The sequence below is a fragment of the Nitratireductor aestuarii genome, from assembly GCF_014641695.1.
GTDB classification, from domain to species: domain Bacteria; phylum Pseudomonadota; class Alphaproteobacteria; order Rhizobiales; family Rhizobiaceae; genus Chelativorans; species Chelativorans aestuarii.
In genome coordinates, this window is record NZ_BMIF01000006.1 from 230,687 (window position 1) to 288,357 (window position 57,671).

49 protein-coding genes (2 of these 49 running past the window's edge) are annotated in these 57,671 nt (G+C 60.0%); 37 read left to right on the forward strand and 12 right to left on the reverse strand.

Translation table 11 applies throughout. The features are described from left to right. The 3 genes in view from mdeB to lpdA are tightly spaced (at most 11 nt apart) and all read left to right on the forward strand, a layout consistent with a single transcriptional unit that may run on beyond the window. On the forward strand, positions 1-2,540 hold the 3' portion of the coding sequence (gene mdeB / locus IEX27_RS11695; RefSeq protein ID WP_210315533.1) for an alpha-ketoglutarate dehydrogenase. It extends 106 nt beyond the left edge of the window; 2,540 of the gene's 2,646 nt are visible here — the last part of the coding sequence; its start codon lies off the left edge, out of view; its stop codon occupies positions 2,538-2,540. 11 nt (positions 2,541-2,551) lie between these two features. Then, the gene (locus tag IEX27_RS11700) at positions 2,552-3,805 is read left to right on the forward strand and encodes a 2-oxo acid dehydrogenase subunit E2 (protein ID WP_244630337.1); all 1,254 of its coding nucleotides are present in this window, start codon (positions 2,552-2,554) and stop codon (positions 3,803-3,805) included. Between the two features lie 8 nt (positions 3,806-3,813). Continuing rightward, entirely contained in the window at positions 3,814-5,232 is a 1,419-nt protein-coding gene (gene lpdA, locus IEX27_RS11705; RefSeq protein WP_188721231.1) for a dihydrolipoyl dehydrogenase, read from the forward strand. A 57-nt stretch (positions 5,233-5,289) separates the two neighbouring features. Here the strand turns inward: lpdA and IEX27_RS11710 are convergent, their stop codons facing one another. From IEX27_RS11710 to IEX27_RS11725, 4 genes are all read right to left on the reverse strand, one after another. Further along, positions 5,290-5,643, reverse strand: coding sequence for a response regulator (locus IEX27_RS11710; RefSeq protein WP_188721232.1), 354 nt, complete (start codon positions 5,641-5,643; stop codon positions 5,290-5,292). A gap of 9 nt (positions 5,644-5,652) precedes the next feature. Further along, the gene (locus IEX27_RS11715) at positions 5,653-7,209 is read right to left on the reverse strand and encodes a sensor histidine kinase (RefSeq protein ID WP_188721233.1); all 1,557 of its coding nucleotides are present in this window, start codon (positions 7,207-7,209) and stop codon (positions 5,653-5,655) included. An 83-nt stretch (positions 7,210-7,292) separates the two neighbouring features. Beyond that, a complete protein-coding gene (locus tag IEX27_RS11720; RefSeq protein WP_188721234.1) occupies positions 7,293-8,459 on the reverse strand; it encodes a CaiB/BaiF CoA transferase family protein in 1,167 nt (388 codons plus the stop codon). Positions 8,460-8,517: 58 nt separating this feature from the next. Next, positions 8,518-9,039 (reverse strand): MarR family winged helix-turn-helix transcriptional regulator, encoded by a 522-nt coding sequence (locus IEX27_RS11725; protein ID WP_188721235.1) that lies wholly within the window; start codon positions 9,037-9,039, stop codon positions 8,518-8,520. Between the two features lie 151 nt (positions 9,040-9,190). Here IEX27_RS11725 and IEX27_RS11730 point away from each other — a divergent pair, with 151 nt between their 5' ends. From IEX27_RS11730 to IEX27_RS11795, 14 genes are all read left to right on the forward strand, one after another. Then, positions 9,191-10,309 (forward strand): 2-hydroxyacyl-CoA dehydratase family protein, encoded by a 1,119-nt coding sequence (locus IEX27_RS11730; protein ID WP_188721236.1) that lies wholly within the window; start codon positions 9,191-9,193, stop codon positions 10,307-10,309. A gap of 2 nt (positions 10,310-10,311) precedes the next feature. Next, on the forward strand, positions 10,312-11,589 hold the full coding sequence (locus IEX27_RS11735) for a 2-hydroxyacyl-CoA dehydratase family protein (RefSeq protein ID WP_188721237.1): 1,278 nt from the start codon (positions 10,312-10,314) through the stop codon (positions 11,587-11,589). A gap of 68 nt (positions 11,590-11,657) precedes the next feature. Beyond that, positions 11,658-12,794 carry a CaiB/BaiF CoA transferase family protein gene (locus IEX27_RS11740; RefSeq protein ID WP_188721238.1) on the forward strand — a complete coding sequence of 379 codons (1,137 nt, stop codon included), beginning with the start codon at positions 11,658-11,660 and terminating at the stop codon, positions 12,792-12,794. Beyond that, positions 12,791-13,879, forward strand: a complete 1,089-nt coding sequence (locus tag IEX27_RS11745) for a CoA transferase (RefSeq protein WP_188721239.1) — start codon at positions 12,791-12,793, stop codon at positions 13,877-13,879. The genes IEX27_RS11740 and IEX27_RS11745 overlap by 4 nt, the downstream gene beginning before the upstream one ends. Continuing rightward, positions 13,879-15,045, forward strand: a complete 1,167-nt coding sequence (locus tag IEX27_RS11750) for a CaiB/BaiF CoA transferase family protein (RefSeq protein ID WP_188721240.1) — start codon at positions 13,879-13,881, stop codon at positions 15,043-15,045. The genes IEX27_RS11745 and IEX27_RS11750 overlap by 1 nt, the downstream gene beginning before the upstream one ends. A gap of 40 nt (positions 15,046-15,085) precedes the next feature. After that, complete coding sequence (locus IEX27_RS11755; RefSeq protein WP_188721241.1) at positions 15,086-16,093, forward strand: TRAP transporter substrate-binding protein; 1,008 nt, start codon at positions 15,086-15,088, stop codon at positions 16,091-16,093. A gap of 76 nt (positions 16,094-16,169) precedes the next feature. Continuing rightward, positions 16,170-16,691, forward strand: a complete 522-nt coding sequence (locus IEX27_RS11760; RefSeq protein ID WP_188721242.1) for a TRAP transporter small permease — start codon at positions 16,170-16,172, stop codon at positions 16,689-16,691. After that, a complete protein-coding gene (locus IEX27_RS11765; protein WP_188721243.1) occupies positions 16,688-17,983 on the forward strand; it encodes a TRAP transporter large permease in 1,296 nt (431 codons plus the stop codon). The genes IEX27_RS11760 and IEX27_RS11765 overlap by 4 nt, the downstream gene beginning before the upstream one ends. Continuing rightward, entirely contained in the window at positions 17,980-19,182 is a 1,203-nt protein-coding gene (locus tag IEX27_RS11770) for an MFS transporter (protein WP_188721244.1), read from the forward strand. Before IEX27_RS11765 ends, IEX27_RS11770 begins: the two co-directional genes overlap by 4 nt. Positions 19,183-19,580: 398 nt before the next feature. Then, positions 19,581-21,065, forward strand: coding sequence for a basic amino acid/polyamine antiporter (locus IEX27_RS11775; protein ID WP_188721245.1), 1,485 nt, complete (start codon positions 19,581-19,583; stop codon positions 21,063-21,065). A gap of 36 nt (positions 21,066-21,101) precedes the next feature. Then, positions 21,102-22,346 carry an arginine deiminase gene (locus IEX27_RS11780; protein ID WP_188721246.1) on the forward strand — a complete coding sequence of 415 codons (1,245 nt, stop codon included), beginning with the start codon at positions 21,102-21,104 and terminating at the stop codon, positions 22,344-22,346. Between the two features lie 41 nt (positions 22,347-22,387). Next, a complete protein-coding gene (locus IEX27_RS11785) occupies positions 22,388-22,882 on the forward strand; it encodes a DUF1269 domain-containing protein (protein WP_188721247.1) in 495 nt (164 codons plus the stop codon). A 43-nt stretch (positions 22,883-22,925) separates the two neighbouring features. Continuing rightward, positions 22,926-23,996 carry an alpha/beta fold hydrolase gene (locus IEX27_RS11790; protein WP_188721248.1) on the forward strand — a complete coding sequence of 357 codons (1,071 nt, stop codon included), beginning with the start codon at positions 22,926-22,928 and terminating at the stop codon, positions 23,994-23,996. A gap of 142 nt (positions 23,997-24,138) precedes the next feature. Beyond that, positions 24,139-25,188, forward strand: a complete 1,050-nt coding sequence (locus IEX27_RS11795) for a class I SAM-dependent methyltransferase (protein ID WP_188721249.1) — start codon at positions 24,139-24,141, stop codon at positions 25,186-25,188. Positions 25,189-25,249: 61 nt separating this feature from the next. Here the strand turns inward: IEX27_RS11795 and IEX27_RS11800 are convergent, their stop codons facing one another. The 3 genes from IEX27_RS11800 to IEX27_RS11810 all read right to left on the reverse strand — a co-directional run bounded on the left by IEX27_RS11800 (position 25,250) and on the right by IEX27_RS11810 (position 27,987). After that, the gene (locus IEX27_RS11800) at positions 25,250-25,993 is read right to left on the reverse strand and encodes a sulfite exporter TauE/SafE family protein (protein ID WP_188721250.1); all 744 of its coding nucleotides are present in this window, start codon (positions 25,991-25,993) and stop codon (positions 25,250-25,252) included. 94 nt (positions 25,994-26,087) lie between these two features. Further along, positions 26,088-27,101, reverse strand: coding sequence for an alpha/beta hydrolase (locus tag IEX27_RS11805; protein WP_188721251.1), 1,014 nt, complete (start codon positions 27,099-27,101; stop codon positions 26,088-26,090). Between the two features lie 52 nt (positions 27,102-27,153). Continuing rightward, positions 27,154-27,987 (reverse strand): amidohydrolase family protein, encoded by an 834-nt coding sequence (locus IEX27_RS11810; protein WP_188721252.1) that lies wholly within the window; start codon positions 27,985-27,987, stop codon positions 27,154-27,156. Between the two features lie 181 nt (positions 27,988-28,168). Between IEX27_RS11810 and IEX27_RS11815 the strand changes: the two genes are divergently transcribed. From IEX27_RS11815 to pyc, 4 genes are all read left to right on the forward strand, one after another. Next, complete coding sequence (locus IEX27_RS11815) at positions 28,169-28,969, forward strand: IclR family transcriptional regulator (protein WP_188721253.1); 801 nt, start codon at positions 28,169-28,171, stop codon at positions 28,967-28,969. A 226-nt stretch (positions 28,970-29,195) separates the two neighbouring features. Next, positions 29,196-30,290 (forward strand): Bug family tripartite tricarboxylate transporter substrate binding protein, encoded by a 1,095-nt coding sequence (locus tag IEX27_RS11820; RefSeq protein ID WP_188721254.1) that lies wholly within the window; start codon positions 29,196-29,198, stop codon positions 30,288-30,290. Positions 30,291-30,396: 106 nt separating this feature from the next. Beyond that, on the forward strand, positions 30,397-32,379 hold the full coding sequence (locus tag IEX27_RS11825; protein ID WP_188721255.1) for a tripartite tricarboxylate transporter permease: 1,983 nt from the start codon (positions 30,397-30,399) through the stop codon (positions 32,377-32,379). A 326-nt stretch (positions 32,380-32,705) separates the two neighbouring features. After that, positions 32,706-36,170: a pyruvate carboxylase gene (gene pyc / locus IEX27_RS11830; RefSeq protein ID WP_188721256.1), complete on the forward strand. Its 3,465-nt coding sequence runs from the start codon at positions 32,706-32,708 to the stop codon at positions 36,168-36,170. Positions 36,171-36,235: 65 nt separating this feature from the next. Here the strand turns inward: pyc and IEX27_RS11835 are convergent, their stop codons facing one another. Further along, positions 36,236-37,690: an aldehyde dehydrogenase family protein gene (locus tag IEX27_RS11835; protein WP_188721257.1), complete on the reverse strand. Its 1,455-nt coding sequence runs from the start codon at positions 37,688-37,690 to the stop codon at positions 36,236-36,238. Between the two features lie 114 nt (positions 37,691-37,804). On the opposite strand from IEX27_RS11835, the gene IEX27_RS11840 reads away from it, so the two are divergent. From IEX27_RS11840 to IEX27_RS11860, 5 genes are all read left to right on the forward strand, one after another. Continuing rightward, the gene (locus tag IEX27_RS11840; protein WP_188721258.1) at positions 37,805-38,593 is read left to right on the forward strand and encodes an SDR family oxidoreductase; all 789 of its coding nucleotides are present in this window, start codon (positions 37,805-37,807) and stop codon (positions 38,591-38,593) included. A gap of 18 nt (positions 38,594-38,611) precedes the next feature. After that, on the forward strand, positions 38,612-40,252 hold the full coding sequence (locus tag IEX27_RS11845) for a thiamine pyrophosphate-binding protein (RefSeq protein ID WP_188721259.1): 1,641 nt from the start codon (positions 38,612-38,614) through the stop codon (positions 40,250-40,252). A gap of 32 nt (positions 40,253-40,284) precedes the next feature. After that, positions 40,285-40,626, forward strand: coding sequence for a cupin domain-containing protein (locus IEX27_RS11850; protein WP_188721260.1), 342 nt, complete (start codon positions 40,285-40,287; stop codon positions 40,624-40,626). Between the two features lie 53 nt (positions 40,627-40,679). Next, positions 40,680-41,369 (forward strand): GntR family transcriptional regulator, encoded by a 690-nt coding sequence (locus tag IEX27_RS11855; RefSeq protein WP_188721261.1) that lies wholly within the window; start codon positions 40,680-40,682, stop codon positions 41,367-41,369. 73 nt (positions 41,370-41,442) lie between these two features. Further along, complete coding sequence (locus tag IEX27_RS11860; protein WP_188721262.1) at positions 41,443-42,621, forward strand: diaminopropionate ammonia-lyase; 1,179 nt, start codon at positions 41,443-41,445, stop codon at positions 42,619-42,621. A gap of 18 nt (positions 42,622-42,639) precedes the next feature. On the opposite strand, the gene IEX27_RS11865 is transcribed toward IEX27_RS11860, so the two are convergent. Next, the gene (locus tag IEX27_RS11865; RefSeq protein WP_188721263.1) at positions 42,640-43,551 is read right to left on the reverse strand and encodes a LysR family transcriptional regulator; all 912 of its coding nucleotides are present in this window, start codon (positions 43,549-43,551) and stop codon (positions 42,640-42,642) included. Positions 43,552-43,905: 354 nt separating this feature from the next. Here IEX27_RS11865 and IEX27_RS11870 point away from each other — a divergent pair, with 354 nt between their 5' ends. The 5 genes from IEX27_RS11870 (at position 43,906) to IEX27_RS11890 (ending at position 48,489) form a co-directional block, all read left to right on the forward strand. After that, positions 43,906-44,799: a TRAP transporter substrate-binding protein gene (locus IEX27_RS11870; RefSeq protein ID WP_210315531.1), complete on the forward strand. Its 894-nt coding sequence runs from the start codon at positions 43,906-43,908 to the stop codon at positions 44,797-44,799. Next, positions 44,792-45,586, forward strand: coding sequence for a maleate cis-trans isomerase family protein (locus IEX27_RS11875; RefSeq protein WP_188721265.1), 795 nt, complete (start codon positions 44,792-44,794; stop codon positions 45,584-45,586). Before IEX27_RS11870 ends, IEX27_RS11875 begins: the two co-directional genes overlap by 8 nt. An 11-nt stretch (positions 45,587-45,597) precedes the next feature. Beyond that, complete coding sequence (locus tag IEX27_RS11880) at positions 45,598-46,116, forward strand: TRAP transporter small permease (RefSeq protein ID WP_188721266.1); 519 nt, start codon at positions 45,598-45,600, stop codon at positions 46,114-46,116. A 4-nt stretch (positions 46,117-46,120) separates the two neighbouring features. Next, a complete protein-coding gene (locus IEX27_RS11885) occupies positions 46,121-47,401 on the forward strand; it encodes a TRAP transporter large permease (protein WP_188721267.1) in 1,281 nt (426 codons plus the stop codon). 134 nt (positions 47,402-47,535) lie between these two features. After that, on the forward strand, positions 47,536-48,489 hold the full coding sequence (locus IEX27_RS11890; protein ID WP_188721268.1) for a 2-hydroxyacid dehydrogenase: 954 nt from the start codon (positions 47,536-47,538) through the stop codon (positions 48,487-48,489). A 72-nt stretch (positions 48,490-48,561) separates the two neighbouring features. On the opposite strand, the gene IEX27_RS11895 is transcribed toward IEX27_RS11890, so the two are convergent. The 3 genes from IEX27_RS11895 to IEX27_RS11905 are packed head-to-tail and all read right to left on the reverse strand — an operon-like array spanning position 48,562 to position 52,258. Continuing rightward, positions 48,562-50,907, reverse strand: a complete 2,346-nt coding sequence (locus tag IEX27_RS11895) for a xanthine dehydrogenase family protein molybdopterin-binding subunit (RefSeq protein ID WP_188721269.1) — start codon at positions 50,905-50,907, stop codon at positions 48,562-48,564. Then, positions 50,904-51,395, reverse strand: coding sequence for a (2Fe-2S)-binding protein (locus IEX27_RS11900; RefSeq protein ID WP_188721270.1), 492 nt, complete (start codon positions 51,393-51,395; stop codon positions 50,904-50,906). The genes IEX27_RS11895 and IEX27_RS11900 overlap by 4 nt, the downstream gene beginning before the upstream one ends. Positions 51,396-51,397: 2 nt before the next feature. Continuing rightward, the gene (locus IEX27_RS11905) at positions 51,398-52,258 is read right to left on the reverse strand and encodes an FAD binding domain-containing protein (RefSeq protein WP_188721271.1); all 861 of its coding nucleotides are present in this window, start codon (positions 52,256-52,258) and stop codon (positions 51,398-51,400) included. A 381-nt stretch (positions 52,259-52,639) separates the two neighbouring features. Here IEX27_RS11905 and dctP point away from each other — a divergent pair, with 381 nt between their 5' ends. The 6 genes from dctP to IEX27_RS11935 all read left to right on the forward strand — a co-directional run. Beyond that, positions 52,640-53,653 carry a TRAP transporter substrate-binding protein DctP gene (gene dctP / locus IEX27_RS11910; RefSeq protein ID WP_188721272.1) on the forward strand — a complete coding sequence of 338 codons (1,014 nt, stop codon included), beginning with the start codon at positions 52,640-52,642 and terminating at the stop codon, positions 53,651-53,653. Positions 53,654-53,724: 71 nt separating this feature from the next. Further along, on the forward strand, positions 53,725-54,237 hold the full coding sequence (locus IEX27_RS11915; RefSeq protein WP_188721273.1) for a TRAP transporter small permease: 513 nt from the start codon (positions 53,725-53,727) through the stop codon (positions 54,235-54,237). Between the two features lie 2 nt (positions 54,238-54,239). Next, positions 54,240-55,550, forward strand: coding sequence for a TRAP transporter large permease (locus IEX27_RS11920; protein WP_188721274.1), 1,311 nt, complete (start codon positions 54,240-54,242; stop codon positions 55,548-55,550). 54 nt (positions 55,551-55,604) lie between these two features. Then, the gene (locus IEX27_RS11925) at positions 55,605-56,870 is read left to right on the forward strand and encodes an ArgE/DapE family deacylase (protein WP_188721275.1); all 1,266 of its coding nucleotides are present in this window, start codon (positions 55,605-55,607) and stop codon (positions 56,868-56,870) included. Positions 56,871-57,154: 284 nt separating this feature from the next. Then, positions 57,155-57,433, forward strand: a complete 279-nt coding sequence (locus IEX27_RS11930) for a metal-sensing transcriptional repressor (protein WP_188721276.1) — start codon at positions 57,155-57,157, stop codon at positions 57,431-57,433. 1 nt (position 57,434) lies between these two features. Continuing rightward, positions 57,435-57,671, forward strand: the 5' portion of a protein-coding gene (locus tag IEX27_RS11935) for a nickel/cobalt efflux transporter (protein WP_188721277.1). Its footprint extends 918 nt past the window's final position; only the first 237 of its 1,155 coding nucleotides appear in the window; it begins with the start codon at positions 57,435-57,437; its stop codon lies beyond the right edge, outside the window.

Here is a 57,671-nt window from a genome sequence, read left to right on the forward strand (position 1 = left end):
CCGCCCTGGAGCGGCACGCCAGGGAAATGGGGCTCTTTGAAGAGACGCCACCATATTCCCCCTACCGTAACACGATCGAACTAGACAAGCAGCCACCATTCCCCGGCGACCTGGCCATGGAGGAGCGCATCACTTCCATCATTCGCTGGAATGCGCTTGCCATGGTTGTCCGTGCCAACAGGGCCTATGGTGAGTTGGGCGGCCACATCGCAAGCTATGCATCGGCAGCCGAAATCTTCGAGATCGGGTTCAACCACTTCTATCGTGCGGATGAAGGTCAGGGTGGCGATCTGGTGTTCTTCCAGCCGCATTCAGCACCCGGTGTTTATGCCCGCGCCTTCCTTGAAGGTCGGCTAACCGAAGACCATCTCGCAAAGTATCGTCAGGAAATTTCAGGCGGCGGCCTCTGCTCCTATCCGCACCCGTGGCTGATGCCTGACTTCTGGCAGTTCCCCACCGGATCCATGGGTCTCGGGCCGATCAGCGCCATCTATCAGGCGCGTTTCATGCGCTACATGCGAGACCGCGGCATCGCCCAGACAGACCACCAGCACGTATGGGGTGTGTTCGGCGATGGCGAGATGGATGAGCCGGAATCCGTTGCAGCACTTTCGCTGGCGGCCCGCGAGCAGCTCGACAACCTGACCTTCATCATCAACTGCAACCTGCAGCGCCTGGATGGCCCGGTTCGCGGCAATGGCCAGATCATTCAGGAGCTGGAGCGGACATTCCGTGGTGCGGGATGGAACGTCATCAAGGTTCTGTGGGGTTCCGAATGGGATCCTATCTTCGCACGTGATGCCGATCACCGCCTCTTGCAGCGCTTCGCTGAAACCCCCGACGGCGAATATCAGACGCTTGGCGCGAAGGATGGCGCCTACAACCTCGCCCACTTCTTCGACAGCGACCCGGAAATCCGCAAGCTGGTCGCGCACATGTCTGACCACGACATCGACCAGCTTAAGCGTGGCGGTCACGACTTCCGCAAGCTTTACGCGGCCTTTCATGCCGCCAAGAACACGAAGGGCCGTCCGACCGTCATCCTGGCCAAGACCAAGAAGGGATACGGAATGGGCGGTGCAGGCGAGTCCCGCATGAACGCACATCAGGCCAAGAAGCTTGATGTGGGCGCGCTCATTGCCTTCCGTGACAAATTCAACCTGCCGCTGACGGATCAGCAGGTGGAGAACCTGGAGTTCTATCGCCCTGCGGAGAGCTCGGCGGAGCTGACCTACCTGCATGAACGCCGTCGTTCCTTGGGCGGGTATCTGCCACGCCGCCGGCAGGCATCAGAGCCTGTGACGATACCTGCATTCTCCACCTATGCGGATTTCGCACTGAAGGCTGACGGCAAGGAGATGTCCACCACCGTGGTAGCAGTCCGTCTCTTGAGCAACCTGCTCAAGAGCAAGGATTTTGGTCCGCTCATGGTGCCGATCGTTGCCGATGAGGCGCGCACCTTCGGCATGGACAATCTGTTCCGCCAGATCGGCATCTATTCGCCCGTCGGCCAGACTTACGAGCCGGAAGATGCGGGCTCGATGCTTTACTACAAGGAAGCCGTTGACGGACAGCTTCTCGAGGAAGGGATCACCGAGGCTGGCGCAATCTCTTCGTGGGTTGCTGCCGCTACATCCTACAGCGTGCACGGCAAGCCTCTGCTACCTGTCTACATCTACTACTCCATGTTCGGCTTCCAGCGGATCGGCGACCTGATCTGGGCTGCGGCCGACCAACGGGCGCGAGGCTTCCTGATCGGCGCTACCGCAGGACGGACGACACTTGGCGGTGAGGGCCTGCAGCATCAGGATGGCAGCAGTCACCTGGTTGCTTCCACCGTTCCCAATTGTCGTGCCTACGATCCCGCTTATGGCTACGAACTGGCGACCATCATGGACCACGGTGCGCGCCGCATGATGGAAGAGGGCGCGGACGAGTTCTACTACATCACCGCCATGAACGAGAACTACCCCCAGCCCTCCATGCCGGAAGGCGTTGCTGAAGGTATCATCAAGGGTATCTATTCTCTGTCTGGCCCGGCCGATGGCCGTGCTCAGGTTCGCCTTCTTGGTTCGGGCGCGATCCTGCCGGAGGTCGTGGCCGCGGCAGAGCTGCTGAAGTCGGACTGGAACGTCGAGGCCGAGGTGCTCTCGGTGACGAGCTATACCGAGCTTTCCCGCGAGGCGCGTGAGATCGAGCGAGCGCGCATCTTCCTCGGCGAGACGGGATCGACATGTCACCTGGAAAAGACATTGCCGGGACGCGCGCCTGTGGTGGCGGCAAGCGACTATGTCCGCGCACTGCCTCAGCTTATCGCTTCGTATGTTGCAGCCCCCATGACTGTACTAGGAACTGACGGCTTTGGCCGCAGCGACACGCGGTCTGCCCTGCGCGCCTTCTTCGAGGTGGACCGCTACCACGTGGTCGTGGCCGCACTGCATTCCCTCGTCCGTGAGGGCACACTGCGGCTCGAGACCGTGCAGCAGGCGATCGAAAAATACGGCATTGCGTCCAACGCAACAGCCCCCTGGGCTCGCTAAGGAGAAGCGTGGTGGAGACTGTTGCATTGGTTGAGCGTCAAACCATCCATCTTCCGACGATTGGCGATTACAAGGATGTTCCTGTCGTCGAAATCCTGGTCAAGCCGGGGGACACGGTCAGCTTTGAAGACACCATCATCGTGCTGGAATCCGACAAGGCAACCATCGAGGTGCCGTCCCCGGTTTCCGGCACTCTGGTGGAACTTCTGGTCGAGATCGGGAGCAGGGTGTCAGAAGGTGCGCCGATCGCCATTTTCGAGATCAGCGAAAAGGCGCCAGTCGCGCCGAAGCCTGATACGGCATCTGAAACCAGGCCTGTTGCCGCTGCGCCTGCCGCGGTGGAGGCTGCTGCGCCAGTAACAGGTGCAGCGGCCAGCAAGGCGCACGCATCGCCTTCGGTCCGTTCCTATGCGCGTGAACTTGGCGTGTCCCTCGATGAGGTGCAGCCCACCGGCCGCAAAGGCCGCATCATGCGCGAGGATGTTCAGGCCTACGTGAAGGGCCGGATCGCGGCACCAGCATCCAACGGTGGCATAGCCGTAGCGCCAGCGCCTGCTTACGACTTTGCGCGCTATGGCGAGATCGAGCGTGTTCCTTTGACGAGGATCCAGCAGATTTCCGGTTCGAGCCTGCACCGCAACTGGGTCACCGTTCCGCACGTCACCAGTTTTGACGAGGCAGATGTGACAGACATCGAATCCTTCCGCGTTGCCATGAATGGCGAAGCAAAGGGGGCGAGGGCCAAGCTCACCATGGTTGCTTTCCTGGCCAAGGCGTCTGCGCTGGCGTTGAAGGAGTACCCGCGGTTCAACGCCTCGCTGGAAGGCGACACGCTGGTGTTGAAGAAATACGTCCACGTGGGCGTTGCAGTCGACACGCCAAAGGGCCTGCTGGTGCCGGTTGTTCGCGACTGCGATCGCAAGGGGCTGAACGAGATCGCCGAAGAGATTGCGGGGCTCGCAGAAAGAGCGCGTAACGGCAAGCTCGCTCCTTCGGACATGGAGGGGGGCTGCTTCTCGGTCTCGTCTCTCGGCGGTGTCGGCGGTACTGGCTTCACGCCGATCATCAATGCCCCCGAAGTGGCGATCCTCGGCGCGGCTCGCGCACAGATGCAGCCCCGCTGGGATGGCACGGCATTCCAGCCGCGGCTGATCCTGCCGGTCAGGCTGTCGTGGGATCACAGGGTCTTGGATGGGGTTGCCGCCGCGCGTTTCCTGGGAACGGTGGTCAAAATCCTGGGCGATTTCCGTCGCGCAGCGCTCTGAGGTTGCTCATGAACACTGAAATCATGGAACTTGTGGTGATCGGCGGTGGGCCGGGCGGCTACTCGGCTGCCTTCAGGGCCGCCGATCTCGGCATGCAGGTTGCCCTCATCGAGCGCGAGGAAACGCTTGGCGGTGTCTGTCTCAATGTGGGCTGCATCCCGTCAAAGGCTCTGCTCCACGTAGCCGCCGCCAAGGAAGAGGCAGAGCGACTGTCAAAGCATGGCATACGTTTCGGTGCGGCTGAGCTGGATCTCGATGCATTGCGCGCTTTCAGGCACGACACCGTCTCGCGCCTGACGGGCGGTCTTGCGCAGATGGCCAGGCAGCGCAAGGTGCAAAGGATTATTGGCAATGCCCGCTTCGCCGGACCGAACGTACTCCATGTGGAAGACAGGGCAGGCAATGTCAGCGCCGTAAGCTTCCAGATGTGCATTATCGCGGCGGGCTCTTCACCGATCCACCTGCCGTTTCTGCCGGATGATCCGCGCATCGTCGATTCAACCGGAGCGCTGGAGCTGCCATTCATCCCGAAGCGCATGCTTGTCATCGGCGGCGGCATCATTGGGCTCGAAATGGCGACCGTCTATAGCGGGCTGGGGGCTCGCATTGATGTGGTCGAACAGACGGGCGGCCTCCTTGCCGGCGTGGACCGTGATATGGTTGGCATCTGGATGAAGCGCAACAGCCACCGGTTTGATCGCATCATGCTCTCTACCCGGCTGGAGTCAGTCGAGGCCGCGCCTGAGGGATTTGTTGCTCGTTTCAACAACGGCCATGAGCCGGCGACCTATGACCTGATCCTGCAGGCAGCAGGCAGACGTCCGAACGGCGATCGGCTTTCACTGGAAGCTGCAGGGCTTCAATCCAATGGCGGCTTCATTGCGGTCGACAGCCAGATGCGGACCGCACAACCGAACATCTTCGCAATCGGCGATGTGGTCGGTCAGCCCATGCTGGCGCACAAGGCGGTTCACCAGGGTCATGTCGCAGCTGAAGTGGCCGCTGGACACAGGGCGGTCTTCGAGCCGCTGGTTATTCCGTCTGTCGCCTATGTGGATCCGGAGATTGCCTGGGTTGGTCTCACCGACGACGCGGCTCGTCAAGACGGGATCGAGGTTGACGTCGGCAAGTTCCCCTGGGCGGCATCCGGCCGCGCCATCGCCAACGGAGCGGACTACGGCATGACCAAGCTGTTGTTCTCGCGCGAGACGGGTCGTTTGCTGGGCGGCGCAATGATCGGGCCTGGTGCCGGTGATATGCTGGGCGAGATCTGCCTTGCGACCGAACTGGGGGCAGACGCAACCGATATCGGTCGCACCATCCACCCGCATCCAACGTTAGGCGAGACAATTGGCCTGGCAGCGGAAGCGGCCATGGGAAGTTGTACTGACTTGCCGCCAATACCTTTCTTATGCCCTCGGCAATAATCTCCTTCGACGGCGAGGCAAAACACAAGCGCATCCACGAGCGGGCAGCCTCGCCGTTTATTCCAACCAGGCCTGGATCTGTTCCGCTGTATAAGGTTTCGGGAGAAAAGGGATGTCACTCGCCAGTCTGGCGGTAGCAGGAAGCATGTGTCCCGAAGTGATCAGTATCGAGATGTGCGGCCAGTGCGCCTGAACTGCGGCAGCCAGCTCAATCCCATCGATGTCACAGCGCAAATTCACATCGGTAAAGAGGTGTGTGATATCCGTACGTCGCTTCAGGAGCTCAAGTGCCCGGCGCGCATCGATCGCAGGCACTGCTACGTGCCCCAGATGTTCAATACAGTCGACCGTGTCCAGAAGAATAAGGGTTTCGTCTTCGACCACCAGAACGACAGCGGGAGGGCGGGTCATACATATCCTTCAAGAACGGAGTAGGGCTGCGACCGGAGCTCTCATCTCAACTCTGAGGCCGGACGGATCGTAACTCTGCAGCACTTCTCCTGTTCCATCCAATCCCATGTTGACAAGTTTGGAACCGAACCCGCCTCCTCCTTCGGGTCGCACTACCTCCGGCCCACCCTCTTCGAGCCATTGCAGCACCAGTTCATCACCCGCACTCTTGCCTTCAATCTCCCAGCAAAGCGTGATCCATCCCGTCTCAGCAGATAGAGCTCCATATTTGATCGCGTTGGTGAATAGCTCATGCAGGATCATGGCCAGAGACAATGTGGCGTTGGGACCAAGCTCAAGTGACGGCCCGGTGACTGTGAAGCGCTCCCGCATTCCGAAATTGTCGATCGCCGACTCGACAATCCTTACAATGTCCGCCGAAGTCCAATTGTGCTGGATCAGCGCATCATGCGCACGGCTGAGCGCAACGATCCGCTGCGTCAGCGTTTTCATCACCTCGTCGTCGGCTACAGACCGCAGCGTTTGCGTCGCAATGGCCTGGACCGTGGCCAGGGTGTTCTTGACCCGGTGCTGCAGTTCCCGGTTTACGAGTTCAAGCCGCTGCTCGGCGAGCACATGTTCCGTGACGTCCTGGCCTTCAACGAATATGCCGGAGATGGTGCCGTTGGGCTCGTGTACCGCCTGGTAGATAAAGTCGAGATAATGGTCTTCTGGCGGAGAGTCATGATCAGGTTGCAGCCTGATCAAGGTGCGTCTTCCCACGAAGGGCTGCCCGGTCGTGTAAACCTTGTCCAGCAGTTCGACAAAGCCCTGGTCTACAGCTTCAGGCACGGCCTCGCGCACTGACTTGCCAACGACGTCCCTCAGGCCGACCAGCCGGCGATACGCCGCATTTGCGGACTGGAAAATGTGGTCGGGTCCAGACAGCATGGCAATGAAGCCTGGTGCTTCCTCGAATTGCCGGGCAATCCTGAGTGTTTCGTTCTTATATGCTTCGGTTCGCTGGTGCTGTTCGGTCACATCATTGCAAACCACCAGCACACCGCCGATTTCGCCATCCAGATCAATGGGCGAGTACCCATAGGTCCACCAGACGTTTTCCGGTTCGCCATCTCGATTGATCGGGACGAGCTGCTCCACATTCCAGGTTGCACCTCCTCCAGACATCACGAGTTCGATCTGCGGTCCGATGATCGGCCAGATGTCTTCCCAGGTTTCGCGACCACGCGCTCCCAGGGCCTTGGGGTGCATGGCAGGACCCATGGTTTGGCGGTACGCATCGTTGTAGAATTGGATAAGCTCAGGACCCCACCAGATGAACATCGGGTGCTGGCTGTTCAGCATCAATCGAATGGTCACCCTCAGGCTTTGTGGCCATGTGTCGGGGGAGCCTAAAGGTGTTGCCGACCAGTCGTGGGAACGCATCAACGCGCCCATTTCACCGCCGCCCTCAAGGAACAGTACTCTGGTATCCGCCATTTTCTTTACCGCCTTGGGTCGACACTCATACAACGCAGTAGCAGATAACATTCCTGACGTGGGGCAATTCGGCAATCGGGTCTGCAATATTTCGCCGACCGCACCGTTAGGGCTGCAGTTTTCCGCCCTGACAGAGGATTGGTGCTGCCGAGCGGCGAGGAGCCGCTTGGTTACGAGGAGAGGCCAAGTTCGGAAAGTATTTCCTCGGTATGCTCACCCGGTAGCGGCGGTGGTGCGGATACACCGGGGCCATCATGGGCAAAGCGGAAGCCCGCATTGAGGATCGAGGTGCGCTGTACCGCCGGGTTCGGCACATCGACCTCAAGCATGAGGTTGCGCCCTTCAAGTTGCGGCAGCTTCAGCACGTCGCGCACGGGGCGCACCGCGCCGGCGGGAACGCCTGCTTGCGAAAGGATGACTTCCCACTCCAGCGCCGTCTTCGTCTTGAAGGCTGCGGTCAGTTCCGCCTGAAGTTCACGGTCGTGAGCCATGCGGGAATCCGGGTCCGCAAATCGCGGATCGGAGAGCAGATCAGGCCGACCCAGCGCCGCGCACAGCCGCTCATACTGATTTTGCTGCACGGCGCCGATGGTGATCGCGTTCTCCGCCGTCTCGAATGTGTCGGCTGTGGGGGCCAGCGAGAAGCCGCGATTGCCGGTGCGCTTCGGCTCGATATTGGAGATGACCAGCGGGTTGACCACGGATGACATCATCACCAGCGAAGCATCGAGCATCGACATGTCGATGTATTGGCCGCGCCGTTCAGGGTCCCGCTCGCGCTGGATGTAGGCCGCCTGAATGGCAAATGCGGCAAGGAGGGCGCTGTAGGTATCGACGATGGGAAAGCCGACACGCATGGGGCCGCTGTCCGGTTCGCCAGAAAGGCCCATCAGCCCCGAAACGCTCTGAATGATCTGGTCGATGGCCGGGTAATCCCGCATCGGGCCATCCTGCCCGTAGCCGGAGATGGAGCAGAAGATCAGGCCGGGATTGATCTCGCGGACCGCCTCATATCCGAGGCCAAGGCGGTCAACGACGCCCGGACGGAAGTTCTCGACCATGATATCGCAGGTGGCAATGAGCTTCTGCGCCGCTTCGCGTCCGAAGTCGGACTTGAGATCAAGGACGATGGACTTCTTGCCGGCGTTGGCGCCAATGAAGGGTTCCGCCATCCCGCGCAATTCCTTGCGCTGGGTGTAGTTCCGCAGCACATCCCCTGTGGGCGGCTCTACCTTGATGACCTCCGCCCCGAGAAGGCACAGGAACTGGGTGGCCAGGGGGCCTGCGATAACATGACTGAAATCGGCGACGCGGACGCCTGCGAGTGGTTGTGCCAATGCTGCTCCTCCCTTAGTTCATTAGTTGAACTAATACGGCGAAGCCTGTCAAGCGGGGTCAGTCGTCACCATCGACGGCGATGGCTGCCGACAATCCGGTTCGCCGCGCCTGTCGCTCGCCAAGATGCGCATAAAGCTTGTTGAGGAGGTCGAAGAATTGACTTCGTTCTTCCTTGGTGAAGGTTTCAAAGATCGCGGCGTGCTGGGTGGTCACCCGTTCCGAGATCTTCTCGTAGCGCAGCTGTCCCGCCGCGGTTAGCTGCAAGGCATTGAAGCGTTTGTCAGCTGCCGACTTCGCCCGCTCGATCAGGCCGCGCGCTTCGAGTTCCTTGACCAGCTTCGTGATGGCCGATTTCTTGAAGACCAGTATTGCGGCAAGGTCGTTCTGGGAAATCCCCGGGTTGAGTGCGATGACACTCAGGATCGCAATCTCACCGTGCTCGGTGGCGAGGTCATTGAAGAATTCTGCATTCTCGGCGCGAATATAGGCACGCAGGGCGCGTGTCAGAAACGGGAGGTTCTCCCGCAGGGAGCCAAGGACCACCCGATCCTGTTGCCCCTCATCCATTGTGCCCGCCATGTGCGTCGCCCTCCATTGGCCGGTCGATGCCTGTGCCCGACGTCAGACAATCCGGTAGCTGACTAGCCGCCGTGCCGAAACCTGTCAAACGTGGCAGCTTGACGTTCCTCAAATTAGTTCTAAAAATGAACTAAAAAATTGGGAGGAGTCCTTGGCGCACGCATCATCGCTCCAGTCAAAAGGAGCAGCCGGAACACTGCTCGATCGTGCCTTCGAAGCGCGCGATCGGTATGAGCCAGTCGCTCCCCTGCCGCGCGTGGGTATTTTCGGCAATGGCTTCCCCGAAATACTGGTCGCTGCTGCGGGCGGCCTTCCGGTGCATCTCTCGATGGGAAGGCTTTCGAGCACTGCGGATATCGACGAGGTAATCGAGCCTTTCGTTGACGAGGAAGGCCGCATCTTTCTCAACCGCCTGATGAATGGCGAGTTTGACGACGTCGAGGGGATCATCTTTGCCCGCGATGATGCGCCGGCGCTCATTGCCTACCAATATGCCACCGAGTGGGTGCGGCAGGGCAGGGCACCGAAAGCCGTGCCGCCGCTGTTTCTTTGGAATCTGGTTCATACGCAGACACCAGCCGTTGAACGCTTCAATGCTGTTCAGGCCGAAAAGCTCTTCGGTTTCCTGGAGCGAATTGGACTGCGGAGGCCTGACGACGAGACGATTGCAGAAGCTTCCGCTGCCGAGAGCCGTCGCCGCGAGGCACTGAAACGTCTGGAAGCCGCAGGGGTGTCCGGCGCTACTGCGATGCGCTGGCGCAATGCCGGTCGCTTCATGCCTGCAGCAGAGCACGCGGACCTTCTCAATGCCGCTCTTGCCGATGCGGAGAAGGTCGAAAACAAGAGCCTGCGGATCGGCCTGATCGGATCGCCGCTCGCCTCACCCGCCTCCTATGACGTCTTTGAGCGTTACGGAACCATTGTCTGTGACTGGCAGCCCTGGGGTGCCGTCTGGCCGCGGCCCGGGAACGACAAGACCACTCTGGCTGATATCCTGCGCGCAGCGGCGGCTGACCCATCCTGTCCGCGCGTCAGTCCGACAACGGCTTTCCGGCAGGCGCTGATCGAAGCAGTCGTGAATGCTCGATGCGAGCTCGTGCTGTGCCAGCTCGCCCCGACGGACGACACGTTTGGCTGGGAGATCCCGGCCCTTGCATCGGAGCTCGAGAGCAGGGGCATTGCCTTCGTCAATCTCGGCTTCCGCGAGCCGGATCACGAAACGTGGCACGCACGTGCTGCAGCGCTCATTTCCGCAAAGCTTGGGGCCTGAACATGACAAGCACCTACGTGCCGCTTGAATCCACCAAGATTGCCACGAACCACCAGCGCGCCTGGGCCAAGAGCCTGCAGCAGCAGATCACCTCGGGCGCGACTTACGCCTTCGTCAACGCCGATACACCGCATGAGCTCTTTCATCACATGGGCTTGCCCATTGTGACGAACCAGTGGTGGTCGGCGATCATCGCGGCAAAGCAGCTGTCGGAATACTACTTCGATTACATGGAGACTCTTGGTTTCCATGACCGGCTTGCCCGCTATTCCAGCCTGCCCCTCATCGCGGAACTCGAAGGTGATCGCGAGCGGCAGCCGTGGGGAGGCCTGCCAAAACCGTCCATCCTGTGTGCGCGGCAAAGCGCCGACGACCACCAGAAGATCTTTTCGCTCTGGGCGGAGAAAACGGGCGCGCCGCTGTTTCTCTTTTCCACGCCAGCTGTGCCTGATCCGCATCCTGACTGGTGGCGGATGGGGCGGAGCGACTGGGAAACGCTCTATGGGGGCGACAGGCTGGATCTCATGGTCGATGAATTCAAGGAGCTGATCGCGCAGCTTGAAGAGCTCACGGGCCGTCCGTTCGACCATGAGGGCTTTGCAAGCTACATGGAGGCGATCAACGAGCAGGAACGCATCTACGAGGACGTTTCGGAAATCCTCGCAACCGCGCCGCGCAGCCCGATCCGCATTTCCGAGCAGATCCCCAATGCGATGATCCCGCAATGGCACCGAGGATCGGAATGGGCGCTCTCCCACGCAAGGCATTTCCGCGATGAACTTCATGAGCGCGTGAAGGCTGGCACAGCGGTGGTCGAGGAGGAACGCATCCGCATGATGTGGATCGGCGCCGGTCTCTGGTTCGACACGAGCTTCTACTCGGCATTCGAGGAAAGCCACGGGGCGGTCTTCGCCTGGTCCATGTACCTTCCCTTTGCGGCAGATGGGTACATCCGTGAGATCAAGGGGGACCCGTTGCGGGCGCTTGCGGCGCGCGTCTCCGCCATGAACGAGCAGCTCCACCAGCCGCCCTGGATCAACGCCTGGATGGTCGAGCAGGCCAAAAAGTACCGGATTGACGTGGCGCTTCTGCTCATTCCTGAGCATGACCGTTTTTCGGGCCACGGCTCCCTCTTTGCGAAGAAGGCGCTGGAAGAGGCAGGCGTTCGCGTCATCGAGGTGTGGTCCGACATGGTCGACCAGCGCCAGTGGAACCGGGAGGAGATGACCGCCCGCGTCAGCACCGTTCTGGATGCCGTTCTGGCGGAGAAAGGCGTTTGACTTAGTTCATTCGCTTAACTATTATCCCGGAACAGCACAGGTCATTGGCGAGCTATGGGAGGAGCGCCGTGGGTGCATTGGATGGACTGAAGATCGCCGACTTTTCCTGGGTTGGCGCAGGCCCGCGGGCGACCAAGGACCTCGCCGACAATGGCGCGACAGTCATCAAGATCGAATCCCGCAAGCGCCTCGACCTGGGGCGCATGTCACCTCCCTTTGCCGGCAATCCGAAGGATGTCGACGGGTCGGCATTCTTCGCGCAGACGAACACCTCCAAGAAGAGCGTTACGATCAACCTGTCCGATCCGCGCGGTATCGAGATCGCCAGGAGGCTCGTAGCGTGGGCAGACGTAGTGGTTGAGAATTTCGGTGCGGGCTTCATGGAGCGCATCGGGCTTGGCTATCAGGCGCTGAAGGAAATCAAGCCGAACATCATCCTCGCGAGCGTGTCGGTGGCCGGAAGGACCGGGCCCATGGCCGGCTTTCGCGGATACGGCAATTCCGCTGCCGCCCATTCGGGCCATGCCTGGCTGACAGGTGAGGCAGGGAGCCCGCCGCAGATGCCTCCGCTCGCTTATGGCGACGTGGTAGCGCCGATGTTCCTCACGGTTGCCATTCTGGCTGCTCTCGAACATCGTGCGCAAACCGGCGAAGGCCAGCACATCGACGTCTCGCAGATCGAGCCGATGGTGCATGTCATTGCTGATCTTTATGCGCAGGACGAGGTGGAAAAGACAGGCAATGATGACGGCGATTTCATCCTCCATGGCGTTTTCCCAGCGCGGGGCGAGGACCAGTGGATCGCGATTGTCATCGAGAATGACCGCCAAGCCGAGGCGCTGAAGCGCGAGCTTGGTATTGCGAGCCTCGACCGCGAGGCCATCAGCACTGCCACGAGCGCACAAGACAAGTTTTCGCTGTTCGATCGCCTTGCGGCCGCCGGTGTTCCGGCGGGTCCGGTACTCGATGGCAAGAACGTGCTGGAAAATCCTGAACTCGCGGCTGCGGGCCATTTCGTGAAGCTGGACCATCCTGTGATGGGGGCATCCAATATGCCCGCTCCGCCCTATGTTCTGCATGGGACGCCGGGCAAGGTGGAGCGCGCGCCGTGCCTTGGCGAGCATAACCGCGAAGTCTTCATCGACATGCTGGGCCTCGACGCGAACCATATCGAGACCCTGATTGCCGAAGGGAGTCTTGCATGAGCATGCTGGCCGGACTCCGCGTTCTGGAAATCGCTGACGGGATGACCGATGTGGGCGGCCGCATGCTGGCGGAGCTGGGCGCTGACGTCGCCGTTGTGCTTCCCGAGACGCAGGCCAACCGTACCCGCAGGCTTGCCTGGCACCATGGCAAGACGATCATTTCGCCGGATGACCCCGATGCGATCCGTGCGCTCGCGGCGAAGGCCGATGTCGTCCTCGATGGCCAGAGGGAAGGGGACCGCTTCGGCCTCGGTGAGGCGGTTTCGGACGACACGATCTACATTCGTGTTTCACCCTTCAGTACAAATGGACCCTATGCGGGACGCCCGGCGACGGACCTGACCCTCTTTGCGCTTTCGGGGCTCATGCACGTTACCGGCGATCCGAAACGCCTGCCGCTCAAGTTTCCCGGCCAGCAGGCCTATGCCCTGACGGGCATTCACGCGGCTACCGCTGCGCTGCTCGGACTTCAGGCCCGCCGACGCACCGGAAAGGGGCAGAAGGCGGACCTTTCCGCCTTCCAGAGTGCAGTGCTGTCGAATTATCGCGAAGCCCTCATGTATGAGTGGACCGGCCGCACTGGCCGTCGCCATGGCAACCTTCTGGTGCGTGGCAAGTCTGGTGTCCGTCAGGTCTGGCCGTGCAAGGACGGGTATGTCACCTGGTCCATGATCGACAATCCGTCGATGATGCGCGCGGTGGTGTCGGTGCTGGAGGAAAAGGGCGCGGCAGGCGAGCTCAGCCAGATCGACTGGGACAATACGCTTGTCGCGGATACCCCTCAGGAAACCATCGAGCGCTGGCAGGCGATCCTCGCCGACTTCTTCGCCAGCCATTCGCGCGAAGAACTGGGGGCCTGGTCGCTCAAGACAGGCTGGGGCCTGTCGGTAATCTACAGTCCGCAGGACGTTCGCGGCAGCGAGCACCTCAAGGCGCGTGGCCTGTTTGTCGAGGTGGTGGACGAAGAAACGGGCGTAACTGCGTCGGTGCCGGGTCCGCTCTTCCATTCGGCTGTGATGGACGCTCCGAGGCGCACACTGTCCAGACCGGTGCCCGCATCCGGCTTTGCGGGATGGGAGGGATAATGGGCGCACTTGAAGGGGTCAGGGTTGTCGACTTTTCCAAGTTCCTGCCGGGGCCTTACTGCACCTGGCTGCTTGCGGACATGGGGGCGGATGTCATCCGCATCGAGAACCCGCGCGAAATCGCCAAGCAGGCCAAGGCATTCGGGTGGGACAAGCTTTCGGACGCCGAGCGAAAGGCGCTGCGCGAGACCGACATTCTTGCGCGCAACAAGCGGTCGGTGATGCTCGACATCGGCGACGAGAAGGCGCAGGAAGCCATCAAGGCGCTGGTTGCGACCGCCGATATCGTGGTCGAGGATTACCGTCCGGGTGTTCTCGAAGGCATCGGGCTCGGCTACGATGCGCTCAAGGCGGTGAAGCCCGACATTATTTACGTCAGCCTTACCCTGTGTGGACAAACCGGCCCTTACCGGGACAAACCCGGACACGATCCGATCGCGCTTGCCATAACGGGCGTTCTGTCGCGTATTGGCGAGAACCCGGACGCGCCGAGCTTTTCCGGAATACCGGCTGCCGATGTCGTTACGGGTACTCACGCGGCCTTCGCGACACTTGCTGCCTACATTGAACGCCAGCGCACGGGTGAGGGCCGGCATGTGGATGTGGCTATGAGCGATTGCTCGATGTCACTCCTGGTCAATGTACTGTCGCGCCATGCAGATCTTTCGACCATTCCCCCGCGCGGTGCCCGGCGGGCCGACTCCGGGCTGTGGCGCACGAAGGACGGGAGCTACATCTGCACCACTGACATGGAACCCCGGTTCTGGCGCACGTTTTGTGAGACCGTCGGACGCCCGGATTTCATCGAGAGCCAGCATGACGTGTCGCGTCGTGGCGAAATCCGCGCCGAGCTCGACAAGGTGTTTGCGTCGCGAACCCGTGACGAATGGCTCCAGATCCTCGAAGCAGCAGGGACGCAGTATGCTCCGGTCAATGAGATATCGGAGGCACTGGCCGACCCACACCTGCGCGCACGCGGCATGGTAATGGAAATACCGGGGACATCCGGCCGTACCGTCCGACAGATTGGGCAGCCGGTCCGGCTGGACGAGGAGACTAGCATACGTAATCTCGGCCATGCGCCCGGAACCGACACGGAGGAGGTCCTGTCGGAACTGGGGCTCGCCAGGGAGATGATTGATCAGCTCATGTACAAGGGAGCATGAGCTGGAGGAAGATGGAACAGAGGGAGGAGAGATTATGAAAATGAGATCATTGGCAATTGCGCTGTTGACCGCAGTGAGCCTGGGCGCGGCATCGGGCGTCGCGGCAGCGGCGGATTTCGAACTGACTTACTCGACCACCTATTCGCCAACACATCCGTACGGTCAGGCGGATGCGTTGTGGATTGAGCGCATCGAGGAGCAGACCAACGGCCGCGTGAAGATTACCCCGTTCTGGGGTGGTGCGCTCATCAACAGCCGTGAAGGTGTCGACGAACTCAATGCCGGCGTTGCGGACATGGCCTACATCGCGCCGATCTACGCGACGTCCGGCTATGACCTCAGCCGGCTTACCCCGCAGTTCTTCTACGGCTACGGCGATGCGCTAAAGGTTCTCGAAGTCTACATGGAGCTCTGGAAAGACTATCCCCAGTATGCTCAGGAACTCGATGGCGCGCAGGTGCTCGGCTACAACGTAGGCACTCCGATGCATCTGATGCTGCGTGAGAAGCCCTTCAATCAGCTTTCGGACCTCAAGGGTCTGCGTCTCCGTTCCGCCGTGGATTACGTCGGCGCACTTACCGCGGCTGGTGCCGAGGGCGTGACCATGCCCATGACGGAAACCTATCCGTCGCTGCAGCGCGGTGTGCTTGATGGCGTCATCGCCCCGTATGAGGCGCTGAAATCACTGAGCTTTGCCGAGGTCATCAAGTATTATTCCGAACTGCCGCACAGCCGCGGGGCCTATCCGTCGCGCGCAATCAACGCTGCGGCCTGGGCTCGCCTGCCGGACGACATCAAGCAGGTGTTCCTCGACAATATCGATTTCCTGACCCAGAAGACCTACGAGTTGTCGCAAGCTGCCGAGGATGAAGGCCGCGCCTATGGCGAGAAGCTGGGTGTCCAGTTCAACGCGGTAGCACCCGAGGTCATTGCCGAATATTCGGCTGCCTTCGAGCCCGCCGCGCGGGAAACGGCCAAGCAGCTTGATGCAAAGGGTCTGCCCGGCACGGAAATCCACGACAAGATTCGCGCCGCCCTCAACAATTAAGGCCGGGATAAGCAATTTGCTGCCTTGGGCATGTCCCATGGCAGCAAAGCTGCGCCGGACGGCTCCGGATAGATCCATGCACTTCATAGATTCGAACCTGCGACGTATCTGCGCCGTGGCTGGCGTCATCGGCATCGCTGCAATTGTCAGCCTCATGGGGCTAACGGTCGTTACCGTGGTGCTGCGTGCTCTGCGGATTTCCTTCCCGGGAACGTACTCGCTGTCAGAGCTTCTGCTGATCCCGACCGTGAGCATCTCGGTCGCGTATGCCGCATTCTATAACGAGCATACGCGGGCGGAAATCTTCGTGAACATGATTTCCAATGAGAGGCTGCGCAACTTCATCCATGGGCTCATGCTGCTCCTGGGCTCGCTGTTCTGGGTCGTGGTGGTGTGGGCCACCATAAAGGAGGCGATCCGCCGGATGGCGCAGAACGAACTCTCGCCCATCATCAATGTGCCGGTGGCGCCATTTCGCTGGGCAATGGCTGCAGCCGTCATCCTTTGCGTGATCGTACTGGTGTGGCAGGGGCTCAAGCTCCTGAAAGGCATCCCGGTCGAAGAAGAAAACCACCATTTCCCGGAGCCGAAAGAATGACCGCACCGACCGTTGGCATGATCGGAATTGTCATCCTGTTCACGTTCATCGGCCTGGGCATGCCGATCGGCTTTGCGATGGGCCTTGTCGGCTTTGCAGGCTTCGCATTTCTGGTGAACTTTGATGCCGCCATCGTGCGCACCGGCGTCACCACCTACCATCTGGCGACAAACTACGCGATTGGTACGGTGCCGCTGTTTCTCTTCATGGCGCACATCCTTTTCTCCGCTGGTATCGGCAAGGACCTTTTCGACTTTGCCGCCAAGTGGATCGGTCGCAGGCGTGGTGGCCTGGCCATGGCGACCATCGGCGCTTCGGCCGGATTTGCCTCTGTCAACGCTTCCAGCCTTGCCGCGACAGCCACCATGGGGCTCATCGCGCTGCCGGAGATGCGCAAGCACAACTACAGCCTGCCGCTTGCGTCGGGCAGTGTTGTCGCCGGCGGCACAATCGGCTCGCTCATCCCGCCGAGCGGCATGTTCATCATCTACGGCATCCTCACCGAGACTTCGATCGGCAGGCTGTTCTCCGCCGGCATCATCCCCGGCATCCTGCTAGCTCTCTTCTACATGATCGCGATCGGCATCTGGTGCCGCCTCGATCCTGCGGCCGGGCCGCGCGGACCCCAATACTCCTGGCGCGAGAAGCTTCTCAGCTTCACCCAGATAGGCGAAGTGGTGGTGCTGTTCGTTCTTGTCATGGGTGGGATCATCGGTGGCTGGTTCACCGCCACTGAAGCTGGCGCGATTGGTGCGGCGGGCGCAATCCTCATCGCTCTCGTGCGGCGGCGTCTGTCATTCGAAAACCTGAAGATGGCCATCTATTCCACCCTCAAGACGACCGGCATGATCTTCGGCATCCTCTTTGGCGCCATGGTGTTCAACAGCTTCGTCACCGCCACGACCATCCCCATGAAGGTTGTCGATCTGGTGGCGACTGGCGATTTCTCACCCATGGTGGTGCTGCTGCTGATCCTGCTCATCTATTTCTTCCTGGGCATGATCCTCGATGCGTCGGCGATGATGACGCTGACGGTGCCGCTGTTTTTCCCGATCGTCACGTCGCTGGGTTTCGACGCCATCCTGTTCGGTGTTCTGGTCGTCCGCATGACGGAGATCGCGCTCATTACCCCGCCGGTGGGGATGAACGTCTATGTCCTGTCGGGCATTGCCAAGGACATTCCGCTGACCACCATGTTCCGGGGTGCAGCGCCATTCGTCGTGGCTGACGTTCTGCACGTGACGGCCCTCATTCTCTTCCCGTCGCTGGTCCTCTGGTTGGCTTACCTATGAGCGACAGCGACCGGAAGCGCTGGGCGCTGGTGACCACCACCGGCGTCCTCACCGGCGTCGGACATGGATTTGCAGCGTTTGCGGTATCTGCGCTTCTGAAGCCTCTTGCACTCGACCTCGACACGGGCAGGGGGGCTGTATCGATCGCCATCGGGTTGGGGAGGCTCGTCAGCGGACTTTCCTCCCCTGTCGTGGGGCGTATCACCGACCTCCATGGGCCGCGCCTCATCGTGATGGGAGGGATGATCCTCTCGGCGGTTGGACTTTTCGCCCTTTCTTTCGTGCAGTCGGAACTCCAACTTTATTTCGCCTGGTCGCTTTTATTGGCGGCAGGCACGGCGGCGGGCTTCACCGTAGCGCTCGACAAGCTTGTGGTCGCTACCTTCGTGCGCAGGCGCGGCATGGCGCTTGCGGTGCGGTTCTCGATATCGGCAGTCGTCGCCACGCTGATCGTGCCCATTGTCAGCTTCATGGTCGAACATGTCGGGTGGCGTCAGACATGCATCGTCTGGGGCGTCATCATCCTCTTCCTGATCCCGGTTCCGGCAATCTGGTTTCGCCAGCCGCCGGCAGCGGAGCGCAGAACATTGGAGCCAAAGGGCCTCAGCGCTCCAGAGGTCCAGTCCTTCTGGAGGAACAAGAACTTCTGGCTTATCGCCGTGGCGCTTTGCACGCAGGCGTCCGTCACCACCGGTCTTACGGTGCACCTCTTGCCCATGATGACGGACTATGGTCTCGATCCCGTGTTCGCAGGCACGCTGTTTGGTGTCATGATCCTCTTGACCATTCCGTTTCGACTGCTTGCCGGCTACATCGGAGATCGGCTGGACCCGCGGCACCTGCCCAGCATCCTTGGCGGCCTCATTGCTCTTGAGGGCCTGGCTATTTGCAGCTTTCCGCTGACGCCCGGCCTACCGTCCGTGCTCGTTGTCGTGTGTGCTCTCGGGATTGCCGCCGGGGCCCCCATGGTCCTGGTGCTTGTCATCTGCAACGAACTGTTCGGCCAGTCGAGCTTCGGTACGGTCCAGGGGAGCCTGATGATGGTCCAGGTGCCCGGAACCATGCTGGCGCCAGCCCTGGCAGGCTACGCCTACGATTTCACGGGGTCGTATGTCGCGGTTATCGCCGGCTTTGGCGTCCTGCTCATTGCGGGCGGTTCGATGCTCGGCTTCGTACGGATGCCCGCTCAGATCCGTTAGCCATCTGCTTTACACCGCGTGCAGCACGATTGGCGCGGAAGTCCTGCGATAGACTACTCATCCGACGCGCAAAGACTTGTCGATGGACAAAACTTCACATGAGAAGTACGATCCGCGCCGATGTCGGGTGGTCGTCTGCGACTGGACCCCACCATTGCGATGAAGATGCGGAAATCTCTATCCGCAAAGCCTGTAGGACCGCATACACCTTGATCGTTTCGGCGTTCTTCAGAAATGCCGAAGGGACCAAGGTCAGTTTGGCAGTTTCCTGAGGGAATCCGTTTCCAATAATCAGGGACTGCTCTGGTCGCGGAGCCCTTTGCCGTTCACTGCACCGACGCAGTGGCAGAATGCCGACAACTTCGACTCTTGGACGTTTGAACGACAGGAGAAGCGAGATGTCCGTAGGGACTGCCGGTCAGGCGGTCGATGTCGCCACTGATCAGGGGACGGCAGACAAGCTGGGGCTTCCGGCGCTGACGGCGATGGTCGTGGGCTCCATGGTGGGCGCCGGCGTCTTCCAGCTTCCTGCCCGTTTTGCCACCCAGACCGGCGTCTATGGCGCGCTGATCGCCTGGGCGATTGCAGGAACAGGCATGCTGTGCCTTGCCTTCGTGTTCCAGGCGCTGGCGGTCCGCAAGCCAAATCTCGACAATGGCGTCTATGTCTATGCCCGCGCGGGCTTCGGGCTTTACCCCGGCTTTCTTTCGGCTGTGGGTTTCTGGGCCTCCGCCTGTGCCGGAAACGCCTTCTACTGGGTGCTGATCATGACGACCATCTCGCAGCTCTTTCCGGAGCTTGGCGGGGTGTTCGGCACCGGCGACACCTGGCCCGCCTTCATCGTTTCCGTGGCGGCCGTGTGGAGCTTCTTCCTGCTCATCCGGAGGGGCGTCAAGGAAGCCGCCTGGATCAACTTCATCGTTACCATCGCCAAGCTCGTACCGCTCGGGCTGTTCCTGGTGCTCGTCATCTTCTTCTTTGACAGCTCGGTCTTCATGGGCAATCTGACTGGCGGCTATGACCTCCCGGGCGGCGACTCCCTCCTGCAGCAGGTGCGCGGCACGATGCTGATCACGGTCTTTGTGTTCCTCGGTATCGAGGGGGCCAGCGTCTATTCCCGCTATGCCAAGCGGCGCGAGGATGTGGGCATCGCCACGGTGCTTGGGTTCCTCTCTGTGCTCGCTCTTTTTGCAAGCATTTCAATCGTTTCCTACGGGATCCTGCCCAAGGAAGAGATCGCGGGGCTGCTGCAGCCGTCGGTCGGCGGCGTTCTTGAAGCAGCGGTCGGCACGTGGGGCGGCACCTTCATCCGCCTCGGACTCATCGTCTCGGTGCTGGGCGCCTATCTTGCCTGGCAGCTGCTGGCAGCCGACGTGGTCTATGCGGCGGCCAAGGACAATGACATGCCCCGCTATTTCGCCAAGCTCAACAACCAGCAGGTGCCGGAACACGCGGTGCTGTGGACCTCGATCTTCGTGTCCACCATCCTGTTCCTCGTCCAGTTCGTGCAGAACGCGCTCGACTTCACCCTCGATCTGACGGCAGCGCTATCGCTTGCCCCGTTCGCGCTGGCGAGCGCCTACGCCGTGAAGATCGCCTGGCGGGGCGAGGGCTACGAGCGGGCAGCGAACATGCGCAATCGCGAGCTGGTGATTGCGGCGGCCTCAACAGCCTACACGCTGTTTCTCATCTGGGCGGCGGGCTACGTCTTCATCTTCCTTGCCTGCATCCTGCTCGCGCCGGCGACCATCCTCTATTTCATGGCGCGGCGGCAGCAGAAGGAACAGGTTTTCACCCCGGCGGGGCTCATCATCTTCCTGGTCGTGCTCGCCTTCGCCGCGGTGGGAATTGCATTGCTGGCCACCGGCGTCGTGCAGGTCTGAGATCTGCATATCGCATCTATCGAGGGAGGAACGGTCATGGCAGCAGAGGCCTTCGGAGTTCATTCGGAAGTCGGACGGTTGCGCAAGGTCATGGTCTGCGCGCCGGGGCGCGCGCACCAGCGGCTGACGCCCAGCAATTGCGATGCGCTGCTGTTTGACGATGTGCTCTGGGTTGAGAACGCCAAGCGCGACCATTTCGATTTCGTCACCAAGATGCGCGATCGGGGCATCGAGGTGGTGGAGATGCACAACCTGCTTGCCGAAACGGTGGCCGTTCCCGAAGCGAAGAAGTGGATCCTCGACAATCAGGTGGTGCCGAACCAGGTGGGTCTTGAACTCCTGGACGAGATCCGCAGTTATCTGGAAGAACTAAAGCCGCGCGATCTGGCGGAAACCCTGATCGGCGGGCTTTCAACGGTCGAGTTTCCCGAGCACGTCGGTGGCGAGACGCTGACGCTGATCCGCGACGCGGTCGGCGTCACCGAATACCTCCTGCCGCCGCTTCCCAACACGCTCTATACGCGCGACACCACCTGCTGGATCTATAGCGGCGTCACCCTCAACGCGCTGTTCTGGCCTGCGCGGCATGAGGAGACGATCCTTGCCGCCGCGATCTACAAATTCCACCCGGACTTCGCAGGAAGGGTGAATGTCTGGTGGGGTGACCCGCTGGCTGACCATGGACTTGCGACCTTCGAGGGTGGCGACGTGATGCCGATTGGCAAGGGCAATGTGCTCATCGGCATGAGCGAGCGGACGTCGCGGCAGGCGATCAGCCAGGTGGCGCTGTCGCTTTTTGAAAATGGCGCGGCGGAACGCGTCATCGTCGCCGCCATGCCCAAGCTGCGCGCCGCGATGCATCTCGATACGGTCTTCACCTTTGCTGACTGCGATTGCGTGCTGCTCTATCCGGATATCGTCGACAAGATCCACGCCTATTCCTATCGGCCGGGCGACAAGCCGGGAACGGTCGACCTGCATCGGGACGAAGGTTCGTTCGTCGATACCGTTCGCGATGCACTGGGATTGAAGCAGATGCGCGTGATCGAGACCGGCGGCAACGACTACATGCGCGAGCGCACCCAATGGGACAGCGGCGCCAATCTCGTCTGCGCCTCGCCCGGCGTGGTCTTCGCCTACGACCGTAATGTCTACACCAACACGCTGCTGCGCAAGGCCGGGATCGAGGTGGTCACCATCACGGGTGCGGAGCTTGGCCGGGGTCGTGGCGGTGGCCATTGCATGACCTGCCCGATCATCCGAGACCCGGCGGATTATTGAGGTGGCCTAGAATTTACATGCGTGAACAGGAGAGTGAGAACATGTCTGATCTCATTGCGATCGTCTATCCGACCGAGGAGACGGCCGAAGAAGTGCGCAAACGCATTCTGGAGTTGCAGAAGGAGTACCTGATCCAGGTCGGCGATGCCGTGGTGGCGACGAAGACCGAAAAGGGCGACGTCAAGCTCAACCAGCTGTTCAGCATGACCGCGGCAGGGGCTGCATCTGGTGGGCTTTGGGGAATGCTCGTTGGCCTCCTGTTCCTCAATCCGCTGGTGGGTGCTGCGGTTGGTGCGGCGAGCGGCGCACTCGGCGGCAAGTGGACAGACATTGGCATCAACGACACCTTCATGAAGGATCTGTCGGCAAGCCTGCAGCCGGGAAATGCCGCACTCTTCGTGCTGGTCCAGCATATGACTGCGGACAAGGTGCTGAAGGACATCGCCCATTATGGCGGTACGGTGCTGAAGACCTCGCTTAACGAGGAGAAGGAACGGGAGCTCAGGGACGCGCTGGCTGGCGCCGTCGCGGGTTGAGGACAGGGAAGCTTCCGGTCCGAGTTCAGGGCTTCCATTGGCCATGATGTTGCGTCAGACCATTCGCCTCAGCAAATCCCGGGATGGCACGGCAATCGCCGTCGCCTCCTGCGGGGCGGGGCCTGTAATTCTCAAGGCCGCTCATTGGCTGAGCCACGTGGATCACGATCTCGAAAGTCCCGTGTGGCGACCGTGGGTGGAGGCGCTTTCCGCCAATCATCGCTACGTACGGTATGATCCCCGCGGCTGCGGCCTGTCCGAAAGATACGTCGAGGATCTCTCCGTCGCGCGCTGGTACGAAGACCTGGAGGCCGTTGCGGACACGATCGATACGCCGCAGTTCATCCTCCTCGGCCTCTCGCAGGGCGGCGCACTCGCGATCAATTATGCACTCCATTATCCAGAGCGCGTGTCGCACCTCATCCTCATGAACGCCTACAGCCAGGGCGCCTGGACCCGGGCGAAAACCGATGCCGAGCGGCTCGAATGCGAGACACTGGTGAACTTCGTGCGCATCGGATGGGGGCGCGAAAATCCGGCCTTCTGCGAATTTTTCACGAACCTCTTCATTCCCGGCGGCACAGCGGAGCAGCACCGCTGGTGGGGCGAGCTTGAACGGCTGACCGCGAGCCCGGAGGTCGCCTCCCAGCTTCTCTACGAGATGCACAGGATCGATGTGCTGGACCTGGTAGGGCAACTGACGGTGCCTACTCTCATCCTGCATTGCCGGGGCGATGTCCGGGTTCCCTTCGGGGAAGGGCTGAAGCTTGCGGCTGCCATCCCGCATGCGGAGTTCGTGGCGCTCGACAGCCGCAACCACGTGCTCCTTCCATCGGAGCCAGCCTGGCGGGTATTTTTCGACCATCTGGCTCGATTTACGGGGCAGGCGCCAGCAAGGTCTTTGAACGGTCTTCGGCAGGCGACGCTGACGCCTGCCGAAGAAGCGGTACTGCGGCTGATGGCCGAAGGGCTCGACAATCGCGCCATTGCGGAACGTCTCAACAAGAGCGAAAAGACCGTCCGCAATCAGCTCTCGACAATCTTCGACAAGCTTGGTGTACGCAGCCGGGCGGAGGCTATCGTCTCGGTGCTGGGCAATCCCGGCCAGCATTAGGCTCGCGGGACAGCTGTCCCAAGGATCCTGCGTCTTTCTTCTCTCCTGCGGGACGCGTGACCCATGAAAGGCGCTTCCTCCTCAGCCAGTATCCCGGCCGCCCATGGGACAGAGCATGCCCATGGGAATTCAGGAGGAGATCATGAGAAATCTAGATGAAGCGAAGCTCAATGACTTTGTCGGCCGTCTGTTGGGCGATTTGGGAGGAGCCGTCAGCGTGCCGCTCGTGCGTATCGGTGACGAGCTCGGTCTCTACCGGACGCTGGACGAGATCGGGCCCTCGACGCCGAACCAGCTCGCCCAGGCCACGGGTTGCGCCGAGCGCTATGTTCGCGAGTGGCTGAACGCGCAGGCGGCCTCAGGCTATATCACCTATGAGGGTGGGCTGTTTTCGCTCTCGCCGGAGCAGGCGGCGGTTTTCGTGGACCCGAACAGTCCGGTGAACCTGATCGGTGGCTTCGACACAGCGGCCGCCATGGTGGAGAACCAGCCGAAGGTGCAACTCGCCTTCAAGACCGGCAAGGGTGTGGCCTGGGGCGATCAGGCGGGGTGCCTGTTCTGTGCGGTGGCGCGGATGTTCCGGCCGGGCTACGTGAATGCCCTCGTGCAGGAATGGCTGCCGGCGCTCGATGGCGTCGTTGACCGGCTGAAGAGCGGCGCAAAGGTTGCCGATGTGGGCTGCGGGCACGGTGTCTCCACCATCGTCATGGCCGAGGCTTTCCCGAACTCGACCTTTGTCGGCTACGACTTCCATCCGGGATCGATCGCGGAAGCGACGGCTCATGCCCGGTCCCATGGGGTCAGCAATGTCCATTTCGAGGTTGGTACGGCACAAAGCTTCCCGGGCTCCGACTATGACCTCGTGGCCTGCTTCGACTGCCTGCATGACATGGGCGATCCGGAAGCGGCGGCGCGTCACATCCGCTCCGTTCTCAAGACGGATGGTACGTGGATGGTGGTGGAACCCGCTGCAGGTGATAGCCTGACCGAGAACATCAACCCGGTTGGACGGCTCTACTATTCGGCGTCGACGATGATCTGCGTTCCCACCTCACTGGCGCAGGAGACGGGCCTCGCGCTCGGTGCGCAGGCTGGCGAACGGCGCCTGAGCGAAGTGATCAAGACCGGAGGGTTCAGGAACGTCCGGAAGGCGGCCGCCACACCGCTGAACATGGTTCTGGAGGCAACCTGACATCCGTTGCCAGGAAGTGACGTGGGCGGATTGCCAGCCGCCCGCGTCCCGTGTCGATGTCTCAGGCACTGAGAACCGCTGAGGTTCCCTGTACGAAGTAGGCGAACCCGATGCAGGTGACGATCATTCGGGTCCAGCTGCGGAACTGCAGGTCTGACATCCGATCGAGGACGAATTTTCCAAGCCAGGCACCGAGAAATGCCGCGGGGATGCAGAGAGCAACGGTGGTCCAGCCCATGGCGTCGAGCATCAGCGCCGCATTGATGTAGAAAACCACCTTGGTGAAGTGCGCGACAACCTGAATGGTCGCCTTCGTGGCGATGACTACCCGGCGGTCAAGCTTGGTTCTGATGAAGAACAGATCGATGAGCGGGCCTGCGCTTCCGACCATGACAGTCAATGCGCCACTGATCAGCCCGCACGCGAAGGCATGGGAGGGCCGAGAAGCATCAAAGGTCAGCCAGGATGCGGGGATCCATAGCAGAAGCGGCAGCAAGCCGATCACCATTAGGGCAATGGCCTTGTTGGGAGAGTACTGAACGGCAAAGAGACAGCCCATCGCCAGCAGCAGCCCCAGGCTCACGATCGCGAGGATCTTCAGGTCCAGATAGCGGCGGGATAGCCAGGCGCGGGACCCGTTTGAAACCATCTGGATAATGCCGTGGACGGCTATCGCGGTGCTGGCCGGCGCGACGAGGAAAAGAAACCACAGAAGGAGAAGCCCACCTGCCATGCCGAAGATGCCGGACAGGAAGGACGTCACCAGAACGACGGGTACCAGCATGATCAGGCTAGCGAGGGCCATCAGGAACTCCGGAGGATCTCAGGTATCCAGCCGGGATACCGAGGCAGGTCAAACTCAGATGCAGAAGGTACGCCGTCAATAACGCGTGGGCGGATCAGCTGTCTTCCTCAGTGTTGTTGCCTATAAAGGTGAGGATCCGGTTGACGGCTTCGGCACGCCCCGCACTGTCTCTGTCGACGATGACAAAATGGGTCATGTTCTCGGGCTCCCAGGTCTCGACGCGCGGTGAATTGACCAGATCTGCGACAAGCGCCTTCACATCGCCCGGACGCGAGAAATAGTCGAGCTGCGGTCGCATGATCAGCACATCGCAATAGACCTGGCTGGCGTGAATGAGCTTGTCGCCGCGCCCCATGTAGAAGCTGTCCTCCAGCATGCCGTTCGGACTTCTGTAGCGCGGTGGCTCATGGTTCGTGGAGGCTGGATCACCATCGATGAGCGCCTGGCGGAACGCTTCCGCCACCTTCGGGTCACGCCAGGAGTCCTTGTCCTCGACCGGGATGGACTGGGCCCATTTGGTCATGAGCATGTCCGGATCATTGAGGCTGTAGCCGCCATAATGCGCCTGATTGAAGTGGCCCGGTCTTGCTGGATCTTCCAGGGGATGATCACGATAGCGCGCATGCCCCTCGACGCCGCCATAAAGGACATTGTAAAGGACGAGATGGCTGACCTTTTCAGGCCAGAAGGCAGCGTACATCAAGACAACCGTCGCGCCGACGCCCCAGCCCATGAGGCCGACACGCTCGGAGCCGGTCGTGCGACGCAGTTCGTCCACGGCAGCATCGATATCCCGGACGATCTCGATGGAGCGAACCAGCGGGCGCGACTGGGAGGGATCTTCGTCCATCTCGCTCGACCGATCAGAGCCGCCAAACCCCCTTGCATCGGGGATGAAGCACGTGTGGCCCGCCAGGGCCAGGGTCTCGGCAAGCGAGCCACCCGGTGCGGGAAGGTCATATTCGCTGATGCCGGGAATGCGCGTTCCATGCATGAGCACCATCGGCGTCTTGCCCGGGACATGGGGTTCCGGGCGAACCTCCCTGACCGCGATGTTCACGCCGTCAACTGTGCGGACTTTGAAATCCCTGCGAGCTATCTTGGACACGCCAATATCTCCCCTGCTGTAACTTGAATAATGAGGTTTTCGCGGACGCGCTTCAGGAGAAGTAGAAACGCAAGGCTGTCTGGTCGATGGCTCGTCGCGTTTCCGCATCGGGAACAAACCGGCGGTAAAGCTCGATTGCCCCTTCATACGTCATGCTGTCTTCGAATGCAGCAAATGGCCAGTCACTGCCCCAGAGCAAGCGTTCGGTTCCCGCATGCTTCAGCAGGGTATTCGCTACTTGGCCGACGAATTCCGGATCACCCAGCCTGAACCCGCCTGAAAGCTTGACCCACGCGTTGCCCTTGTCGACTGCCCGTAAAACTTCGCGGAAGCCTTCGGCCTCAAGGCCGTCCGGTGCCGGCGGCCTGCCCATATGATCGATGACCAGTCTCGGCCCAGCATCCACGAGATGCTTGATGTAGTCCTGAAGCCTCCATCCCTCGTCATGCAGCTGAACGTGCCATCCGATGTCGGCGATGCGGCGGAAAAGACGCTGGTAGCTGTAGCTCGAAATATCCGGCGGGGTATCGACGTTGCGAAACTGCAGACGCACACCGACAACGCCTGCCTGATCCAAGGCTCGTAAGGCCGATGGATCAATATCAGGGTCAACGATGACGGTCGCCCGCAGACGCTTGGACGCCTTGAGCGCCTCGAGCATGTAATCATTGTAGTCGCCATACATGCTGGCAGCGGCCAGCACACCGAAATGCACACCCGCCTGATCAAGGGCTTTCAGATAGGCCTCGATCGGAGCATCGGCCGGCGGTTTGTGCCAGGCTGAATCCAGCATGGGCATGTCCAGCGTGTAGACATGCGCATGGGCATCCACCAAGGGAACCTCGGTGAGCGGTAACTGGCGCACAGGAATCGAACTGGAAGTCATCTGTGATTTCAATGCCTTGCTGCTATGGGCTAAAAACTTCGCACACTCGTTGCGATCAGGCCTAGCATTCGTTCTGTTTACTGGCAAGATAGTTTCTGCTATCAGAACAGCCAAAGGCTTCTTGCTGTCTCCACTTGCAGGTGGCTCAGCCTTTCGTGTTCTGATAGATGATCCGCGACCCGTGTCTTCATTTCTCAAGGTTGGTCAACCCAATATGCCTCCAGTCTCCAAGTCCCTGGGCCAGGGAACTCAGTCCGTCCTTCTTACGGTTGAAATTCTTGAGCAGCTTGCATCCAGCGCGGGACCTGTCGGCATCAGCGATCTTGCTCGCCAGATCGGCACGTCGAAGAGCCGGATCTTCCGGCACCTGCAGACGCTCGTCGAATGCGGTTTCATTTCCAGGAATGCGGATGGAGAGTATGAGGCTGGCAGTCGGCTGCTTACCTTCTGCCGTGCGATCAACGAGCGCTACGATCCTGTCAGCATCGCCGAGCCGATCCTCTACGGGTTGAAAGTGAAGCTTGGGCACACGGTCATCATCTCGCGCATCGTCTCCACGGGGATCTATGTGATCAAATCGATTTCCGGCGACTCCTCCATCGTGCTCGCGATGCGTCCGGGCTCCGTTCTCCCATTCGACCGCTCCGCACAGGGCCTTGTGGCATTGGCCTTTATGCCCGTCAGTGCCCGCAAGGACGACACGGAGTTTGCACGCGCCTACGAGCGCTTTGCACAGACTTCGCCTGAACAACTGGAGGTCATCCGGAAGCAGGGATGGGCCGCAGCGCAGATGCGCGAAGGACTGGTGGGGGTTGCCGCACCGGTTTTCGGGCGGTCAGGCAGACTGATCGCCACCCTCGGCATGCTCGATACTGCGGCGGCAATGAAGCCTGATTCAGTACAGGCGAAGGGAGAAGCCCTGGTCGAAGCGGCCGAGGCCGTTTCTCAGGGCCTGACGGCCGCAGGCGTAACCTCGATCTAGCATCCGGCGAACAACGACAGATCACCGTAATTTACCCGGTTAGGCAACGCTTGCGGCGTGAAATTAGCGTCGCTTGACGACTTTCCGTGCCCCTGTTACTGTTTCGATAGATGAATATATAGTTCCATCTACTAGAACATTCACGCATGGCCGTCTGGATCTGGCTCGCACCCATCGGGCGAGTACCTGAACCAACATGGTCGGCACCGTCTGGGGAGAAGACGAGATGATCAGCAGAAGACATTTTCTGGAAGGAGCGGTTGCAGCGGGGGCGTTGGCTGCATTGCCATCGGTTGCCGGAGCGCAGGAGGGCTTCTCCCTTGCAGGCAAGACCGTGGAGTGGACCATCCCCTTCGGTGAGGGTGGCGGCAATGATGCCTGGGCACGCTTCTTTGCTCACTATCTGGGCAAGTACCTGCCTGGCAATCCGAACGTGATTGTCCGCAATGTCCCCGGTGGCGGCTCCATCACGGGCACCAACTCATTCGCACAGCGTGCGCCCAACGACGGCCTGTCGCTGCTTGGCGTTTCTGGCTCCACGCAGTTTCCCTACCTTCTGGGCGACAAGCGTGTTCAGTATGACTATCGCGATTTCACGCCCGTTCTCGTTTCGCCCACGGGCGGAGTGGTCTACATCCCCCCAAGTTTTGGCGTGAAGGACGTGACCGAGCTTCCGAAGCTCTTCGACCGCGAACTGGTCCTTGCCAATACAGGTCCAACATCGCTCGACCTGGTGCTGATGCTGGGCTTCGAGATGATTGGCCTCAAGGTGCGCCACGTCTTCGGCATGTCCAGTCGTGGCGAAACCCGTCTGGCATTTGAGCGCGGCGAGGCGACGGTGGACTACCAGACCTCATCGAGCTACCTCGCCAATATCGTGCCTCTTGTCGAGGCGGGGACTGCGGTGCCTCTCTTCACGCTCGGCGCGCTGGATGAAAACGCGAACATCGTCCGGGATCCGACCTTCCCCGATCTGCCCCATTTCCTCGAAGCCTACGAGATGGTTCATGGCAAGGCTCCCGAGGACGGACCGGAACTGAAGGCGTTCGTCGCGTTCTTCAGCGCGGGCTTCCCCGCCCAGAAGATGGCGATGCTGCACAACACCAATCCGCCCGAAGTCATCGAAGCCTACCGCACGGCCTTTGCGAAAGCAGTCGCAGACCCTGAGCTGCAGGAACGCAAGGGCGACATTCTTGGCGACTACACGCAGGCAACGGGAGAGGCGGCGGACGCGCTCTTCGAGGTTGCCACGACGATTGACGAGGAAGCCAAGACCTGGGTGCAGAACTACCTGCGCGAGCGTCACAGCGTCCAGCTTTGATTGGCCCTGACTGACAACTGACAACGCTATGTCCGGGGAAGCCTCAGGGTTGCCCTGGGCATGGCGTTTTTCCCATACATCTGCAGAACATTCCGGAGCGGTCTTCATGCTAGAGGCCCTGACACATTCGCTGGTGACGCTGTTTGCTTTCGAGCACATGCTGTACCTGCTTCTCGGTACCACCCTCGGCTTCTTCATCGGCCTTCTTCCGGGACTGGGAGGGATCGTCGGCCTGTCGCTGATGCTGCCCTTCATCTACGGGATGGATCCGATCTCGGCCTTCGCCTTGCTCGTAGGGCTCCTCGCTGTTCTGCCGACATCTGACACGTTTGCTTCCGTCCTGATGGGAATTCCGGGGTCCGCCGCATCGCAGGCCACGGTTCTCGACGGGTTCGCCTTGTCAAAGCGGGGCGAAGCTGCCCGGGCACTATCTGCAGCCTTTAGCGCATCGCTGGTCGGCGGACTTTTCGGCGCAGCAATCCTGACGGTACTGGTGATCGCCGCAAGACCGCTCATCCTGAGTTTTGGTTCGTCTGAGCTCTTCGCCATGACCCTATTCGGCCTGTCCATGGTCGGCGTTCTTTCCGGTTCCAGTCTGGCAAAAGGTATTGGCGCCTGTGCACTCGGCCTCGTCTTCGGATCGATTGGTGCGGCGCCCGCGACCGGCGAATACAGAATGGACTTCGGCTCCATCTATCTCGGCGACGGCATTCCCCTCATCGTCGTGGCGCTGGCAGTCTTTGCGTTGCCGGAGATTGTGGATCTCATCCGCAAGAACCAGGCGATTTCCGGCTCTGGCCATATGGGCACGGGCTTCATGCGTGGGGTTCGTGATACCATTGCCAACTGGTGGCTGGTCCTGCGCTGTTCGGGCATCGGCGCCATCGTCGGCGTCATTCCCGGGCTTGGCAATTCAGTCGTCGACTGGATTTCCTATGGTCATGCCGTCCAGACCAGCCGCGACAAGAGCGAATTCGGCAAAGGCGATATCCGTGGCGTCATCGCGCCTGAATCCGCCAACAACTCAACGACGGGTGGCGGCCTGTTTCCGACGCTTCTGTTTGGCATTCCCGGATCCGGCGCGATGGCGATCTTCCTTGCAGGCATGGTGCTGCTCGGCGTGCAGCCCGGCCCCAGCATGGCCGATCCGAACAAGAACCTGCACCTGACCTATACAGCCGTTTGGTCGCTGGCGCTCGCCAATGTGTTCGGCACGATCATGTGCATCATCTTCGCGCCGCTGATCTCCCGGATCACGACGATCCGCTACACGATCATTGCCCCGTTCATGATTTTGATCATCACCTTCGCGGCCTTCCAGTCGACTCGCAGCCTCTATGATCTTGTCGCCCTGGTGGGCGTTGGCCTGATCGGCATCATGCTTCGCCGCTTTGGCTGGCCACGCCCTGCCTTCCTTGTGGGATTCGTGCTGGCGACCCAGCTGGAGACTTACTTCTACCACGCCGTCCAGTTTCACGGCACAGGCTTCCTGCTGAAGCCGATGCCACTTCTGATCATCGGGCTTTCCGTCATTTCAGTCTGGGTGGCCATTCGCAAGCGTCCGGAAGGCGCGACGGGCAGGATCGAGACCGAGGGTTCTGGAGCGGGAAGCGCAGCAGCGGGGTCCATGCTGCCGCAGTTGCTGTTCACAAGCCTCATCGCGATAGCACTGGCGTTCGCCATCTATGAAGGTGCACAACGCTCTTTCCTTGGCGGCATTTTCCCCATTCTGGCTGGTGCGGCAGGCTTGCTGGCCGTCGTCTGGGTGCTGATCCCGCAGGCAAGGAACAGCTTGGGCAGCAACGTCAACTATGACACCGAGGCAAACAGCGGCGAAGTCAGCATGTGGCCGATCCTGACATGGTTCGCCGCACTCATAATTGGCGTAGCGCTCGTCGGCTTCGTGATCTCCATCACGCTCTTCTTCATCTTCTTCTGCAGAAAGATCAGCAAACTGAGCTGGCCAATGAGCCTCGTGCTGACAGCCGCCGCCATTGCCGGGATGCTGGTTCTGGCCAACGCCTTGAACCTCGTCTTCCCAGGTGGAGTTCTGCAGAACATGTACAATCTGCCCTGGCCTTTGCGATAGGACGAGTGGAGACGGATAATCCGGTGGCGTTGGTAGATTTCATAGCGCACACCATCAATGTTACCGATCGGGACGTCCCGATCGGGAAGTCATATTTCGATGTACGGTTCGGTTGACATGGATGCGAGCCGGGTGATTACCTAGCGACAGTGAGCAATGGACCTCACTGCAGCCTTCCTCGTCCCAAGAACGATAGGAACCCTGCCGATCGTCAGTATTGATGTCGTAGCGCCACCTCGTCGCCAGAACGACAAATGTCACCAGAGTTTCTCTCAAGTTTCCGCGGGACATTTGTCTTCCAGTACGCAATGAACCTGGATCACCAAATGGCCATTCGTAAGCTTCTCGTCGCCAATCGTTCAGAAATTGCCATCCGCGTCTTTCGCGCGGCCAATGAGCTTGGGATCCAGACCGTCGCCATCTGGGCGGAGGAAGACAAATACGCGCTGCATCGCTTCAAGGCGGACGAGAGCTATCTGATCGGGCGCGGCCCGCATCTGAAGAAGGATCTTGGCCCGATCGAGAGTTATCTGTCGATCGATGAGGTGATCCGGGTGGCCAGGCTCTCCGGCGCGGATGCGATCCATCCGGGCTACGGGCTGCTGTCTGAAAGCCCGGAATTCGCCGAGGCCTGTGCCGAGAACGGCATCATCTTCATTGGCCCGAAGCCGGAGACGATGCGAAGGCTCGGCAACAAGGTAGCCGCGCGCAATTTGGCGGTCGAGATCGGCGTGCCAGTCGTGCCGGCCACCGAACCGCTTCCCGATGACATGGACGAGGTGGCAAGGCTCGCTGCCGGTGTCGGCTATCCCCTGATGCTGAAGGCTTCCTGGGGCGGAGGCGGACGCGGGATGCGCGTCATCCGCTCCGAAGCCGATCTTGCCCGCGAGGTGATGGAGGCAAAGCGCGAAGCCAAGGCAGCCTTCGGCAAGGACGAGGTCTATCTGGAAAAGCTGGTCGAGCGCGCCCGGCACGTCGAGGTTCAGGTGCTAGGTGACACCCACGGGAATGCCGTCCATCTCTACGAGCGCGACTGCTCCATCCAGCGCCGCAACCAGAAGGTGGTTGAGCGCGCGCCGGCGCCGTATCTCAATGACGCCGCGCGCCAGGAACTCTGCGGCTACGCCCTGAAGATTGCCGAGGCGACCGACTATGTCGGAGCGGGAACGGTCGAGTTCCTCATGGATGCCGACACCGGCAAGGTCTATTTTATCGAGGTCAACCCGCGCATTCAGGTCGAGCATACGGTCACCGAGGCGGTGACGGGCATCGACATCGTCAAGGCCCAGATACGCATCCTGGAGGGGGCTGCGATCGGATCGCCTGCGTCAGGCGTGCCGGCGCAGGAGAAAATCAGCCTGCACGGCCATGCCCTTCAATGCCGGATCACAACCGAGGATCCGGAGCAGAATTTTATCCCGGACTATGGCCGCATCACCGCCTATCGCTCGGCGGCGGGCTTCGGCATCCGCCTCGATGGGGGCACCGCCTATACCGGCGCGATCATCACCCGCTATTACGATCCGCTGCTGGTCAAGGTGACGGCGTCGGGCGGCACGCCCGAAGAAGCAATCGCCCGCATGGACCGCGCGCTGCGCGAGTTCCGCATCCGTGGCGTGGCGACGAACCTCACCTTCCTCGAAGCGATCATCGGCCATCCGAAGTTCTGCGACAATTCCTATACGACGCGGTTCATTGACGAGACTCCGGAGCTATTCAGCCAAGTCAGGCGGCAGGACCGTGCCACCAAGCTCTTGACCTATCTCGCCGACGTAACCGTCAACGGCCATCCGGAAACCCGCGGCCGTCCGAAGCCGAAGAAGGACGCAGCGCGGCCACGCGTGCCCTATATCGAAGCGCCCGTGCCTGAAGGCACGAAGCAGCTGCTCGACCAGCTGGGACCGAAGAAGTTCGCCGAGTGGATGCGCAATGAAAAGCGGGTGCTTGTCACCGACACAACAATGCGCGATGGCCACCAGTCGCTGCTGGCGACACGTATGCGCACTTTTGACATCGCCGGTATCGCCAGCGTCTATGCCCGAGCGCTGCCACAGCTGCTCTCGCTTGAATGCTGGGGTGGGGCGACCTTCGACGTGTCGATGCGCTTCCTGACCGAGGACCCTTGGGAGCGTCTGTCCAAGGTGCGGGAGGCGGCGCCGAATGTTCTGTTGCAGATGCTGCTGCGCGGCGCCAATGGCGTCGGCTATACCAACTATCCGGACAATGTCGTCCGCTACTTTGTCGGGCAGGCCGCACAGGGCGGGGTCGATCTCTTTCGCGTCTTCGACTGCCTGAACTGGGTCGAGAATATGCGTGTCGCCATGGACGCGGTGATCGAGGAAGGCAAGCTCTGCGAGGCGGCGATCTGCTACACGGGCGATATCCTGGATCCGAACCGGGCCAAGTACGACCTCACCTACTACGTCAATCTGGCGAAGGAACTGGAGGGGGCAGGGGCGCATATCATCGCGCTGAAGGACATGGCGGGGCTGCTGAAGCCTGCTGCCGCCAAGGTTCTGTTCAGGGCATTGCGGGAAGCGACGGATCTGCCGATCCATTTCCACACGCATGACACGTCAGGCATCTCGGCAGCCACCGTTCTGGCCGCCGTCGATGCCGGTGTTGATGCAATCGATGCGGCGATGGACGCGTTCTCGGGCGGCACGTCGCAGCCCTGCCTTGGCTCCATCGTCGAAGCGCTGAAGGGTGATGCCCGCGACACCGGTCTCGACACGGAATGGATCCGCCGCATCTCCTTCTACTGGGAAGCGGTCCGCAATCAGTACGCAGCCTTCGAGAGCGATTTGAAGGGACCTGCCTCGGAAGTCTATCTGCACGAGATGCCGGGCGGCCAGTTCACCAATCTCAAGGAGCAGGCGCGGTCGCTGGGGCTGGAAACCCGCTGGCACGAGGTTGCCCGCGCCTACCACGACGCAAACCTGATGTTCGGCGATATCGTCAAGGTGACGCCCTCGTCGAAGGTGGTCGGCGACATGGCGCTGATGATGGTCTCGCAGGAGCTGACGGTTGAAGACGTGCTCAACCCGGCTCGCGACATCGCCTTCCCGGATTCTGTTGTCTCGATGCTGCGCGGCGACCTTGGTCAGTCGCCGGGCGGCTGGCCGGAGGCGCTGCAGAAGAAGGCGCTGAAGGGTGAGAAGCCGATCACCGCGAGACCGGGCTCTCTGCTTGCCGATGCGGATCTTGTGGCCGAGCGCAAGGAGATCGAGGAGAAGCTTGAACGGCAGCTCAGCGACGCCGAGTTTGCCTCGCACCTCATGTACCCGAAAGTCTTTGCGGATTTCGTTACAGCGCAGTCCGAATACGGGCCGGTCAGCGTCCTGCCGACGCCGTCCTACTTTTACGGCATGGCGCCGGAAGACGAGATCTTTGTCGAACTTGAGCGGGGCAAGACCCTGGTGATCCGCTGTCTTGCTGTCGGCGAGACCGACGACCAGGGCATGGTGCCCGTCTTCTTTGAACTCAACGGCCAGCCCCGCCGGGTCAAGGTGCCGAACCGCACCAGCGGTGGCGCTGCCGCCCGCGTCCGCCGCAAGGCAGAGGCTGGCAACGCCGCCCATGTCGGCGCGCCCATGCCGGGGGTGGTCTCCGCCGTCGCGGTCGTGGGAGGACAAAGCGTCAAAGCGGGTGACGTCCTGCTTTCCATTGAGGCGATGAAGATGGAGACTGTGCTCCACGCCGAACGCGACGGTGAAATCGCCGAAGTGCTGGTCAGGGCGGGCGAGCAGATCGACGCCAAGGATCTGCTGCTGGTCTTTCAGACCAAGTAATCCACCAAGGCAAACGGCCGCCGAGATGGCGGCCGTGGGTGATGATTTGCCGGTTGGGCCTGGTGTTAGCTCAGGGGATGGTGGATGCAGATATTCTTGATTTGCTGATAGGCGGCGATTGCCTCCAGTCCCTTCTCACGCCCGAAGCCGGAGAGCTTGTAGCCGCCGAAGGGAAATTCAACGTCGAGGCCGACACCGAAGGAATTAATCCATACCTGGCCGACGCGGAGCTTCTCGCCCAGCCCCAGCGCCTTGTTGATGTTGGTGGTGTGCACGCCTGCCACCAGGCCAAAGGGTGAGTCATTGGCGATGCGAATAGCTTCGTCGGGCGTGTCGAACGGGATCACCGTCAGTATGGGTCCAAAGACTTCCTCGCGGGCAATCCGCGTTTCGTTGCTGGCGCCGATCACCAGGCCCGGGCGGACGAACGCGCCCTCAGCGAGTGCCGTATCGGACGGAACATCCGCACCGAGGAGAAGTTCGCCGTCGCCACGGGCAACCTCGTAGTACCGTTCGACGTCGTCGCGATGAGACGTGTTGATCAACGGTCCCATATCCGGGTCGTCAACGCCGGCACCCAGACGCATGGATTGGATATGCTGATGCAGCCGCTCCACCACGTCATCGTGAATGGAACGCTCGACGAGCAAACGCGTACCCGCATTGCACACCTGTCCGGCATGCGTAAGGAAGCCGCCTGCAATGATCGGAAGCGCCTTTTCCATCTCCGCGTCGGCAAACAGGACTTGAGGCGACTTGCCGCCCAGCTCCATGTTGGTCGGGATTGCATGGCTGGCGGCGGCTTCCATCACGCGCTGGCCGGTTGCCACGGAACCTGTGAAGGTGATCTGATCGACACCTGGATGACGGGCCAGCAGGTCGCCTACCAGCGAGCCCCTGCCATTGATCAGGTTGACCTGCCCCTCCGGCAGCCCTGCTTCCCGGCAGATCTTCAGGAATTCATACGCCGTGACTGGGGTCTCCGTCGCTGGCTTGATAATGACGGAGCAGCCTGCAGCAAGGGCAGGCGCCACACCGCGTGCAATCAACTGGAATGGGTAGTTCCATGGAATGATGTGCAGGCTGACGCCGATTCCCTCGCGCACCGTCCAGTCGCTGTAGTTTGGTCCAAGCGGAATTGACCGTCCCTGCAGCTTGTCAGCCGCACCTCCATAAAACTCGAAGAAGCGCGCAGAACAATCCACTTCCCAATAGGCGTCACGGAGCGGCTTGCCGCTATCCTCACTTTCAAGACGCGCGATCTCATCACGTCGTTCGAGCATCAGCTCGCCAATCCGGTGCATGATCCGTGCACGTTCGAAAGGCCGCATCCTGTTCCAGGGGCCTTCGTCAAACGCGCGCCGTGCGGCGGACACGGCCAGATTGACTTCCTTTTCTCCAGCTCTTGCAAAGCTGGCAACCACTGCACCGGTAGCCGGATTGCGGCTTTCACCAAAACCGTCCGAAGCTTCCGAATATTCCTTATCGCCAATTACGAGTGGGATGACAGGTGCGCTCATACGTTCGTCTCCTCGACAATATGCGGGAAGTGTATACAGACAAAAAAAGATTGTCGACACAAATTGACAGGCTGTGCGCATGTTGCTAGCAATTTGATATTCAAGGAGGGCATCATGGAGCTAGGTCTGAAGGGCAAGAGAGCCCTCATCACAGCGGCGTCGCGAGGCTTGGGTCGCGCTTCAGCGCTGGCGCTCGCAGAAGAAGGAGCGCGTCTGGCCGTTGCCGTGCGCAACGTGGACAAGGCTCAGGAATTTCTCGACGCGCTGCGCGCAGCTGGAGCCGAGCAGGCCGAGGCCGTCCATATCGACCTTTGCGAGCGGAGCACGCTTGCGTCAGGTGTCGAGGATGCTGCTGCCAGGCTGGACGGCCTTGATATCTTCATCGGCAATACCGGCGGGCCTGCGGCCGCTCCATTTCTTGGTGTTTCGCGCGAAGGGTGGGAGGCTGCGCTTGGTGAAAGCCTGTTGCCGTTGGTCGAGCTCACCCATGCGGTTCTTCCGCATATGCGCCGCAACCAATGGGGCCGCATCATCTACGTGACGACCGTCGGCGTGAAGATCGTTCAGCCGAACATGGTGCTTTCCGACTCCATCCGCCTCGCGGTCGTGGGTATGGCCAAGTCGCTCTCCATCGAATTCGCCCACGAAGGCATCATGGTGAATTGTCTATGTCCGGGTCCGTTTGCGACCGACCGGATGGAATATCTCGTCAATGCAAGTGTCGAGCAGCATGGATTGTCGCGTGTGGACGCAGAGAAGCTGTGGCTGAACGAGGTGCCTGTCGGCAAGTTTGGTGATCCGGCAGACTTTGGCGCTTTCGTTGCCTTGCTTGCTTCAGAGCGGGCAGGGTTTGTGACCGGAACAGCCATTGCACTCGACGGCGGTAAGTCCCGCGCTTATTGATCAAGGATTGGAAGCCTAATGGATAATCAAGCTAACGGCGGGACTGCCATTGTCAGGTGGCTGAAGAACGCCGGCATCAAGAATGTTTTCTCGGTTTCGGGTGGCCCCATCAACCCCATCTATCAAGCCTGTGCCCATGATGGAGTGCAGCTGGTCCATGCACGCCATGAGGCAGCCGCAGGATATATGGCTGAGGCGGCGGCCAGAGTCTCAGGTAACCCCGCAGCGCTCGTCGTGACGCTAGGGCCTGGCGTGGCCAATACGCTGACACCGGCAGTTGTCTCCAATCTCGGCGGAACGCCGCTGCTCATCATCGGCGCGCAGTCGGCAACAACGTCGGCCGAGCGTGGCGCCGGCATGTCTTTCGAATTGCTGCCGGCAATGCGCAGCGTTACAAAATGGGCGGCGCGCTGCACCGACCCCAACCGGCTTGCAGAATATCTGGACATTGCATGGCGCAAGATGTGGGCAGGGCGCCCCGGACCGGTATTTCTTGAAGTACCGACCGATGTTCTGCACCAGCCGATCAGCATCGGTCTAGAAAATATTCTGCCATCCGGACCAACGAAACCAGTGAAGCCTGGTCTTAGTCCGGCAGATGCCGACGAATTCCTGCGAAAATTTTCTGCAGCGAAGCGTCCAATACTCTTGCTTGGTGATGATACGTTCTATGATCCCAGCGAAAAGCTTCAGAGCGCCATCGAAAAGCACGGCATTCCCTTCTTCACCCTGAGGCTTGCCCGCGGCATCGTTGATGAGCGCCATCCATTGTGTGCAGGGCCGGGATATACGCCCTGCAACTCGAGCCTTCGGTCCGCACTTCAGGAAGCAGATCTCATCATTCTTCTTGGACATCATTTTGAGTTCGACCTCGATTTCGGGTCGGCCATCCCCGTGACGACCGAGATCGTGCAGGTCGCGATGGACCAGGAGCTGTTGCACCGGAATCGGCGCGCCAGTCTCGCCATTGCGGCGAGTTCGTCTGCGTTTGTTGAGCTCCTTGCACAGGCCGACACGCCATCGTTCGACGAAGCCTGGACGCGTGGCGTGGTCGAGAGCTGGAATGCCGAATTCGCAGCCCAGGAGGGTGAGGATGACCAGACCGGCCTGCATCCGATCACTGCGGTGGACGCTGTCCGGGAAGCCATGCCGGACAATACGATCTTCGTGACGTCGCACGGCAATATCGATTTCTGGGCCGACGCGCGGCTCAAGATCCCCGCACGCGGACGATATCTGCGTGCCGGACAGTCGGGAACGCTCGGCGCCGAAGTGCCTTACGGTGCAGGCGCGAACTTCGAGGATCCCGACGCACCAGTGGTCGTGTTCGTGGGTGATGGCGGCGTTGGCTACCACGTGACGGAGCTCGATACGGCGGAACGCTATGGCCGCGCCTTCACGATCGTCGTGCTTGATGACCAGCTTTGGGGCGCCATCGCGCTGCCACAGGACATGAAGTACGGCGAGACCTATGCAATGAACCTGCCCCGGCGTGACTGGGCCAAGGTTGCCGAGGGGCTGGGCGGCAAGGGCTTCATCGCCACCACGCCTGAAGAGATCGCATCGGCGGTGCGCGAGGCGCATGCCTCTGGCAAGCCGGCAATTGTCCAGGTTCCGGTACGCTCGGTGCTCAGCCCGTACATGGCCTACATTTCTTAGACAGAAACGTCCGATCAGCAAGGAACAAGCCGATGAAGATCTTCAAGGATGGGCACAAGACCGGCATCACGCCGCCCAACCATTTTGGTGGCCTGAACGTACTGGACATCGTTCCGCTCGCGGGCAGTGACTTTTCGGTTCAGGTGTCCAAGGCTCCCAAGGGCGGTGGTGGCGAGTTGCACCATCACGACGACCTGATCCAGGTGTTCTACATCGTCGACGGCGCTCTTACCTTCGATACGGGCAAGGAGCGTTTCACCCTGCAGAAGGGCGAGGCTGTTGTGTTCGAGCAATACGATCCCCACTACACACTGAATGAGCAGGAACAGGAGTGCACAAGTCTGGTTATTTCTTGTCGCATCCCTAAGAATTGACGCGCGCCTGACGCGGCAATAGAAGTCAACGCCGCGGTTTCTAGGAGCACTACATGGCCTCGACTGAAGCACTTGAAAGTCAAAATACGGAAACGTCTTCAACCAATCTCATCAGGGCGTTGGAGGATGACATCCTGAACGGCGCTCTTCGCCCCGGTGACAGGTTGGATGAGCAGGCCATTGCAAGGCGGTTCAATGTCTCGCGAACGCCGGTGAGAGAGGCATTGCGTCACCTGGCTTCAAGCGGGCTGGTCGAGATCCGTCGCAATCAGGGGGCACTGGTTCGCAACCTCACCACCGCTGAACTTCTGGAGATGTTTCAGGTCATGGCTGAGCTGCAGGGTCTTGCTGCACGGCTCTGCGCACGCCGGATGTCGCGCAGCGAAGTTGCGACCTTGAGGCAGCTCAACGAGGCCTGTGAAAAATACGCTGACGAAGACAAGCATGAAGACTTCTTTCAGGCCAATGTCGATTTTCATCAGTGCATCGAGAACGGGGCCCGAAACAGCTTCCTCATGGAAGAGAATGCGAAGCTTGCCAAGCGGTTGCGGGCCTATCGCTGGCACATGACGTTTCAGCCCAGGCGGATGGTCAACTCTGTCGCCGAGCACTATCGCATCGTCGAAGCGATCGAGCAGGGTGATGAGGAAGCTGCCCACAAGCTGATGCGCACACACGTCGATCTGTTGGCAGGATCAGCAACGGACGTATTGATCGCGCTGGAAACGAAGACCCGCAGCTAGCGGAGTTCTGGACCTGCTCCAGGGCTTCGGTTGCGGCATGCTTCGGCCACGCACTATTGTTTTGGAGACAGGAATGCAGACTCTGGATGTTGTACCGAACACCTCCGTTCACAGGAATGAAAAGCTGGATGCTGCCCAAAGTCTGGCTGTAGGCAACGGCGCACCGGCTGAGGTCCACCGCTTTCTCGGTGCGTTTCCGGATTATGCTGCAACACCTCTTGTCGACCTTCCCGGCCTTGCCGGAGCCCTGGGGCTCGAGAAAGTATCGATCAAGGATGAAAGCACCCGCTACGGCCTTTCCAGCTTCAAGGCGCTGGGCGGAGCATACGCTGTTGCCCGTCTGGTCCACCGCTTCCTTGAGGAACGGCTGGGGCGCAAGGTAGATCCTGCCGAAATGCTCGGTGAGGAGTGCCGTAAGATTGCATCCGAGTTGACCGTTTGCTGTGCGACAGATGGAAATCATGGCCGCTCGGTCGCTTCCGGGGCCCAGAAGTTCGGCTGCCGTTGCGTCATCTTCCTGCACAGCGGTGTCAGCGAAGGGCGCGAGAAGGCTATCGCCTACTACGGCGCTGAGATCCGTCGTACTGACGGCAATTACGATGACTCCGTCGAAGAGGCGGATGTGACCTCGAAGCGGGAAGGATGGGTCACCGTTTCCGACTTCGCCCGTCCGGGACAGGAGGAAGTGCCCTCCCTGGTCATGCAGGGCTATACCCTCATGCTGGAAGAGATCCACGAGCAGGCGAAGGAACCCTTCACGCACGTGTTCGTGCAGGGCGGCGTAGGTGGTCTGGCAGCCGTTGTGGCGGGAAATTTCCTAGATCGTCTGGGTGATCAGCGTCCCACACTCGTCGTCGTGGAACCGGACAGGGCCAATTGCCTTCAGCTGAGCGCGAAGGCCGGCAAGCGCCTCGCGATGGAGGCAGGCGAGCCTACAGTCATGGCCATGCTCGAGTGCTATGAGCCCTCGTCGTTCGCCTGGGATATTCTCGAAAAGTCTGCGGATTACTTTATCGCTGTCGAAGACAGCTGGGCGGTGAAAGCTTTGCGTGATCTTGCGCGGCCAGCTCACGGCGATCCTGCACTGACGATCGGTGAATCCGGTGGGGCGGGATTGGCAGGATTGCTGGCAGTTCTTGACGATGAAGAGGCCACCCGTAAGCTCGGGCTAAACGCGCAGTCGCGCGTATTGCTGATTGGCACTGAAGGCGCCACGGACCCGGAGCTCTATCAGCAACTTCTGGCCGGATAGTCTGGACACCTGACCCGGTCAGAACAGGCCGTCCGGCGCAAAGGCTTTGGGTAGGAAATCTGCAAAGGCCTTCACCGCCGGCCGCATGGGATGATTGCGCTCAAGGCGTAGGCTGGTCACCCGCACCGACGGCAATTTCTCTACGATCGGCCGTGCGGTGACCCGACTGCCATCATAGGTCACCGAGGTGCCGGGAAGCGCATTGTGGATCGTATAGCCGCGGTTGTGCCCAACAAGGCCGCGGATCAGTTCATACGACTTGGACCTGTAGACGATGAGGGGATCAATCTCCGCGATGCGGAAGAGGTTGAGGAAGTAGTCACGGGAGTGGGGAAGGTCGAGCAGGATGAACGGCTCGTCCTGAACCTGCTTCAGGCTGATGCGCCTGTGCTGTGCCAGCGGATGACCCGCAGCAATGAGCAGGTAGGGCGGCAGCTCGACCAAAGTTTCTCCGGTGATCTCTGGTGGGAGCGCATATGCATAAGCAATGGCTATCTCCATGCGGCCAGACAGGAGGCCATCGATGATCTCCTGCTGGTTACCCTCTTCCAGTTTGATGGTGACGCTCGGATGCCGCTGCGAGAAGGCTGCGAGCAAAGCCGGCATGTAGCGAGTGGCGAGCGTGCCGAAGCAGCCGACGGTAATTTCGCCAGCCACGCTCTTGCCCATGGTCGAGACGGATTTCTCGAAATCGTCAGAATGTTTGAGAAGCAGCCGGGCTTCGTGGACGAAGCGGGAGCCGGCGGCCGTGAGAGAGACACCGCGGGCATGGTGGCGAACGAAGATCTGCGTCCCAAGTTCCCGCTCCATTTCTGTGATAGCGCCGGATATGGCCGGTTGGGAAATGCCAAGCTGCTTCGATGCAGCTGTAAGACTGCCGAGGTCTGCCGTGACGACGACGTAGCGCAGGGACCGTAAAGAAATGTGCATAACTTTTCCCGATCCAAAAACTCCAATAATGCGATTTTACAACTGTAGCAGAATGGGGGCACTCTGCTAGCTGTAGTTCGGTGATAAAGTCTAACAATAAGGGGATGACGCCGAAAAATCGGCGCACCGGACAGAAAATGGGAGCGGCAGAGGTGTAAAGGATGGTCAGCTGAAGACCATCAAATAACGCGCTAAGTGTTTAACCTTTCGATTCCTCCCTTTTTCAGAGCTCGTTCACACGCATCTTCGAAAGGGATCACGATGAGCAAAATGGGAGTTCTTAGACTTACTTGCGTAGCAGCCGTAGCGTTAAGCATTGCGACTGGTGTCGCAGCTGCGCAGGAGCGGCTGAGAATGGCGGTGGAAACCACGCCGGGAGATCCAACAAACGTCATGCTCGCCACGTTCCGTGATGAGCTGGCCGCCACAAAGGCCGATGCGTTCAAACTGGAATTCTTTGACGGTGGAAGCCTGGGAGACGAGGGCGCGCTCATGGAGATGCTGCGCGTCAATCAGGTTCAGGTGATCCCCATTGGATCGGATATAGTTGAACTGGACCAGATGTTCGCAGTGTTTGATGCGCCCTTCCTTTTCGACAGCAAGGAAAAGGCAAGAAAAGCGCTGGCAGGCGAACTGGGCGAAATGCTGAAGCAGTCGCTGCGCGACACCGCCGGCCTCGAGGCCCTTGCTTTCGGCGAACTTGGCTTCCGGGTCATTTCCAACAACGTACGTCCGATCGACAAGCCGGCCGATCTCGCGGGCCTCAAGCTTCGCACGCCGGGAAGTGCCATGAGAATTGCCGCCTTTACCACCTTGGGCGCTTCTCCAACCCCCATGTCGCTTGGCGATGTCTACGTTGCGCTGCGTCAGGGAGCCCTGGATGGACAGGAAAATCCGATGTCCGTCATCGAGGAATTCTCCTTCCACGAAGTGCAGAAGTATATCTCGCTCACCAACCACGTTTACACGCCTATTACTTTGGCGATGAATGGCCGTGCATTCGACGCACTTTCGGATGACCTGAAGGCCGCTGTAATTGCAGCCGCTGAGGCCGCAGCCGAGGCAACCCACAAGCTTTCCGACGAACAGGACGCTCGCCTCGTCGAGTTCTTCGAGAAGGCAGGCGTAGCCGTCAACAAGCCCGATCTCGCAGCTTTCCGTGAAGCTGCCGTGCCTGTGCATGAGCAGGTTGCCCAAACCGTGACTCCGGAATTCATGGACAAGGTCAAGAGCATTATCAATGAATAACCTCAATGAACTGCAGCCGCATGCGCCAACCGAGGCAGTCAAGTTCCGCTATGACGGAAATGGCACCAAGGCGCGCATTGGATTGATCTTCATTGCTTCATCCATCGTTATGGAGTCGGAGATGTGGGCGATGGCAGCTGAAGGCGTTGCCACGCACACGGCGCGCATAAAGCTCCCCAAGGTGACCGTTCAGGGCATCGAGGAAATGATGAATGCCCCGGAGCTGGAGCAGGCCTGCAGGCACATCGCGTCAGCGCCCGTCGACATCATCTGCTTCGGAGGAACGAGCGCATCGTTCCTTCACGGCACCGCCTATGACAAGGCTCTGATAAAGAAGCTTGAAGGATGGGCTCCGGGCAAGAAGGTGACGACTGCTTCCACTGCAACATTGGCCGCCTTGAAGACGGTCAATGCCGGGCCGGTCGCACTCGCCACCCCTTATGTTGACGAGATTCACCAGCGCGCGATCCACTTCCTCGAAAGCAACGGCCATCCGGTCGTTGCCTCGGACAATCTGAGGATCGATTCCGACCTGGCGCTGGCAGAGGTACCGCTGCAGAAAGTCTATGATCTGGTTTGTTCCGTGGATCGGCCGGAGGCTACTGCGATCTTCATCTCGTGCACCAACTTCTGGTCTGTTGGTGCCATTGAAGCCCTCGAACAGAAACTGGGCAAGCCGGTGATTTCCGCGATCCAGGCATCGTTCTGGCATTGCCTTGAACTGCTGGACGTAGACGGAGCCAAGCCCGGCTACGGCAGTCTCTTCAATCACCGGCTAGCGACGTGAAAGAGGACAAGATGTCTGTCAGAGAAGTTATGGGTGGAGACGCATCGATTGATGCGTCTGACACCGAGGCGCGCCCGGCGTGGGTTTCATCTGCCGTCAACTGGATCTTCGAGAGCGCAGCGATGATCCTCATGGCCCTGATGGCGGCACTTGTGTTCGCCAATGCGATCAGCCGGTACGCTTTTGCCAAGCCACTTCCCTGGACGGAAGAAGTGGTCATGAACCTGATGGTGTGGCTGGTTGCGGTGGGGATTGTTCTCGCGGGGCTTCGTCAGACGCTCATTTGTTGCGACATCCTGACGAGCCGACTGAACCAGAATACGATAAGGGTGCTTTTCGTCTGTTGCAGCATCGTTGGCGCTGCTGCAATGGCCTATACCGCCTGGCTGACCTGGGAGTATCTCCAGTTCTTTGGCCGAGACCGCTCACCCATCCTCAGAATTCCAAAGGGCATCATGATCGGCGCTGTGTTTACAGCACTGGTGGGCCTGTCCCTGACGATCCTCGCCAACCTTTTCAGGAAGAGGTAGGGCCATGCTCTGGATAGCTCTCCTGATGATCGTCATTCTGTGTGCGCTCGTCGTCCTCGGGATGCCGATCATCGTGGCCCTTGGCGCCTCGATTATCGCATTCCTGTTCATCAGCGGCGGTTGGTCACTCGCACTGCCTCAGCAGATACTGAACGGCGTAAACGACTATGTCCTGATCACGCTTCCTTTGTTCATTCTCGCCGGCGGCATCATGAATGCCAGCGGCATCGCAGACCGGTTGTTCCAGTTTGCAGGCGCGGCCGTAGGCTGGATGAGGGGCGGCCTGGCCCATGTGAACATCGCCGTCAGCGTGCTGTTCGGCGGGATGATCGGCACGTCTGTGGCAGATCTGGCCGGAACCGGCTCGGTCCTCATCCCGAAGATGAAGGAAAACGGCTATCCGGGGCCGGTTTCTGCCGCCCTTACGGCAACGTCTTCCGGTATCGGTGTGTTGCTGCCGCCGAGTTCTCCGATGATCCTCTATTCCGCTGTGACCGGAACGTCTCTGGGGGCGCTGTTCCTCGCGGGCATCGTGCCGGGATTGTTGATGGCGGTGACCCTGATGGTTACCGTGGCTATCCTGGCGCGCAAGCACGGATGGAAGCCCATGCAGGGTTTCGCCTGGGAAGAGCTCATTCGGACCGGCCGCCGCGCCATTCTGCCCATGGGTTCACCGGCACTTATCCTGGGCGGACTGGTCGTAGGCCTGTTTACTCCCACGGAGGCAGGCGCATTCGCGGTTGCCTATGCCTTGTTCCTGGCGATGGGTGTATACCGCACCCTGACCTTCAGCCAGTTGCGCACAGTGCTGGTCGACGCCACCATCCTGACCGGCGAGGTCATGATCGTCGTCGGCTTCTCGGTGGCACTTGGCTGGGCGCTCTCGGAAGCGCGGGTCCCGATCATGCTGGCTGACGCGCTTCAGGCGATGTTCCCGTTCGAGTCGACGGTACCGCAGATCCTGCTTCTGCTGATGATCGCCCTGTTGGCGGGTATGATCCTGGATCCATTGATCCCCATGATCATGCCCGTCCTCCTGCCGACGCTGTTAACGCTGGATGTGGATCTGGTGCATTTCGGAATGCTGATGATCGTGACCGTCGTGATTGGTCAGATCACGCCACCTGTCGCACTGGCGCTCATTGTCGCCGCTCGCATTGGACAGGAAGATCTGCTTGCGACGGTCAAGGCCAATACACCATTCCTCATCAGCCTGATCGTTCTGCTGCTGATCATGGTGCTCTTCCCGTCGCTGTCCACATGGCTTCCGAGCGTACTGATGTAACCCGATTGAACGCGCCAGCGCGCGCGAGAACCCCAACCTGTCCTGGATTGGCGTGTCGGTTCTTCACGCTGGCCGGACCCTGTGCGCCCTGAGGTGCGTTGAAAGGTAGACTTATGACTTCCATTCTGAAGACAATGGACAGAAATCCAGCTTCTTCTGCCAAGGCTTTGGTTTTTTACTCTGAATTTGATGATCCTGAGGAATGGCGCGAGGCTCTGCAGGCAGAGCTTCCGGATCTCGATTTTCGCGTTGCTCCCGATATCGGCGATCCTCAGACCGTCGGCTATGTCCTTGCCTGGCGACCGCCTCAAGGCTTCTTTGCACCGTTCGAAAATATCAAGCTCGTCGTTAATCTGGGCGCTGGCGTGGATTCGCTGACGGGGCGCGATGACTTGCCGGAGGTGCCGATCTGCCGGCTTTCCGATCCGGGGATGGTGAACCTGATGCGCAGCTATGTGCTCTTTGCCGTCACCCGTTACGCCCGCGATATGCCTGATTTCGAGGCTGCGAAGCGGCGAGGGGAATGGCACTACATCCATCCCACACCGCTCGACAAGATCAAGGTTGGCGTGCTGGGACTTGGTGCACTGGGCTCAGCCGTTGCACGGTCGCTTGCCGACCTCGGGTTTGACGTGCATGGCTGGGACATATTGGACAAGGATGTCCCAGGCGTCAGGGTAGAAAGCGATCCCGCACGCTGGAAGCCTTTCCTGTCAGAGCTCGACATTGTGGTAAACATGATGCCTCTGACTGCGGGAACGCGCGGCCTGCTGGACAAGGAGGCATTCGCTGCAATGAAGAAGGGTGCCAAGTTCGTCAACGCCTCGCGCGGGCAGGTTGTCGATGAAGAGGCCTTGCTGGACGCCCTGCGAACAGGGCAGGTGGGTGGAGCAACCCTCGACGTGTTCTGGGAAGAGCCGCTGCCCAAGGATCATCCCTTCTGGGAAATGGAGAACGTCTACATAACCCCGCATCTGGCCAGCATCACGGTCCCGCAGGCAGCCGCCCGCGATGTTGCCGAAAGCATCCGCCGTATCGAAGAGGGTGAGAGCCCGCTCCATCAGATCAACCCCAAGGCTGGCTTCTGACAGCTGCTTTTGCCTTGCTGGATTGAAGTAACCGCCCGCTTCGCAGCGGGCGATTTACCTTTGTAGTGAGAACTAGCTTGCTTCGCCCCTGATGTGAGCGCTGAGGCGCCAGATCGCGTTCAGGGTGAGGGGCGTTTCGTTGACTTCAACGCCCAGCGCATCTGAAACGGCATTGGCGATGGCCGGAGCGGGACCGATGGCGCCCCCCTCACCAAGCCCCTTCGCGCCGATGGGATTGAGGGGCGTGGGGGTTTCGATGTGGTGCACCTCGATGTTCGGCAGCTCCGGCGCCAGCGGCATCAGATAGTCTGCAAAACTCGTCGTCAGTGGCTGGCACTGTTCGTCATAGATCATGTGCTCGAAGAGAGCCGAACCGATGCCCTGCACCACGCCTCCACGAACCTGACCATCTACCACAAGCGGATTGATGATCGTTCCGCAGTCCTCGACCACGACAAACCGCTTCAGCTTGAGCTTGCCCGTCGGGACGTCGATCTCGACCACCGCCGCATGGACCGCATTCGAATAGGTCCCGTCCCTTGGTCCATCGAGGCTGTATTCCGCCTCAAGGCCAGGGATCATGCCTTCGGGGAGGTTTTCGACATTGCGCAGCGCCTGCCGGGCAAGTGTCCTGATCGGGATGTATCGGGAAGGATCGTCCGTGATGTAAGCCTTCCCGCCGCCGAGACTTATCTGGTCCTTGTTCGACTGCAGCTGGTGGGCCGCGATGGCCTTCAGCTTGTCTGCGATCTTGAGCGATGCGAGGTGGACGGCACCGCCGCCAAGCGGACCGCCGCGGCTGCCCCAGGTGCCGACCGAATAGGGCGAAGTCAGCGTGTCACCGTGACGGACGAAGACGTCCTTCGGATCAATCCCCAGCGCGTCAGCTGCCACCTGAGCCATGGTGGTCTCCAGCCCCTGGCCGTGACTTTGCAGCCCGAGGCCAATGACCACTGTCCCGTCGGGCTGCATCTCCACGCGCGCCGCGATATAGCCGGTCTCGATGGGAACCCGCCTACGGGTGAAGTCAGGTGTGCCGTGTGCGGTCTGCTCGATGAAGCAGGCGAGACCTACGCCGATGCGCTTCTCCTTCGAGTGCCTGGTTTCCCGCGCGGCAGCGATGTCATCTGCCAGGATTTCCCGTATCTTCTCGAGCGATTCAGCGTAGGAGCCGGGATCATAGGTGAAGCCCAGAACGTTCTTGTACGGGAACTCCCGGATGATGTTCTTCAGACGAAATTCGATCGGATCCATGCCGATCTCTTTCGCAATCTCGTCCATGAGGCGCTCCTGGGAAAATACGGCAGAGGGGCGCGCGACGCCTCTATAGGTTCCCAGCGGACACTTGTTGCTGGCAAGGGCACGGAAGGTGGCTTCGTAAGCCTGGAAATCATAGGGCCCAGGCATCACCTTGGCCGCCATGCCGGGATCGCCTGCGGCGGTGAACGGGAAGGTTGAATAGGCGCCGACGTCGACGCTGATGTCTGCCCAGAGGCCGAGCAGTCTGCCTTCCTTGGAGACATAGGCTTCCAGCGTATGGGCGTGATCGCGGGCATGAATGCTGGCGATCAGGTTCTCCCGGCGGTCTTCGATCCATTTGACCGGACGCTGGGTCTTCATTGCGAGCCAGGCAACAAGGACCTCCTCGCCAAAAACCTGACCCTTCACGCCGAAGCCTCCGCCAACTTCCGGCGCAATGACGCGGATGCGGGATTCCGGAAGATCAAGCTCTTCAGAGATGTAGGTGCGCACGAGATGCGGCATCTGGGTGGAAGACCAGACCGTCAGCATCCGATCACCGGGCGAATACTGTGCGACCACACCCCGACATTCCATCGGAACACCGGTCTGGCGCTGGTTGCGGAACGTGCGGCGCACGACATAAGCCGCGTTGGCGCGCGCCGCTTCCAGATCGCCACCCTTCATCTGTCGCTCGATGAAGACGTTGCTCTTCCATCCGTCGTGTATCGGAGGGATCGAGGGGTCACGCGCCTGGTCCATCGTGCCGACGACTGGCAGCGGGTCGCAATCGATGAAAACCATCTCGGCGGCGTCTTCGGAAAGATAAGGATCTTCCGCCAGCACTGCGGCCACCGGCTCGCCGACGAAGCGAACAACGTCGCGTGCAAGGAGTGGCTGCTCCGAGTACTGCATCTCGGGAACATCCTGGTGCGCCTTCATGGAAAGATCGCCAATGTCTTTCCCGGTGAAGACCCACGTCGGATATCCAATGTCCTCGAGGGCGGACGTGTCGACGTCCAGGATCCTGCCGTGAGCCATCTGCGAGCGTGCAAACGTCAGATGCAGGCAATTTGGCAGCCGGATATCATCGATGTACCTGGCAACTCCCGAGAGAAGCCGGACATCTTCAAAGCGTTGAACGCGTGCCCCGATCTGGCGTGGATTCTCGGCCTTCATGCCTGCTGCCCCTCCAACTGGTTGCTGATGGCCTTGCGTACGGCGGCGACAATTCCATGATAGCCTGTGCAACGGCAGATATTGCCGCTGATCGCTTCGCGGATCTCCTCATCCGAAGGCATCTCGCCGTTTGCCACCTTCTTTTCCACGTAAGGGGCCAACGTCATCAGGAAACCGGGTGTGCAATACCCGCACTGCAGGCCGTGCTCGCTCTTGAATGCCTGTTGCAGAACATGTGTCGCGTCAAAGCCGCCAAGACTTTCGACAGTATTGATTTCCTTGCCGTCACACTGGACGGCAAATGTGAGGCAGGAGAGGCGGGGAATGCCATCGATATGAACAGTACAGCAGCCACAGACACCATGTGCGCAACCGATGTGTACTCCGGAGACATCGAATTCGGTGCGAATGATATCAGCCAGAAGCCGTCGAGGCTCGACTTCAAGTGTCCTGGTTTGACCGTTTACGGTAAGCGTAGTCTGGGTCATCGTTATGCCTTGGATTTCATGGCGCGCATAAGGGTGCGGCTGGTAAGCTGAACGATCAGGTGGCGGCGATATTCAGCGCTCGACCTGTAGTCGTTCACCGGATCGACGGACTGGGCGAAGAGCTGGCCGGCTTCCTGAGCAACCTCCTCGGTCAGCTGCCGACCCTTCAGGAATTGTTCTGCCGAGGCAGCGCGAACCGGCGTCAACTCCGCACCTGCACAGGCGATCCTGGCGTCAAGAACTGTGTCACCGTCGAGTTCCAGCACCGCTCCGATGCCGATGACAGCGAAGTCGCCCATGCGTTCGGCAATTTCGATGAACGCGCCATGCTGTTTCCGCTGCGGGATCGGCAATTCGACCGCAACCACCATCTCGCCCGGTTCGAGCGCAGTCACATAGGCGCTGATGAAGAACTCGGATGCGGGTATGCGCCGCTCGCCATTCACCGAGCGAGCGACGATGGTTGCATCATGGAGAACGCAGACGCAGGGAAGCTCGGCACTTGGGTCCGCATGCGAAATACTGCCGCCCAGCGAACCGTGGCGCCGGATGGTGGGGTGACCGATCCAGTGCGCAGCATCAAGGAACGCTGGAAAATGTTCGGCGATCAAGGGTTCGTTGAAATAACGTTCGTGGCGGACCAATGCACCCAGGCTGAGCGTGTCGCCGGTGCGTTCAATCTTGTCGAGTTCGAGCGAATTGATGTCAACCAGATGCTCAGGCCGGGCGAGACGCAGATTCATCATCGGCACGAGACTTTGCCCTCCGGCAATGGGCCGCCCGTCTTCGCCAAACTCCGCAAGCAAGCTGAGGGCTTCCTCAATACTTGCTGCCCTGTGATATTCGAAAGCGGCCGGGCGCATTCCGTTCTCCTTATTTGTTGCGGAGATCTAACTTCCGGGTAAAGTCTGCAGAAGTTGCACGCGCCGCAGAGGCTGCGTGATTTATCTCCGTGCTACGCGCTGAGTTCCCTTGATTATTTCGTCAGTTTGTATTCGATTTAATCGATATCGTCAACAATTCGGCCAAAATCGTATGCAAGAAATGCATATTTGGAGCTTAAGGTGGTTGAAACTCCGGGCTGCGTAGGGCGGAACGCGCCCTTTCGCGCGTTTGTATGCAATTAAAAAATATTTGTAGACACACGGCGCAAATGCGTATTTCATTCTTGCCGGCCGGTGGACGCGGGCTCGAAGTGTCCCGGACGCAAAATAAAAATCAGGGAACACCTCTGGAGGTATAAGATGATTTCGAGAGCAGGACGATCCATGCTTGCTGGTGTGCTGGCAGCCGGCATTCTTGGCATGACGCAAATGACTGTGGCGAACGCCGCAGAAGTGACGCTGCGGATGGTGGGTGCGTGGGCCCATGGTTTCTCGCCAACGGGCGAGATCGGCAAGAACTTCATGGACAATGTGAACCGCCTCGGCGAGGGCGTCGTCCGCATCCAGTATATCGGCGCCGATGACGTTCTTCCGCCGTTCGACCAGCCGGAAGCACTGGTCAATGGCGTCTTCGATGTGTGGTACGGTGCTCCCAACTATTGGGCGGGTGTCGTGCCGGGCGGCGATATTACAGAACTGTCGCCGCATCTCGTGCCGGACGGTGGACCGGGCAGCAAGCTCTATGACTTTGTTGTCGGTCTTTACGAAGCCAAGGGCGTTCGCCACCTCGGCCATGCTGCGGGCGATCTCGGTGTCGGCGTCCACTACCTGAGCACCAATTTCCCGGTAAAGTCCCTGGATGATCTGCGCGGCAAGCAGCTGCGCGTGACGCCGCTGACGCGCCACTTCGTGCAGGCGGCGGGCGGTGAATCCGTCACATTGCCGCCTTCGGAAATCTATCTCGCGATGGACCGTGGTACTGTCGAGGGCTTTTCCTGGCCGGTCGCCGATGCGTTCACGCGTTATGGCTGGCAGGAAGTCACCCGCTACATGATTGACCAGCCGATGTACCGCAGCGGTGGCAGTGTGGCGATGAACCTCGACAAGTGGAACGCGCTTTCTCCGGAAGCCCAGGACATTCTGCTGAAGGCAATGGCCGAGACGCAGGAATGGACGCGCCGCTGGTTCGCCCAGAACCTGGAAGAGCAGGTTCGTCTCATGAAAGAAGGCGGCATGGAAGTTCTGAAGCTCTCGGACGAGGAAGCAGAACGCTGGAACAAGCTCGCCATCGAGTCTCTGTGGGCCTACTACGAGACAATCTTGCCTGCCGACAAGATCACGGAAGTAAAGGCACTGTTCGACGCCGCTGAATAAAGTCCAACTCTCCGCCTGGCGGGTGCAAAGCAAGGCAACCTGCCGGGCGGACGCTAGATAGAGGTGGTCGAATGAAGGCGCTGGGCCGAATATTCGATATCATTACCGACGCGCTTGCGGTGGTCTCCAGCACGATACTTGTGGCCATGATGCTGCTGACTGTCGTGAAGGTCGCGATGCGATCCGTGCTGAATTACGGCATTCTTGGCATCGACCAGATCAGCGGCATCATGATGGTGTACATGACCTTCCTGGGCGCCGCATGGGTCTTGCGCCGGGACTCGCATGTGGTGGTGGACCTTGTTGTTGCGTCTGTCCCGCAAGGGGCACGCAGGGTCATGCTGATCCTGTCTTCGTTGGTTGGAGCTGCGGTCTGCTTCACGCTCACCTGGTTCGGCACAAAGGCAGTGTCTCTCTCTCTTAGCCGCGGGGTCATGGTGGCAGCCGAACTGGAGATCCCCCGCGCCGTCAATCTCGTCGTAATTCCGCTTGGTTGCTTCCTGCTCGGCCTCGAGTTCGTTCGACGTGCTGTACGCCTTTATCGCAACAATGATGCGACTTCTGAGAAATTCGTGGAGGCCTGACCGTGGAATGGTGGCAATTCCTCATCTTCTTCTTTTGCGGCCTCACCCTGTTCATGTTCATGGGCTTGCCGGTTGCGATCGCGTTCCTGCTGATGAACATGATCGGAGTTTACATGCTTTGGGGAGGGGTATCTGGGTTCAACCAGCTCATCCTCAGCATCGATAGTTCGATCTCGACATTCTACCTCGTACCCATTCCGATGTTCATCCTGATGGGAACCCTGATGTTCCATTCCGGCATCGCCCCCCGGATGATCAAGGTCATCGATCAGTGGCTCGGCTTCATTTCGGGGCGCTTGGCCGTGTTGACCGTCGGTGCTGGCGCAGCACTGGCCACGCTCACCGGTGTTGCAATGGGCAGCGTCGCCATGCTTGGTTCAACGCTGACCTCCGAGATGCAGAAGCATGGCTATTCTAAATCGCTGTCGATCGGCCCGGTCCTGGGCAGTGGTGCACTGGCCATTCTGATCCCACCCAGCACTCTGGCTATCGTTCTGGCAAGCGTTGGCGGCTTTTCCGTCGCCAAGACTCTTGTTGCCATTGTCGTGCCTGGAGTGCTGCTGGCGCTCATGTATGTGGCCTACATCCTGATCCGCGTGAAGCTCAGGCCGCACGAAGCTCCGGTCTATGATGTCCCGGTCGTCCCATTGGGTCGCAAGGTCAAGGACACTTTCCTGTACCTGCTGCCCCCGGTATCGATCGTTTTCCTGATCATTGCCTGCATCTTCTTTGGTTGGGCCACGCCCACCGAGTCCGCGGCCATCGGAACGTTTCTTACCTTCATTCTGATGGCGTGCTCCGGTTCGTTGACGGTTGCAAACCTCAAGAATGCAATCGGCTCGGCCACGCAACTGTCCATCATGATCCTGATCATCCTGACCGGCTCGGCCGGGTTCAGTCAGTTGCTGGGCTTCTCGGGAGCAACCAGCGCCATCACCTCCTGGGCAACATCGCTTCCCGTTGATCCGGTCGTGTTGATGATCATGATGATGCTGATCGTTCTCGTGATCGGCATGTTCATCGAGCAGACCTCGATCGTGCTGGTGACGATCCCGATCTTCCTGCCGATCATTCGCGCAATGGGTTGGGATCCGATCTGGTTTGCCGTGATCATGATGGTCAATCTGGAACTCGCAACCATCACACCGCCCGCCGGCCTCTCACTCTTCGTCATGAAGGGCGTCGCACCGCCCGGAACGACAATGAAGGATATCTACTGGGCGGCGTTTCCGTTCATCATGCTCAACATCCTGCTGATGCTGATCATGATCGTCTTTCCACCCATCGCGCTCTGGCTGCCGAGCTTCATGTAAGCGTCGGCCACGAGCCTCACCTGCCCAAGCAATTTCTACCGGAGTTCACATTCAATGAGCCAAGAAGTCCGCAAAGCAATCCTTGATACCGTCGACGCCAATCGCGATGCCGCCGTCGCGTTTCTCCAGAAGATGATCTCGATACCAAGCGTCACTGGCGACGAGGCTGCCATCCAGGAGTTTGTTGCAGGGTACATGAAGAACATCGGCCTCGATGTGGACATGTGGGAGACGGACTGGGAGGAGCTCAAGAAACACCCCGGCTACCGTTCTGTAAGCCGTGGCTATGAGAACCGCCCCAATATCGTCGCCATCCACAAGGGTACTGGCGGCGGCCGCTCCCTCCTGCTGAATGGCCATACGGATGTGATCCCGGTTGGGAACGGGGAAGGGTGGTCGGATAACCCCTGGTCCGCTTCGATCAAGGATGGAAAGATCTACGGCCGCGGCTCAGCCGATATGAAGAGCGGCGTCGCAAGCCACATCCTCGCCGTGGAATACCTGAAGGCAGCCGGCATCAAGCTGAAGGGCGACGTGCTGATCAATGTCGTGATCGATGAAGAGGTCAGTGGGCACGGCACGCTGGACACGGTCATCCGGGGCTACAAGGCCGATGCAGGTATTTCCGGCGAAACAAGCGATCTGGCGGTGCAGCCAGCGTGTATCGGGCGCATCTGGTTTGAAATCGCGGTCCAGGGCAAGCCGGCGGGCATCCAGAAGCGCTATGAAGGCATCAGCGCAATCGACCTCGGCAACAAGGTCGTGGCTGCGGTCAAGGAGCTTGAGGACCACCGCGTCGCAACCGTCAAGCATCCGCTCTACCCGAATGCGCTCGACTCTCTCCCCTGCATCATCGGCAGCTTCCAGGCTGGCAACTATCCGAGTGCCTTCCCGGATACCGCGCTGCTTAAGGGCAGTATCGGGACGGTTCCGGGTGAGGACCATGAGGGCGTGAAGCAAAGCTTGGTGGACAAGATTGCCGAGATGGCCGCCCAGGATCCATGGATGAAGGACCATCCGCCTGTGGTCCGCTTCGTTGGCTACGATGCGGAAGCGTCCGAGATCCCGGTCGAGCATCCGATCGTGAACCTCGTATCCCAGGTCTACACCGAGGTTACAGGCAAGCAGCCCGTCATCACCGGTCGCCAGGGGGCTGCGGATACGCGTTTCCTCAACAGCTACGGCAACACCCCGACCGTGATCTTCGGGCCAGGGTCGACCGCTGTCATGCATTCCAATGACGAGTATGTATCGATCGATGATTACATCACGGCAATCAAGGTGATGGCGCTTTCGATTTATGACTGGTGTGGCGCTTGAAGAATAAACAAGAACAACCGGCAAGGCTGTGAGTAAAATTCCCGGCGCCACTTCGGTGGCGCCGGTCAAGTGCGACAAGGCTGGATGCCTGTTCACCGTCAAGACGTACAGAAAATTGCGGCAGTTTCCCTTCGGATGAAATTTGCGCTGCAACCCTGACAGCTTATCCTCAAACAGTTCATCAAGTTTACTTTGAATGCAGCGTCTCGGATGCGCGGATTTTCGTTGCGTGATCCCCTCCAGGGGGATAGGATATAATAATAATAAACTGCAGGTGGAACGCAATGGAACATCCACACGTGCATGAAACACATCCCGAAATCGTCAAACGTCTCAAGCGAGCGTCCGGGCACCTGCAAAAGGTGATCGAGATGATTGAGAGCGGCAGGCCGTGCCTCGATGTGGCCCAGCAGCTTCACGCGGTCGAAAAGGCGATTACCCAGGCCAAGCGCACCCTCATCCAGGATCATCTCGATCATTGTCTGGAAGAGACAGTCGGTTCGCTTCCGAAGGAACGTCGCAGCGCCATAGACGAATTCAAAGATATCACAAAGTATCTATAAGATGACCCCATTCGCTGATCTGCTTTCGCAAGGTGCTGCACACGCCTGGCTGTTCATTCCAAGCGCCATCTTTCTCGGAGCACTGCACGGCCTGGAGCCCGGCCATTCTAAAACCATGATGGCGGCCTTCATCGTCGCCATCCGCGGCACCGTCAAACAGGCGATACTGCTTGGCGTGGCGGCAACGATCTCGCACACGGCCATCGTATGGGGCATCGCGCTGACCGGCATGTATCTG

Bases quoted from the DNA above. Each gene is read 5' to 3' on its own strand.
- lpdA (WP_188721231.1), top strand. From the start codon at position 3,814: ATGAACACTGAAATCATGGAACTTGTGGTGATCGGCGGTGGGCCGGGC.
- IEX27_RS11710 (WP_188721232.1), bottom strand. From the start codon at position 5,643: ATGACCCGCCCTCCCGCTGTCGTTCTGGTGGTCGAAGACGAAACCCTT.
- IEX27_RS11725 (WP_188721235.1), bottom strand. From the start codon at position 9,039: ATGGCGGGCACAATGGATGAGGGGCAACAGGATCGGGTGGTCCTTGGC.
- IEX27_RS11735 (WP_188721237.1), top strand. From the start codon at position 10,312: ATGACAAGCACCTACGTGCCGCTTGAATCCACCAAGATTGCCACGAAC.
- IEX27_RS11745 (WP_188721239.1), top strand. From the start codon at position 12,791: ATGAGCATGCTGGCCGGACTCCGCGTTCTGGAAATCGCTGACGGGATG.
- IEX27_RS11750 (WP_188721240.1), top strand. From the start codon at position 13,879: ATGGGCGCACTTGAAGGGGTCAGGGTTGTCGACTTTTCCAAGTTCCTG.
- IEX27_RS11755 (WP_188721241.1), top strand. From the start codon at position 15,086: ATGAGATCATTGGCAATTGCGCTGTTGACCGCAGTGAGCCTGGGCGCG.
- IEX27_RS11760 (WP_188721242.1), top strand. From the start codon at position 16,170: ATGCACTTCATAGATTCGAACCTGCGACGTATCTGCGCCGTGGCTGGC.
- IEX27_RS11765 (WP_188721243.1), top strand. From the start codon at position 16,688: ATGACCGCACCGACCGTTGGCATGATCGGAATTGTCATCCTGTTCACG.
- IEX27_RS11770 (WP_188721244.1), top strand. From the start codon at position 17,980: ATGAGCGACAGCGACCGGAAGCGCTGGGCGCTGGTGACCACCACCGGC.
- IEX27_RS11775 (WP_188721245.1), top strand. From the start codon at position 19,581: ATGTCCGTAGGGACTGCCGGTCAGGCGGTCGATGTCGCCACTGATCAG.
- IEX27_RS11780 (WP_188721246.1), top strand. From the start codon at position 21,102: ATGGCAGCAGAGGCCTTCGGAGTTCATTCGGAAGTCGGACGGTTGCGC.
- IEX27_RS11785 (WP_188721247.1), top strand. From the start codon at position 22,388: ATGTCTGATCTCATTGCGATCGTCTATCCGACCGAGGAGACGGCCGAA.
- IEX27_RS11790 (WP_188721248.1), top strand. From the start codon at position 22,926: ATGATGTTGCGTCAGACCATTCGCCTCAGCAAATCCCGGGATGGCACG.
- IEX27_RS11795 (WP_188721249.1), top strand. From the start codon at position 24,139: ATGAGAAATCTAGATGAAGCGAAGCTCAATGACTTTGTCGGCCGTCTG.
- IEX27_RS11800 (WP_188721250.1), bottom strand. From the start codon at position 25,993: ATGGCCCTCGCTAGCCTGATCATGCTGGTACCCGTCGTTCTGGTGACG.
- IEX27_RS11810 (WP_188721252.1), bottom strand. From the start codon at position 27,987: ATGACTTCCAGTTCGATTCCTGTGCGCCAGTTACCGCTCACCGAGGTT.
- IEX27_RS11820 (WP_188721254.1), top strand. From the start codon at position 29,196: ATGATCAGCAGAAGACATTTTCTGGAAGGAGCGGTTGCAGCGGGGGCG.
- IEX27_RS11825 (WP_188721255.1), top strand. From the start codon at position 30,397: ATGCTAGAGGCCCTGACACATTCGCTGGTGACGCTGTTTGCTTTCGAG.
- pyc (WP_188721256.1), top strand. From the start codon at position 32,706: ATGGCCATTCGTAAGCTTCTCGTCGCCAATCGTTCAGAAATTGCCATC.
- IEX27_RS11835 (WP_188721257.1), bottom strand. From the start codon at position 37,690: ATGAGCGCACCTGTCATCCCACTCGTAATTGGCGATAAGGAATATTCG.
- IEX27_RS11840 (WP_188721258.1), top strand. From the start codon at position 37,805: ATGGAGCTAGGTCTGAAGGGCAAGAGAGCCCTCATCACAGCGGCGTCG.
- IEX27_RS11845 (WP_188721259.1), top strand. From the start codon at position 38,612: ATGGATAATCAAGCTAACGGCGGGACTGCCATTGTCAGGTGGCTGAAG.
- IEX27_RS11850 (WP_188721260.1), top strand. From the start codon at position 40,285: ATGAAGATCTTCAAGGATGGGCACAAGACCGGCATCACGCCGCCCAAC.
- IEX27_RS11855 (WP_188721261.1), top strand. From the start codon at position 40,680: ATGGCCTCGACTGAAGCACTTGAAAGTCAAAATACGGAAACGTCTTCA.
- IEX27_RS11860 (WP_188721262.1), top strand. From the start codon at position 41,443: ATGCAGACTCTGGATGTTGTACCGAACACCTCCGTTCACAGGAATGAA.
- IEX27_RS11865 (WP_188721263.1), bottom strand. From the start codon at position 43,551: ATGCACATTTCTTTACGGTCCCTGCGCTACGTCGTCGTCACGGCAGAC.
- IEX27_RS11870 (WP_210315531.1), top strand. From the start codon at position 43,906: ATGGCGGTGGAAACCACGCCGGGAGATCCAACAAACGTCATGCTCGCC.
- IEX27_RS11875 (WP_188721265.1), top strand. From the start codon at position 44,792: ATGAATAACCTCAATGAACTGCAGCCGCATGCGCCAACCGAGGCAGTC.
- IEX27_RS11880 (WP_188721266.1), top strand. From the start codon at position 45,598: ATGTCTGTCAGAGAAGTTATGGGTGGAGACGCATCGATTGATGCGTCT.
- IEX27_RS11885 (WP_188721267.1), top strand. From the start codon at position 46,121: ATGCTCTGGATAGCTCTCCTGATGATCGTCATTCTGTGTGCGCTCGTC.
- IEX27_RS11890 (WP_188721268.1), top strand. From the start codon at position 47,536: ATGGACAGAAATCCAGCTTCTTCTGCCAAGGCTTTGGTTTTTTACTCT.
- IEX27_RS11895 (WP_188721269.1), bottom strand. From the start codon at position 50,907: ATGAAGGCCGAGAATCCACGCCAGATCGGGGCACGCGTTCAACGCTTT.
- IEX27_RS11900 (WP_188721270.1), bottom strand. From the start codon at position 51,395: ATGACCCAGACTACGCTTACCGTAAACGGTCAAACCAGGACACTTGAA.
- IEX27_RS11905 (WP_188721271.1), bottom strand. From the start codon at position 52,258: ATGCGCCCGGCCGCTTTCGAATATCACAGGGCAGCAAGTATTGAGGAA.
- dctP (WP_188721272.1), top strand. From the start codon at position 52,640: ATGATTTCGAGAGCAGGACGATCCATGCTTGCTGGTGTGCTGGCAGCC.
- IEX27_RS11915 (WP_188721273.1), top strand. From the start codon at position 53,725: ATGAAGGCGCTGGGCCGAATATTCGATATCATTACCGACGCGCTTGCG.
- IEX27_RS11925 (WP_188721275.1), top strand. From the start codon at position 55,605: ATGAGCCAAGAAGTCCGCAAAGCAATCCTTGATACCGTCGACGCCAAT.
- IEX27_RS11930 (WP_188721276.1), top strand. From the start codon at position 57,155: ATGGAACATCCACACGTGCATGAAACACATCCCGAAATCGTCAAACGT.